Source organism: Priestia megaterium (assembly GCF_041941685.1).
In the GTDB taxonomy this organism is placed as follows: domain Bacteria; phylum Bacillota; class Bacilli; order Bacillales; family Bacillaceae_H; genus Priestia; species Priestia megaterium_C.
This window is the reverse complement of record NZ_CP130967.1, coordinates 5,001-60,041: the sequence shown is the minus strand read 5'-3', so window position 1 is coordinate 60,041 and position 55,041 is coordinate 5,001. Positions and strand designations below refer to the sequence as shown.

Genomic DNA, 55,041 nt, shown 5'->3' with positions numbered 1-55,041 from the left:
GCTGTTCGCCCATTAAAGCGGTACGCGAGCTGGGTTCAGAACGTCGTGAGACAGTTCGGTCCCTATCCGTCGTGGGCGTAGGAAATTTGAGAGGAGCTGTCCTTAGTACGAGAGGACCGGGATGGACACACCGCTGGTGTACCAGTTGTCTTGCCAAAGGCATCGCTGGGTAGCTATGTGTGGACGGGATAAGTGCTGAAAGCATCTAAGCATGAAGCCCCCCTCAAGATGAGATTTCCCATAGCGCAAGCTAGTAAGATCCCTGAAAGATGATCAGGTTGATAGGTCAGAGGTGGAAGCGTGGCGACATGTGTAGCTGACTGATACTAATCGATCGAGGACTTAACCAAAACTTTAAAAGCGTAAGCTTTACTCAGTAAACTGTTATCTAGTTTTGAGAGAGCAATCTCTTGTCTGGTGGCGATAGCGAAGAGGTCACACCCGTTCCCATACCGAACACGGAAGTTAAGCTCTTTAGCGCCAATGGTAGTTGGGACTTTGTCCCTGTGAGAGTAGGACGTTGCCAGGCAATCAATAAGACCCCTTATGAGTCTCTTGTAAAAGAGCATAGGGGTTTTTTATTTGAAATATTCTATCATAAGTAATGAAAATAACGCTTATCAAGGCGCTTATATAGATGTTTTTGGAGGATTAGCTCAGCTGGGAGAGCACCTGCCTTACAAGCAGGGGGTCGGCGGTTCGATCCCGTCATCCTCCACCACCGTGCCGGTGTAGCTCAACTGGTAGAGCAACTGACTTGTAATCAGTAGGTTGGGGGTTCAAGTCCTCTTGCCGGCACCACTTATATCGGAGGGGTAGCGAAGTGGCTAAACGCGGCGGACTGTAAATCCGCTCCTTCGGGTTCGGCAGTTCGAATCTGCCCCCCTCCACCATTCCTTTATTGGGCTATCGCCAAGCGGTAAGGCAACGGATTTTGATTCCGTCATGCGTTGGTTCGAATCCAGCTAGCCCAGCCATAGAGAGCCATTAGCTCAGTTGGTAGAGCATCTGACTTTTAATCAGAGGGTCGAAGGTTCGAGTCCTTCATGGCTCACCATTTATATTCACACGCGGGTGTGGCGGAATTGGCAGACGCGCTAGACTTAGGATCTAGTGTCTTACGACGTGGGGGTTCAAGTCCCTTCACCCGTATCTTTCATTAATTTCATATATGTGCGGAAGTAGTTCAGTGGTAGAACACCACCTTGCCAAGGTGGGGGTCGCGAGTTCGAACCTCGTCTTCCGCTTCATACAATATTGGCGGCATAGCCAAGTGGTAAGGCCAAGGTCTGCAAAACCTTTATCACCGGTTCAAATCCGGTTGCCGCCTCCACGTATAAAAGTCCTGCCGGGGTGGTGGAATTGGCAGACACACAGGACTTAAAATCCTGCGGTAGGTGACTACCGTGCCGGTTCAAGTCCGGCCCTCGGCACCATTTTAATAAGCGCCCGTAGCTCAATTGGATAGAGCGTTTGACTACGGATCAAAAGGTTAGGGGTTCGACTCCTCTCGGGCGCGCCATGAGCGGGAAGTAGCTCAGCTTGGTAGAGCACTTGGTTTGGGACCAAGGGGTCGCAGGTTCGAATCCTGTCTTCCCGACCAGAGAAGTATCATGGGGCCTTAGCTCAGCTGGGAGAGCGCCTGCCTTGCACGCAGGAGGTCAGCGGTTCGATCCCGCTAGGCTCCACCATACAATATACGGAGGAATACCCAAGTCCGGCTGAAGGGATCGGTCTTGAAAACCGACAGGGGTGTTAAAGCCCGCGGGGGTTCGAATCCCTCTTCCTCCGCCATTTTAATTTTATATCTTGGTCCCGTGGTGTAGCGGTTAACATGCCTGCCTGTCACGCAGGAGATCGCGGGTTCGATTCCCGTCGGGACCGCCATTTTTAAAGATAAGCGGGTGTAGTTTAATGGTAAAACCTCAGCCTTCCAAGCTGATGTCGTGAGTTCGATTCTCATCACCCGCTCCAAATAATGGGCCTATAGCTCAGCTGGTTAGAGCGCACGCCTGATAAGCGTGAGGTCGGTGGTTCGAGTCCACTTAGGCCCACCATATTTCACAGTAGCTCAGTGGTAGAGCTATCGGCTGTTAACCGATCGTTCGTAGGTTCGAGTCCTACCTGTGGAGCCATATCATATTGGCCCGTTGGTCAAGCGGTTAAGACACCGCCCTTTCACGGCGGTAACACGGGTTCGAATCCCGTACGGGTCATCTTAAAAGCAGTTTGCATATGCAAACTGCTTTTTTATTTGTAGTAGATAAATTATTGATTTTAATATAGAATTTATATCGTTTCATAGCAAAAATGTTAATTAGAAAATTTTTTGCTATCAGAGTAACAAATAGGAAGTGTATTCTTATATTCAGATTCGTCTATACCAAATGTTTATCTACTTATTTCTAATTTAAACAACAACTCTTTCTGGAACACTCTACAAAAAAGAACCCTTGTGGCAGTAAGGGTTTCAAGTGATTCATAAAGATGATCTCTCCATATCTGCGTAAACAAAGAGTCTATAACAAGTGCATCTTATATATATGCTTGTCTTCATAGATATACTAAAAATGCTCAACGATTCTGATACTTATCTAAAATTGAACTGATTGCCTTCTTTTTATTTCTAGGTAGTGGTTTCTTATGAGAAGCCTTAGGCAATTTCAACTTGGATTCATAACCTGTTTCTATGGTAGATAACTCCTCTTTTACCTTCTGTTGTGCTTCAATTTTTTCTTCAATAGTATTTAATCGGGTAGAATAATAAGGCATTCCTGATAAAATTGTTGTTACCTTTGCATGATCACTTTCATAGGTTCCTTCAAATAGATGGGTTGGTTCACCCCCTTAAAGGAACTAAATAGTTGGGCTGAATCTATCGTAAATAAGTCTAGTGGACCTTCATATATAATTCCTGCTTTTGGTATAGTTTGCATTTCAAGTGGTGCAAAGATTGAGTTTTCCCATGATTTTTTAATTACTTCTGTAATACCCTCATTACTAATATCTGCTTGCCCTTCATCTAATTTTGTTATTTCTGCAGATGAAATAGCAGAAATTCCTTTTGTGGAAAAAAATTGTACGTAAGTCTTTCTTATCTAAAACACCATGCTTAGAGTGTCTATCCGTATATTTAGGAAGAGTACTAATTAAGTTCACAAATGTTTCGTTTGTTTCTTTAAAGATTCTAGCTTTTCCTGCATTCGGATTTTTCTTTTTCACCTGCTCGTTATCAATAGGTAATACACAAAGGTCCTGACGTGAAAGCTCTTCAGTAACATACAGTGCATTGACTTGATGAACCAATGCTTCTGTAGTATCGGGTAAGATAGGAACAGCTACAATTGCTTTGTCATCCATTTCCTGAGCAAGAAGATCCACAAGCATCGGTCCAATACCACCACCAGAGCCACCACCTGCAGAAAAACAAACCATAATAATTTCAGTACTAGGTGTTGAAAAGTTCTCTTTAATAAACTTCAGTGCCATTTCCCAGTTTTTATCGACCATAAGATTAATAGCTTCATCTCGATTTTTTCCTACTCCTTCGCTACCTATAAGCGTTAGACGCTCTTCTACAAAATCTAATGACTCCAAATCACGTTCTGAAAAGTTCAATGCAACAGCATTAATACCATTTTCAAATGCTAAATCAGCTATATTCCCACCTGCAGCACCAATTCCTACAATACCTATCATATTTCCTTAACCCCCTCATTTTCTTCTCCTTGAAGTATGGCCTGTTGTACAGCCTGTTGACCGTATTCTGTTAGATACAATTTATGTTCTTTTCCTCCAGTAACAGTTCCTATGAAATGGATAGCTTCAAGCTTGTTGAGTGTCTTACGAAAGTTAGCTGTTGAATATTCAAACTCATCTGCAATACTACTTTTCTTTATCGCTTTAAACACAGCGTTTGCTTCATTCTGAAATAACCATCCCAGAATGCTAACATCTTCAATAGTCAGTTTCCTCATTACCTCCTCAAAGTAGTCACTCATATAGATACTCCTTTCTCTAAAATGTACGTCATAGATATTTAAGTAGTTTATTAGCTTTTGTTGTCATTCAGATACTTTCGATGGTTTTTTCTATGCAATAAAAGTTCATGTGAATCTATATAAACTCACTGATTCTCATTGCGCATCAAGTATCACTGAGTAACAATATCGCTACATCACTATCCATATGTATATTAGAAAATCCTTATGACACATTTCCCAGTTTTGCATCGGAATCGTATATTTTGAATTATTTGTGACAGAACTAAAAGAATAAATAACTGTTAAAAGTCATACTAAAAAAGAGCATATACTTGTTGGAAACCAACGGGTTTATGCTCTTTTGTTACTTATAACACTTATTATAGTAGCTAACTTTACATAGCAATAAAATAAAAGTTTCTAGAGTACTGAAACTTGCATTGAACGGCCAATAACTTCCATTATAATCCAGAAGGCATGAGGAAATATTTAAAATACAGCTGAAATCAAATAGAAAGTAAATTAATCTATCAAAAGGATTAATTTACTTTCTAAAGTCCCAATAATGAGAAGATAATTTATTAAACTTTTTTATTTCATCGTATAGATAAAGACAAGCCCGTTTTTATTGGCTTGTCTTGTTAAAGTTGAACGTTTCTTAGTTCATTCTATAATTGTTGTACAGCATATAGTAACAATTCTTCAATGTTTCGTTTGCCTAATTCTTTCGCTTTTTGCTGCAATTCTTCTTTCAAATCGCTTGTTACTTTGACTCGTACTACCTCCAAATCGCTATCAATGTAAATGCCACGGCTACGCTTGTTAATTTTACCTGAGACAAGAACAGACTCTAATAACTCCATAAGTTCATGTGAGGATTCGGTCAGTAATATAGGTTTGATTTCAATCAAAAATTGCTCTTTCTCTTCTTGTGGCGTAATCCTCATATTGGTCGGACTTAGGTATTGATAAAATAAATCCATGAGCTTATAAAGATGTGATTTTGCATAAGCTGTTTGCTTAAAGGCAAACGTAGCATAGCCTTCTTTGGTAATCATTTTTTTCGACTCAAGGGTATAGGCTGCTTCAAAGCCTCGGCTAATTAATTCCTCTAATGTTAACTCCTCATGTTGTTCTGTAACAGCCATAATCGGATCTTCTACGGAGATGATACGGGCAAGTTGCTCTTTTTCCTCGTCTTTCTTTACAAAAAGCTGAAATAAAGCAATATTTTGTTCGGCATGATAAAAATGACGCTTACTCGGTTTGCGCCCGATTTCATGCGTGCGCTTAAATGCTTCTAACTCTTCTTCATGGACAAAATAGCAATTGATTCCCCGGTATTCTTCTTGGAACGCTGGTAATAGTTCTTGCTTAATATACTTATTGACCGTTGTAACGGATATATCGAGTTGCTGCGCTACTTCTTTTGTCGTAAGTCCTGGCTTTTTTAATTCTTCTTTTAACCGAACTACATCCTCTAGATCAAATTCGTAACGACCTTCGATATGCCAGTCATCTTTATTAATCGGATGTAGTTTTCCTTGCTGGATATATGTATAAATTGTTTTCTTAGATGAAATAGCTAACATCTCCATCACGTCTTCAATGGTAATGATTTTACTAGGGTTATCAATCATAAAGCACACTCCTTCTATTTTTCTATTAACTAATAATTTATTATATCATATTTAAATAAGATTAAATCTTAAAAGTTATTATATTATAAGTGTAAATGTTAAAACTAACTTATAAAAAATAATGTTTTAATATTAACTCTTCATAACGACAAATAGGAGATTTTTCTACAAGGTATGTAATACTTAACGTATTTTTAACGAAATTACGTTAAGTATTACATATATAATTAAGTTAATTTCGAATTTAACATAATCAGTCTTATGTAAACTAAGGATTTATACCGTATACAGGACAGTATATACGATATAAATGTACAAGCGTATAATTAAAATAGTTAATTATGATAGGGGCGAGCCAATGAAATCTACTTTATTTACAGTAAAGAGTACACATTTTAATTCCATTGAAAATCTACCTGATCGTAAACCACGCCACACTTTATCTATAGAAATCCCTATTCTTCCTGCATTTTCTATAGAATATATGTCTTTCCAATTAGGACCTCTTTCAGCCATATCACCTTTATCTGAGGATCCGGACGATGTTCGAGTTACTGGTACTAAAATTAGTATGTTATCTGATTTTAGTGCGTCAGAAATTGAAGAAATCTATGATGGTTTAGATGTTATTATACACTACAGAGGAATAAGAGATTATAGTTTACTATTTCCTTGGATAACCCATAGAAATCTTAGAAAAAGATTGGGTCAATTTTATGAGGAAGCAGAAAAATGTTTTGATCAAGAATCTTGGCTGGCATTTTCGCTTATGTGTGGGGCTGTTTTTGAAGGTATGTTATATGGCAAATTAGAAAGACCAACAACAAACAATACATTTCACGAAATGATAACTACTTGTAAAAATAGGGGCTTTTTAAATAATCACCAAGCTAACATTATGAGCAAAGTAAAAGGGCTAAGGAATCTAGTACATGCCAATAAGTATAATATCCCTTATGTAGAAAGAAGAGATGCAATGGATATTAGAGCAACATTAGATCAACTAATTAAAGCTTTCAGTAATTAAAAAATAAATAAATTACAAGTTATGAAACGTTATTATAACAAAGACCGCCCATTATCTATAAGTGTATAGGCGGTCTTATCTATATTTGATGGTTTAAGTATATGACATAACGTATATAAAGGTAAATTACTTTTTGGACGTATATAAAGGTCTATTTTTATAGTTAAATAGACCTTTTATCGTTCGATTCTACACCGTACAAAAAGGTGTACCTTTTTAGACTATCTATATTGAACTATATAGTGCATGTGATATGGCGCATTGTTGTAATAAACATGGGCGTTCCCCCCGACTCTCAAAGGGTGTATTGTGTATTAATTCTAATTCCTTACCTTAAACCAGAATAATCCATATAATTGATTATATTCCCACATTTAATAGTTGGCATTTATTTGATAAAATAACTTTTGACAAACCCTATATGCATTATCTGATATTTATTTTCTATTTATTTTCTGGGATTTTTTACGAAAGCTCACTTAAAAGGCATGCGTTTTAAAACGTATGCCTTTTAAGTTTTTTTATTTTTTTTACATACCTACAACAAAGACCGCCCAATATATATCAGTGTATAAGGCGGTCTTAACTATATTCATGCTATTTAAACACAAAAAAACTACCCTTTATCAGGCAGTTTTTTTGAGAACATGCACCATAATATAATTGGAAACGGTGTTTCCTTATTTATTAATAATAACCATTTTGTGGTTATTTATTCATTTAAAAAGACAACCAAAAAATATGGCTGCCTTTAGCAAAGTTGAACAACTAGAAATTTAATTATACCATGTTTTTATTGAATATAAAGATCAACTACTGCGTTAGTGTTACTGCGTTAATACAGGCTTTATCTGTGGAGTAGAGCCATTAGTGGAATTTGTAAGGAAGCTGAGCCGAAGAGGTGAAAGGACGAAAAATAATGATTTGCATTATATTATAAATAAGAGTAATGATTAACGTATTTTATTAAAAATAGCGTTATCACTTACCTATAATGTAGAAAAACTCACAATTTGTCGTCAATTAGAGTAAATAATGAAACTTTAATAATATATAAAGTACTTTAGTATTTACTTAACAAATCATGAAACAAAGACGAAAGGTAAAGGTTTATTTTTTCTGAGTAGAGTTGATTACAATATTCATTTTTAAAGAATTTCTCCATATAATTTCCTCATATTTGAGCGCTGAACATTCACTATAATATACATCATATCAGGAAATAATTACCTTTTACCTCGAAGTCTAATTTAATAATAGATTTTATAGCAAACAAAAAGAAGCAAGCATGTTGTGCTTGCTTCTTTTAACTTTCACCAAAATTCATTGCAAAAAATAGCATACCTGACATGATAAGTAATGGAATTACAACAAAAGAGGCTAAACTAAAATATTTCATTAGCCCTTTTTCATGTTTTCCAAAAGCTATTACTCCACATGAAAAGCCCGCAAGATAAATAACGACTCCTACATAAAGAATATTTGAGCTATATATTGATGTGAAATATTGTCCGACTCCAATAAAAATTCCAAGCATCGATAAGAAAGTCCATTTCTACTCTCTAGATTTTGAACCCATTTAAAGGCCCATTGATTAAATTGCTCTCTAGACATATTACCTTTAAGAACGTTGTCTAATTTATTTATCAAATCATTCACTTTGAGATCGTAAAATATCTTAAGGCAATTAGAATCAACTTAAAGTTGATTAATAGTGCTTCTAGCTAATAGTAGAATAGGTCACCTCATAACCTACAGGTTATAAGGTGACCTATTCGTGTTTTACATCATATATGCAAATTGATATTACGGATGGCTATTCAGATGTATTAATCACTTGTGTAATTGTTAATTATTTCGGCCGGATATCTGCCCCCTGCTGCTCCGTGCGGAATAATCTCATTAATACGATTAAGGTCAGCCTGCGCGAGTTTGACATTTGCGGCACCAATGTTCTGCTTCACACGTGTCATACTACGTGAACCTGGGATTGGGACAATATCTTCTCCCTGGGCAAGAAGCCAAGCAAGAGCTAACTGGGCGACGGTGATATCCTTATCTACTGCCATTTCCTTCAGTTGCTCTGTTGCACGCAGGTTGTAAATGAAGTTATCTCCCTTCCAACGTTCGTCAATACGACGGAAGTCGTCCTCAGCATATTCCTCAGCAGGCTTTACAGCGTCCGTCAGGAATCCACGGCCAAGAGGAGCGTATGGGACTAGACCAATACCAAGTTCCCTCAAAACTGGTAATGTTCTCTCCTCGACCTCACGTTCGAATATTGAGTACTCACTCTGGAGTACAGAGACTGGAGTCACAGCGTGAGCGCGTCGAATCGTTTCAGGACCTACATTACTCAATCCAAAGTACTTTACCTTACCCTCCTTGATGAGTTCTCCAACGGTCCCGGCGACTTCCTCTATTGGAATGTTAGGATCAAGGATATGTTGGTAGAAAACGTCAATGTAGTCGGTCTGTAGATAACGCAGACTATTTTCTGCTACCTTACGAATGTTATCCGGATGACTGTTGAAACCTGAGCCGAGTGGCTCAACAGTCATATCAAACCCAAATTTAGTAGCCAGCACTACGTTTTCGCGGAAACCCTTAACCGCGCTTCCAACTAATTTCTCATTGTGACCGTGACCGTACCCATACACTTCAGCCGTATCAAAAAAGTTCACCCCTAGCTCATAGGCATGCTGAATGGTCTTAATTCCCTCTTTCTCATCTGATGGGGGGCCGTACGCCATAGACATCCCCATAGTTCCCAAACCAAGCGTTGATACGTTCAGACCTTGCTTTCCTAAATCACGATGTTTCATGAAAATTCCTCCTTGTATAATCTAATTTTTTAACTTGCATCTTGTTAACTCTGCTTCAACTAGTAATTTCGTGATAAGCATAGCATATAAAAATATACAAAGTAAACAAAAAAGGTAAAAATAGTTCACTTGGTATTCTTTGTATATTTTTATTTTGTTTTTATGTATAATAATAAAAGTTAAGGAGGCAAAAGATATGAATACTAACCAAGACAACGCTAAAAGTCCTCAAGATGAGATGAGGAGTAAATTACTTATTAAACTAATTCCTACTGTACGAAAAAAAGGATTTCAATCGTTGCGAATGGATGAAATTGCAAAATATATGGATATAAGCAAAGCTACAATGTACAAATACTTCGCTTCAAAAGAAGAAATTATTGAAGGTGTCGTAAATAGTTTTGTCCAATACATCAATGAATTAACTGTACAATCTCTTGATACCGTACAATCTTTTGATACTAAGTTTCGACAACTATTTGAACAAGCTATTTTACTTGCGGCGTACATTTCTGATACTTTCTTAGATGAACTGAAAGTCATGTACCCAGATCTATACAACTCTTTAAAAGAAGCAATGAAAAGACGTGAAGATAAAATTTCATCATTTTATCAAGAAGGAAAAGAGAAAGGTATATTTAATGATGTCAATGAACGACTTATTTTTTTACAAGAAGATGTATTAGTTCGAGCAATGCTAGATATGAAATTTTTAATGCTGCATCATATGACACTTAACCAAGTGCTCTTAGATTTCTATAAGTTGATTAAGCTCCAACTATTTAAAGCTGAAAAACTGGAAGTCACAAACGATTCAGATGTAATACAGAAAATTGATTATATGACTCAAAAAATTACCCGTGATCTGTTATAAGACAATCTATTCTAAGATAAAAAGGCCATTACTCTAAGGAATAATGACCTTTTTTTACCATTATCTCTTAACATAATCACAATTATCGGTAGTAACGCAAAAAAGAGGAAAGTTTACGCTTTCCTCTTTTTTCTATTCCTAAAGATGAAGCTAGCTATAAATAAAACTCCAAATAATATCGTTAAATCAAAAATCACTGGATCTCCTGATTGATTAGTTTCATCTACAATTATTCCTTGTTGAAATAATAGCATCGCTCCAATTATTACAAAGAATAAAGAATTGAATAATATATAGCTGTTAGCTTTGATTTTATTGCTTAAAAAAACTACATATACAAAATTACATACTAAAAAGATAGTTATTAAATAATAAATAGGTCTAAAAAGTGTAAAGGTTTCCCCAAGCATTTATATAGTCCTCTCTTTTTGCTATTTCAATTTCTTTAAAACAATATATTTCCATTTTATCAAATAATTGAGTTTCTTTCACCTTGTATATCATATACATCGCTAGTTAACATAATGGATTTTATAGGTAGCATTTTTAACTAAATTTCTTTATTCTCTTTATGTAAATATTATAAATTTAGAAGGATTAAGAAATTCTTTAAATAGATTTTGAAAGATTGTATTTAAAGTAAAGAAGAGTAATACTACATAGAGGTGTTGATTATGAAAAAGTATTTTACAATTGGAGAGTTTTCACGATTATTGGATATTAAAATTGCAACTCTGAGGTATTATGATGAGATTGGTCTTTTACGACCAGCATTTACAGACGAAAATAACAACTACCGTTATTACTCGACAGAACAATTTGAAAGATTAAATTCAATTAAATACTTGAGAGCTCTAGATTTACCAATAAACGAACTTCTAGATTTTTTTGACTATCGTGAAATCGATACTCTTATCGAAATGTTAAAAAAGCAAAAAGCTGAAATAGCTCGAAAAAAAAGAGAATTGGAGATAATTGAAAAGAAAATCAATCGACGCTTAGAACGAATAGATGATGCTGTTAATACGGCGCTAGATACTATTTCAGAGGTGGAACTTCCTGAAATGAGAGCAGCCTATTTACGGCACGATTATGTTTTAGGTGATGACATAGAATTTCCAATTTCAGAATTACGTACAATGTTCGGGATCAACAGAGATATTTTTTTAGGTAAGATTGGAATTTCCATTTCATCTTCAAATATTAAATCCGAAAATTTCAATCAATATTCGGGTATTTTTATGTTAATTGAAGAAGAAGACAAGATAGAAGCACCAACCATTACCTTTCCATCTAGAAATTATCTTCGAATCCGATTTAAAGGAACTCATATGGATGCTGCATATTATTATAAAAAATTGCTTTCATATATGAAAAAAAAGCATTATAAACTAATAGGCGACTCTATAGAAATAACACTTATTGATTATGGCATTACGAATGATTTAGATAAATATGTAACAGAAATATTATTGCCATTTGTTCATATATAATTTCTTTATAAAAATTAGCACTTGACCCTCTAGTTACTAGAGGGTTTATTTTTTTATGAGTCTTTATTAAAGAAAAGGAGTACGCATATGTTTGGAACCATTTTTAATGTAGTGATGATTATAGTAGGGAGTATTATTGGTAGCATTTTTAAAAAAGGAGTAAAAGATGAATATCAAGACATCCTTATGCAAGCGATGGGATTAGCAGCCACTGCTTTAGGCATAAATGCAGTTGTACAGCATTTACCCTCTAGTAAGTATCCCGTCCTCTTTATTGTAAGCCTAGCCTTAGGTGGATTAATTGGCGAGAAGATTAATTTAGAAATGAGATTTAATACATTAGTTAATAAATTCTCAAAAAGTAATTTAGCCGAGGGTTTATCAACTGCAATTTTACTATTCTGTATAGGTTCATTGTCTATTTTAGGACCTGTTGAAGCAGCTTTAAAAGGAAACTATACGTACCTACTTGCAAACGGTATGTTAGATGGGATAACTTCCATTGTTTTAGCTTCCACTTTTGGTATCGGAATAGCTGCTTCAGCTATTGTATTGTTTGCGTGGCAAGGTTCGATTTACTTGGCAGCCAAATTAATGGAAAGTTCAATAAATACAGACCTTCTAAATGAAGTGACAATTGTAGGGGGATTATTAATTCTAAGTTCAGGATTAAGTATCTTAGGAATTAAGAAGTTTAAGACGTTAAATCTTCTACCATCAATACTGATTCCTCCGGGTGTAATCTTAGTTATTAGTATATTTAACTTATAACATAATCAAATAAATTACCTTCTAGTTAACATAAAACGTGTTTTCTGAACCCTTATTAAAAGTAATTTATACTCGACTCTTATACAGACGGATAATTAATAATTTTTTGAGCAAAATACCCAAGATGATGGATATCATCATCTCACCTAGTATAACCTTTGAAAAAACTTCTGAATAGGCACAGGAGTTTTTTCTCTTTTTAGACTGTATATTTCATTGAAAACTATATTAACTATCTCAATCATTATACTTTCATCATAATTTCACTTTTCTTTTTTATAATGTACTTTGTAAAGAGAAAACTAATCTGTTCATCAAATATAAATCTTAAAAATCGTATGATTAGTTAGGCTCACTTTACTAATCGTACGATTTTTTTACTATGTGAGCTATGAAAAATAAAAAGATAATCATTCAAAGCAGTACATACCTAACTCTTCTCAAACAAAAAATATTTTTTGTGAATCAATGAATAAATTTATTTATAAAGAGCAAACTATTCAGGACGCCGTGAGGCATCAGTCCTTTAATCAAATAAATGTAGCAAAAAAACTACTGAAACATCGTCCAATAGCTCCACTAGTAATAACTCCACTTCTTTTCGGCTTGTATAATCTCGAAAGAGAATCTGACTTTTCCCAAAGGAACGGGAACTAGGGATGTACACATCGGAAATACGACTAAAATCAATCCCATTCGCATGTTGATGCAACTCTTCGCCCATGATGCCAAATTCTTTTTGTAACATTTCCTTCGAAGAAAGAGCGAGTTCTTTTATGGTATAGATGCCTAAATGGTTTAAGCGCCTTTCTGTAGCTGACGAGATCCCCCAGAAATCCTTCATTTGATGAATTGACCATAACTTAAAGGGAATATCCTCATATCGCCAATACGCAACCCCTGTTGGGCTGTGCTTCGCTTCATGATCTAAGCTGACTTTAGCCAGTAAGAGATTCGGACCGATTCCTGCGGTAGCTGTCAGTCTTGTTTTGCGATAGATCTCATTACATATTCGATGAGCTAGCTCCTCTGGTGTTTTAGCAAATAAATGCAAAGAAGCTGTCGCATCAATAAATAACTCATCAATGCTATACGCATGAAAGTCTTCAGGAGCCACATACTGTAACACCAAACTAGAAATATAGTTCGAAGCCTTGATATATCTCTCCATGGATGGATTCACGACATGGATATCTTTCCTTTTAGGAATCTCAAAGAGGCGACTTCCTGTTTTGATCCCTTCTTTCTTTAATAAGGGTGTGGCAGCTAACACAACAGATCCTGACCGTTTGATATCTCCTACAACCGCAAGCCTTGTTTTTAACGGATCTAACCCCCGTATTACAGAAGAAACCGAAGCAAAAAAGCTCCTCATGTCGATGCAAATAATGACTCTATTTGGTAGCTGCCCATAATCCATTGAAAGTACTCCTTAAATAAAGAACGTTTGTTCTTTATTATATACGAACAAACATTCTCTATTCAATGGAATATCATACCTTTTCCCGATTATTGCTATTGCTTATATTTCATCTTTCTACATTTTATAATTTAGGTGTCATTTACATAGTCACACGTACCACGTTTCAAATAGAAAACTACTGGGTACATATTATACATAACAAAGGTGGAATAAAATGTAAAACTAGTATAAGTTCAATTAAAATTTAAGGAGATGGAAGAATGGGAACACAAAAACGAGTTGCGGGAACTTTTCATTCGGAGCAAGAAGCGATACATGCAATTAAGGGGTTAAAACGTCAGGGATATCGTGAAACAGATATATTGGTAGTCGCAAAGGATAGAAGTAACACTCTACAGTTAGGGGCCGAAACAAATGTAATGATAGAAGCTGGAACGCCAGCTGTAAGTTCATTGGCAGGTGTGATGATGGATGGCTTTCTTACCATGATGACAGGTGGAATGGCTACTACTACACAAGCTGGTGGTCTAACTTCAAAACTTGTTAGAATGGGCATACAAAGTTTTACTGCAAAACAGTGTGAAATGGATGTAAAGGAAGGGAAAATTCTTGTCCTAATTGATGTGGATGAAACTCAAACAATTCCTTCGTATACTACGGTTAGGGAGGTTCCATACGAGACAGAGGAGAATAGGTCAGTGCAACTTCGCGAAGAACAACTCGACGTAAGGAAAGAACGTGTTCAGACTGGGGAATTACAACTTCGTAAGGAAATCGTAGAAGAACTACGAACTATCCAGGTTCCGGTTATGCGTGAGGAAGTCTACGTAGAACGTCGCCCGGTCATAGACGGTCAGTATGATGGTAGCCCATTGACAGAGAACGAGATCATTCGTATTCCTATTATGGAGGAACGAATTGAAGTAACCAAGAGACCTGTGGTTGTGGAAGAAGTGATCATTGGTAAGCGTAAAATTCAAGAGATTAAAGAGATGAAGGATACTGTCCGAAAGGAAGAAGCGCGAATTGAACAGTCAGAACTTCCCGTGGTTCCTGAACTTGCTGAATCTGAAATCTATCAGAACATGGATAATCACGTAGATCAAAGTCATCAAGAAGTTGCTGCTGCAATTGCTTCTGATGCTCCAAAAGAGGAAAAAGTTAAACTTTCAACCAACCAGAAACAAGAAGCTCAACTTAAAGTGACAACTTCTCCTGTCATCAAAGAGATTGAAGAGGTTACAGCCTCAATAAACAATCAGAAACCAGAAAGTCAAGTTGAAGATACGGATATTACGACTTCTGAAAAAGGGAAAAATAATGAGAAATCAACAAACAAGCAAAAGAAATAAGTAAGTCGCCTCTACAGTTTATAGTAGAGGGAATAATTGAGAAGATTTAAGGAAGAGCTGCCTAGCTGTATTGGCAGCTTTTTTATTTCCCTTTAAATTAACATAAGTAATGTTCCTAAAATCAAAAAAGAACCAAAATAACTCATTAAAATGAGCATAAACAGGTAATAAAATAAAAGAAATGACTTTTATTCCTAAAAGTCCTGGAGATTATATCAAATTCCAATAGGTATTCTCACTAAATTCTAGAAATATTCCTTATCAAAATAACGTATAAATATTTCCAATTATGATAAAAGAAGGTGATTGTCAACAGCGATTTGAATTTGGTTCTCCCGTAATTTTGGTGAAAGCCATTGAGGAGAAGTATTGATGGTGTCTAACGTTTTTTTCAGAAAACATTATTGGAATTGATACAGAACTTTTTTACTCAATAAATCTAATTTTGCACGGCCATACATTTGACGTTTAATAACTTTCAGACGATTAACGTTCCCTTCCACAATACCATTACTCCAAGAATAGGATAATGCATGTTTAACAGCTTCTATATCTGTTTGAATATATGCGACAAATTATTTTATTTCATTTATATTGCTTTTTTGGGCGTTCGAAAGCCAGTTCATTAGTGATTGTTCGTTTTTTTGATGATAGATGAGATGTTGGAATCCTTGAATAATGCGTTTGAGTTGATGAAAGCTTTTATGTACCTTAAATAAACGATTAAATATAAATTGATCTTTCTTTGTAGGAGTAAGACGAGACCATAAGTAAGCCTGCAATTTTAACCTAGACACATAAACCTTGGTGACAGAAACGTTTTGTTTCCTTCTTCGTTTCAATTTTGTAATATAATCACTTAATGTAGAGAACGACCGATCATACCCTTGTTGTTTAATGACAGAAAAGATATAAGGAATGGTTGCACGCTTTTGAAGAAGGTTCACTATAGTCGAGCGATAAGGATCCGCACTATGAAAGCTTGCTCTTGTGACCTTAGGCGGGCATGTTAACTGTAGGTATTTATTCAATGTTTTTCGATCAATTGAAAATTCTCTTATGACATCAGCCTTTTTACAGCCCTCCTTATATCGTTCTTGGACGCGTTGAATAAGCGCCCATTTCCTTTTCTCACCTTCGGTGAGACTAGGCAGACTGGATAAGGAATTAACCTTCTCTTCTCTTCTTTTCACCCGGCAAGAGAGGCTAATTCGATGAGGGAATATTCTCTTCACATACTGCTCTACTTTTTGGCTTAAGTTATGGAAAAGATGCCAACGGTCCGTAATTTGAATAGCACCTGGACATCCGTCTTTAATTCCTTTCGCAAATTCTATCGACCCATCTCGTGTGACGATTTCAATGGAAGGATGGGCTTTAGCCATTTTGATACTTCCTCCACAGTCCGACTTGGAAGCAATGCAATAGGTTTTCGAGTCTGTAAATTACATATGACGCTGCCATAACGATGTCTTTTTCGAAAAGCCCAGTCATCAATTCCTACAATCTTAGGAGAACCAATGGAAGGCAGTTCTTCCTTTCGGATAAGGTAAAGAAAGCTATCAGGGCTTATAGATGTTCCATAGGCAACAGAAACTTTGTGAGCTGCTTCCGCGCTTAATGTAAAACCAAGTTGTTTAAGAAAAGAGCTAAGCCGATTGGTGCGTCTAGCATATGGAAGCCACCATTTTTCTTGCCTTTCTTTAAAAATTCGCTGATCACAGCTCTTGTTATCACAAAAAAACTTTCTAGAACGGACGTGTAAATGAACAGGCAAAGATAAAATAGACATATCTTTAACGGTTCGCCAGTAACGACTGTGGATACGAGAAGAAATTGTTTGACAAGATGGACAATGGTTAGAAGATTAATTAGCTTGAAGATAAAGTTGAATATCAGAATCGTTTATCTTAGAGAATAATAGAGTCCAATCCTTATACAGTGACTGTAAATTCATCTAAATCCCTCCCACATGACTGTTTACTACTATAATATCATGCAGGAGCTTTCACCAAAATTACGGGAGAACCAAATTCAAATCGCTGTTGACAGTTGTTCTATTTTGCTAAAAGTCATACTTTACAGAATATCCAAGACAAGTAAAAAAAAAAAGCAAAAGGATAATATACCCTTTTGCTTTTCTTTACTTTTTATAGTCCTCAGAAATTTTTTTTGTTGAATTTCACAAATTCCTTTAGTGGTTCTAGTATCTTCTCAGCTTCCCGCCAATTTAAATAAATACCATTATGAGATTCTGGATGAATAAGGTTTTCTTTCATATCTACTGTAAAATCACTCAGTGTAAATATACCGTCTGATTCATAAGCTTCCTTAACTGTTCGGCTATTTCCTCGTTCTTCTTCCTCCAACAAAACATAGTTTGTTATACCTAATCGTTTTCGAGAGAATTCATCATAAGGAGCCTTTCTAGTAGCTTTATAAACTTTTTCATTCTTTCTTGTTACATCTTCTTGAAGCAACGTAAAAAGAAGTTCTAAGGTCTGAAAGTCTATTTCTTCCCCCTTTTGATTGACAACCTTTACACACAATTTTTCCGTATCAAATTCAATCTTCCAATTATTTTCAGACAATTTATTTATTCTATCTTGATATAACTCACGGTAACTTTGATCCACATTAACTTCCCCCTCTCCCTTTATTATCAAACATTACTATTTTATTGTAAATGTTCACCTTTTAATTTTATTTCATCATAGATTATTAAAGCCTTTATTATAATTAAACATTCCTTTAATTTTTTTAAAAAATGTACATACTATCATTTATTAAATATGTTTAAGAAAGTGAGTGGAAATAGAATTGAGTATTTCAAAATTCGATAAATGCGTTGTAATTGAGGAAAAAGCCATCATTAGTAGAAGAGAAGAATTTTATAAAATAATCAATGAAACAATAGACGAACCACAAGAGGAAAGATTAATCTTTACAACTCTCCATCATATTGCTTTTTGTGATTACTTATTAGGAACAGAAGTGAAAGAAAATCAGCGATTAAAGTCTATACTTACTATCGTCAATAGAAAGAAACATACCGATTATACGCTATCTGATTTTCATATCAGCTTCTAGTTTTACATTGTTATCGATGTGTAAATGATAAAGTGTTAATAACATATTTAAGGTTTTACTATTTACTCTAACTGACGACAAAAAATGGGCGTTTTTTCTACAATGTAGGTAAATGATAACTCTATTTTTAAGAAAATAATTTAATTATTAGTTAATCAAAGTGGATATTTAGATGAAATTTTAATTTTCATTACCTGATTAAACAGTAGGTAAAATAAAAGCTAAAAAGAGAAATTTAAAACTAACAGGATTCTTCTTTTTAAGCACAGAAGGTAATAATAGTAAGTTTACCAATCAATTGGGGAAAAGGAGGAGAGTTAAGGTGTATATTAGCAAAAAAGACGATATTCAAGATCATTTAATTAAAAAAGGATATGACGTTAAAGAATTCATGAATGAAAATGGAGATTGGCACTATTTCAAAGTAAGTACAACATGGTCAGGAGTTCATACAGTAAAAGTAAAAGGTGGATTTTTTGGATACGATATTCAAAAAGTTAAATAATTAAAAACATTTATTTTAACTAAAGATGTATACCATATACAGGTTAAAAACAGAAAAAACTACCTATGCTTGAACTGCACCCCAATTGTTAGACAAAAACTAATAATTGAAGGAAGGGCTGCCCGTCTGGACTGGCAGCTTTTTTCTTCATTTTAGTAGCTCTTTTTCATAAAGTAATTCTCTCTTTAACGTGTCAAAGTCTTTTTTAGCTACTTTCTCAATCTCACCAAATAATTCATCACCTTTGATTAATCCTTTTTCTTCTAGTACTTCTACTAACACTTTAAATCTTATCCTAGATAACACAACCTCATTTACGGCGTTAACCATCAACTTCTGATCTTCTGTAAGTTCTTTTTCTTTGGCTGGTTCTTGTTGTAACTTAATTCTAAATACGACTTTTGTGTCATCTGATATCTCTGCTGCTTGATAGAAAGTACTGTGTGAAATATTTTTCATTTTAAGTTTTTCATTTGTATCAACAATAGTAAGTTCAAAATCTGGGCTCTCAAAAAATAAGTTATATAAGTTATACTCTTTTTTTCCTATAACCGAAAATGCAAAACCAATCTTTTTTAGCTGCTCCCCTGTAGTGGAATGTGTAATTGTTTTTTCTTCGAAATTTTCAACGTTAAATTCAATATTATTGATAATTAATTGTTCTAGTTTCAATTCAACCACCTCTTTATCTATATTAATACGACGAGTCTTAAAAGATTCCCTGTTTTCTCAAAATAAAAAAGGACACTGCTGAATCAATATCCTTAAAGGAAAATTTAATTAAATCTTTCTACTGTTGGTTTTCGATATTCTCTAATTGAGAGATAAGTCAATGTTTCTAATCTCCTAGACACTTTTATAGGTCTTTTACTGGTTACTATTTCTTTAAATTCAAACCAACCTTCATGGCTTGAAATTTATTGTTTTAAAACGTCTTCGTTCTCCGTCTTAATAATAGCAGGTTTAGAGCTACCACCCATTAAAAAAATCACCTGTTTTTCGTAAGTTCTTGCCACTGATGACACGTCATGGAATCAAAGAGCTCTAAACCTTATAGTATTGCTTATTTCTTAAATCAGTATTTCTATCAAAATAAAAAGCACCTCAATTAATAGATGCCTATCTTTATTATTCTTATTTTTCTTCTGTAACCATAAACTGTACCACATTATTTAAATTGATATGCACTAGCTCTTTTTCATTCGAAATGAATCTTTCATCTTTTGTTATATGACTAATGACTTCTTTCTTTGATATGGCTTGAAATTTTAATTCCTTTGTCCTGCCATTTATAAATTCAAAAATAACTTTAAATTTAAGCATAGGTGTAGCACCTCTTTATCTACTTATTATTCTTGTTTCATTAATTCTTCTTCAAAGAAAAAAGTACTTGGATATTTATTGACCGTATAAGAGTATCTTTTCATGTTTTTTACATAATGACTTTTTAAGATTGTCACTAATTCATTCGATACTCTTATGTTTACTATTTCTCCATTAGTAAATGGTTTTACGCTCATGGTCCTCATCCTCTCTCGTATCAAAAATAATAAAAATTTTACTTTCATTTATCTTAAGACATGATGTAAATCTCCTAAGATTTTTTATTTTCACCCAGTTCTTTTGCCTGATATTTTTTTAGTTCTCCACAACCATAAGGCTTACCAATTAAAGTTGCCGTGTGATTCTTATAATGGAGCTTAGAAAGGCTTACATCAATTCGTATAGGTTTTCTGGTAGATGTGTTAAAAAAGTAAGCAACCTTTCTTCGATAGTTGGTTCACGAAGGGATAGTTGTAGTTTGACACCTTACGGTGTGATAAACCTCAACACCTACTAATAAAGTACATAGTCATAAACTAGTAAGAGATTATTTTCTATAGGATTTTTCACGCCATACTGTTTCTTTTCTGCCTCTACTTCCCTTACGCTCCGTTTTTGCCTTTTTATTACGAAGTGGTGCCACTTCAGTTAATTGGACAGGAGCCATATTGGATTCTTTTGTTAAGAGCTTTAAAGTAGCTGACAATAAGGTAACAGAATCCACTTCTTCTAATAACTTTTCTGCCACAGGTTTATATTCCCCTAGCTCTCTCTTGTCGATGGTGTTCAAAACGCGGTGTATGATTGCTTCCTGATTTCCTGCCATTACTTCACTAGAAGTGGGAGGCGATTGTCTAGACATCTTTGTTTTCGTAACATCTTCAATCACTTTTAAGTGATGACGTTCTCTCGGAGTTATAAATGTAACCGCCAATCCCTTATTACCTGCCCGTCCTGTTCGACCAATACGATGAACATAGCTTTCAGGATCTTGAGGAATATCAAAATTATAGACATGACTAACACCTGTAATATCAAGGCCTCTTGCTGCAACATCGGTTGCGACCATAATCTCAATCGTATGCTCCTTAAATTGACGAATCACATCGGCACGTTTGGATTGCGTAAGATCTCCATGAATACCTTCTGCTGCATACCCACGTTTTTTCAACCCTTCGGCAAGTTCATCCACACGTTTTTTTGTGCGACCAAACACAATCGTCAGGTCTGGTGATTGAAGATCTACAAGATTACAAAGAACATCAAACTTTCGATTTTCCGGAATTTCTACATACTGTTGTTCAATATTCTTTACGGTTAACTCCTTCGCTTTTACTTTCACGAGTTCAGGAGTGTTCATGAATTTCTGGGCTAAACTTTGTACTTGCTTCGACATGGTTGCTGAAAATAGTAAGGTTTGATGGGGAGAAGAAATCCCCCCAAGAATTGTTTGGATATCTTCAATAAAGCCCATGTTTAACATCTCATCTGCTTCATCCAGAACAGCCGTACGAATATGACTTAAACGAATGGTTCTTCTTTTCATATGGTCCATAAGACGTCCAGGAGTTGCCGAGATAATATGTGGTCTGTTATTAAGGGCTTTGATTTGACGATTAATATCCTGCCCTCCATAAATGGGTAGCGTTTTAACTCCTTTTACCTGACCAATTCGATTTAACTCTTCAGCTACTTGAATCGCCAGTTCACGTGTCGGTGCTAAAACTAATCCCTGGATTGCTTCTTCACCAAGCTCAACTCCCTCTATAAGGGGTATGCCAAAAGCTGTTGTCTTTCCAGTACCGGTTTGAGCTTGTCCAATTAGATCTTTACCTGTCATAGCTATTGGAATCGCTTCAGCCTGAATCGGCGTAGCCTCTTCAAAACCCAAGTTATGAATGGCCTTTTCAATGTCCTTACTTAAATGAAAATCAGAAAAATTTTTCAATTATTTTGTGCTCCTTCTCTTACTTAAATTCAGAAACGAGCAAAGCACTCTTTAAAAAGAGATGTCGCTTTTTCATTCCTGCGTATTAATAAATCAATGTTACGATCAACGAACATCTTGTTTTAACGTATCCGTACAAGGCGAATTCATGCCTTATTTTATCCACCACGCCTACGTGTATTTATAACTTCTTATAGGACCGATCTATAAAGATTGGATGAGAAAAAATTTCTCTTATTAAAATCATCAAAAGGGTCCTTTGTGTGGCCATAAAATGAGAGCTCAAGAACGGTTTTTAGATGAGTCTTCTAATCTGCATCAAAAATAATTCATATCCTACATTTTTGTGTAAATTACCAAAAACTTCTGATTTTTTTAACTACAATTAAACGTCTTAACAAATTGGTATACCTTATTTGCTTTATATTTCCAGTGTATGTTTTAACTAGTCTACACCTTGTACCGTTCGTTTTGTCCAAAAAACCAGACTTTTAAGTCTGGTTTTTCTAGCTAGTGGAATCAAAAGTAAAAAAAGACTCCTAGGTGGAGTCTTTTTTACTCATTTTGATTATGCTACTTTATGAACGTTAGCAGCTTGTGCTCCACGTTGACCTTGTTCGATATCAAACGTTACTTTTTGACCTTCGTCTAACGATTTAAAGCCTTCACTTTGAATAGAGCTGAAATGTACAAATACATCGTCTCCGCCTTCAAATTCGATAAAACCGAACCCTTTGTCTGCATTAAACCATTTTACTGTACCTTGTTCCATAATATTGCCTCCTGGTGTGGAATATTCCACACTTGTATTACTACCCTTGTCCAACCATACTATCTTAAGATGAAAATTTCTATGGAAGAGATTTCTCTTCTCTTAATCCTACACCGAACAAAAATAATTAACTTAATCGTAACACATAAAACCGAATATAGCAAATCCAGGAAAGTAGATGAATCTTTAAAATGTAAAGAATTGTATTGTAAAAGGGCTAATTTAAAATCTACTAGTAGTAAATAAATTCATTTGGCTTTCACCATTTTTGTACATATGTAGCATAGTAAGCTTATGAGGAGACCTAGCTGTTTTTGTGTAAATGAAATTTTTTATAAAATGGATATCGTGGGTATAATACCGGGTATATATGTGGTAGAGGGGGGATCGTTTGAGACTGAAGGATGGAGACTTTTATATAGATAGTAGAAACGGTAAGGTATATAAATTAAATGAAGATGACAAGGGAAGCTGGTACCTGAGTACGCGTGATGATGAAGATAATCATAAAATGTCAAGAACTTCGGGGCGTAACATGATGAAATTGTTAAACCGTTTTTATAGCAAAATGAACGACAGGTGAACATTTATAGCTCTGAAAAAACTCCCTTATCCTAGTCATCATAGTAGAAGTAGTTTTTTGTTCGCCTTATATTTAAAAAGTAGTGGCTCAAAGTCTGTTGGAAAGGTACACATTTATGAGCACGTTTAAATAGCTGTAACTAAAATAAAGCTACTACTTTAATGAAAATGAATTTTTCTTCACACCCTTTTCCTTTTATGAAGAAAATACATACACACATGTATGACAGTTGTCATACTAGTTACTTGACGGTTATATCTTTCATTACCAGCTACTATAATGTACTATTAATATAAAGAAGAGCTGAATATTAAACACGATAAAGAGGCAAGGAGGAACACATGAGCAAACAAAAAACGACTGAATTAAGAAAAAATGTAGCACCTTTTGAAAAATCCAATACGAAATCGAGTATAAAGCAATTAATAAATACATTCCTTCCGTTTTTACTACTTTGGTTTCTAGCTTATCAAAGTTTGTCTATTTCTTATTGGCTAACACTGCCAATAGCTATTGTTACAGCTGGGTTCGTCGTCCGAATCTTTATTATTTTCCATGATTGTTGTCATCAATCATTTTTCAAAAGCCGAAAAGCGAATAATATCCTTGGGACAATCAGTGGGGTTATCACCATGTTTCCGTATGAACAGTGGAAACGAAGCCACTCGATTCATCATGCCACGAGCAGTAACTTAGATAAACGAGGAACTGGTGATGTGTGGGTCATGACGGTTGATGAGTATGTTACAGCTTCCTACTGGGGCCGGTTAGCTTACCGAGTTTACCGCAATCCAATTGTGATGTTTGGACTAGGTCCCATCTATCTTTTCTTCGTTTCTAACCGATTGAACCGAAAAGACGCGAAACGAAAGGAACGTTTGAACACATATTTAACCAATTTCTCAATTGTTGCAGTGTATGCACTTTTATGTTGGGTCATTGGTTGGCAAGCTTTTCTGCTCGTTCAAGCTCCCATCCTTTTTGTAGCAGGATCACTTGGAATTTGGTTATTTTACGTACAGCATCAATTTGAGGATTCCTACTTTGAAAGAGAAGAAGAGTGGGATTACGTGAAGGCGGCAGTTGATGGTAGCTCCTATTACAAGTTACCTAAAATTTTACAATGGGTAACAGGTAATATTGGTTTCCATCATGTACATCATTTGGCTCCAAGAGTTCCCAACTATAATTTAGAAAAGGCGCATGAGTCTACACCACCATTACAGAAAGCAACAACAATCACACTAAGCACAAGCTTAAAGTCCCTTCGTTTTCGACTTTTAGATCAACAAAATAAACGTTTTGTAAGCTTTAAAGAAATTAAGCATCTAGTAGACAATAAAAAATCGCGTAAGAATTTGAATAACAAAAGACCAAACCTCGATAAAAATTGACTTCATTTTAAATCAGTTAATTATAGATAGAGAGGAATATTTAATAGATGCTTAAAAAGGATGAGTGAAAAAATCACTCATCCTTTTTATAATTTAAGCTCTTTAACGCACTTTGTAAGTTTAAAAAACTGGATAGTTTTTGAGATTCAAATTTAAAGAAATTGCAGTTCGTGCTATATTTAGATGAATTCCTGTTAAGAGAGGTTTTACACCCAACAGTATTAATGTCTCAGCTAAATAGAAAAGCTCTTGAGCGACAGTTGCATCTACATTATGTAAGCCTGATAAATCGATAATAAGGTGTGTTAATTGTAACGTTTGGCTACATCGTAATGTTGAACCTATTAAAAATTGTGCTCGTTCTGTATCAAGTTCACCAATTAAAGGTAAAATAGCGATAAGTAGAACGTACGCCGATGCTCCGATTGGAGGTATACATAACAGTACGTTTCTTTCGTCAAAAGATAGCCACAACCTTATGTACCTAGGAGAGACCAACGAGAAGTTAGCTCCCTTTCGGGCCTATCATGGGTTTGTCCGTAAGGACCATAGTATCCGTCCAGTTATACAGTTTCCTGCTTTCCTGTTCCCTTTCGATACAACGGCATTTGCTTTCTCTCGTATCCTTTACCCTCTGTCACATCGTTTGACTTTACAGTAATCCTACTGTTTACACAGATGACAAGGGGCTTACCAAGTTCCGCATCTTATAGATACGGCGAGGTTAGGTGGGTTCTTTACTCCGGGCAAGATACGGGACGCGTCACAGCAGCATTATGAATCTGCTTTTCCTCTTGCCAATACCCAAGCAAAACTTATGCATTATCTTGAGCTAACCTTGACGAAGCTTACAAACCTTCACTTTCGTTTACCATACCTATCTTCTCCTAGCAGTGTTCTGGACCATGCACTTGTCCTCTGTTTCCGCATTTCCTCATGCAACCGACAGACTTGTTACCAAGCATGCCGTTTCGGACGGAGATCATCTTTGCGTCTAGATGAGTAGCGTTAGCTACACTGTAAGAAAGCGACTTCTTGTCGCACCATAATCACAATTCTAGGAATTAAATAAAAAAAGAACTCTTTAATAAGAGTCCCTTAGCTATATATGCAATTAAAACAAAAGTTATTTATCTAGCGTTTCAAGTACATCTTTTACACTATTAAAAGTTTGAATACCTTGAGTATCTAAACCTAACTGTACAGCCGTTTGCGCTAAGTCAGGCCTTACACCTGTCATAATCGTTTTAATCCCAAGGAGACTTAAAATCTTACGCATTTCGAAGAAACCATGTGCAACGAACGTATCAAAGACATGAACACCAGATAAATCAATTACTAAAATTTCAACCTCTAAACCTACAACCTTTGGAATCACGTTATTTAAAATATGATTAATACGCTTTTCATGGAAAGAGCCTACCAGAGGTAAAACAGCTACAGCATTCTTAATAGGTACGATAGGCGCTCCTAACTCAAGAATTTCATTCTCTACTGTTTCTATCATCTCTTTAGTCTTATCATTAAATTCTTTAGTTGTATGACGTAAAGCTTCATCAAAAATGAAAACTACTTGTTCATATATCAACAAGATATCTTTTTCTGTGATATTTTTCTTGACTCCTTCAGCCTTTAGTTTTTTCATAAGATATAAACGAAATGTACTTAAAGTTTCAACCATTTCTTTTAGTGATGACCCTCGTTTCCAAAAATAGGAATTTTTATCATATTCTAATTCCATATTTTCTTTTTGTTCGCGGGACTTTAATAAAGCATTAGAAACTTGGCTTAAAAGATTCTTTAATAAGTCCTTATGTTCTAAACGATCAGTCCGATTCAAATTTAAATCTAAATCATCATCAACTTTTTCTAATAACTCGTTAATTAAGGATTCCTTTTTTTCTTCTAAGTAACTAGAGAAAAACAACAATGTTTCCGTCATTTATTCGTACTACATTCCTCTCTTTATATGTAATAAAAGAGACCATATTTTATTTAAGAGTTATTAGGAAAATTATTATTAAATCAAGAATAAAATAAAAATTAATCTACTTAAATAGATACGACTCCCTACACAGCTCATTTTATCAAATTATTTTCTTCTAGAAAATAACTCATATAAAAAAGTAAACCCTTAAATCAGTACTAAGCTTGCTTTTTTATTTGCTATGCATGTTTTCCCTCTACTCATATGGGTACAGTATTAAGCTGGATTGGAAATTTTAAAAGAAACAGACCTAAGAAGGACTGTTTCTTTCTTTTTCTTTTTTACGCTGTATATGCTATTCAAATCTAGTTGACATAAGGTCTCTTTCCGGAAAACATAAAAAAGAGAACCCCTATTGGGAGAAGGGGACTGCACCCTGTTTGTGAGACAGGAATCAAAGCACCTTTTAAACAACCATTTACCGGTATTGTACTGGTGACTGGTTGTTTAGTTTCGTTTGAATACGGGCATTGTTGTAATAGGTAATATAGTTTTCGACGATTTGTTCGACGATGGTGGTCGTCGTATATGTTAACTCGTCGAGGTAGAACGTTTCAGACTTTAGCGAGGAATGAAACGATTCAATGGAGGCATTATCTGCGGGTGTCCCTTTACGGGACATACTCATAGTAATGCCTCTTTCTTTGATTTTTTGTTGATAGAGATGCGATGTGTACACAGAGCCTTGGTCACTATGCAACGTACATCCTTTAGGTAAAGAAGGAAGTTGGCTTAACGTATCTAAGACAAATTCTACGTTTTGATAATCACCAATCGAATACGCAATGATTTCCCCATTAAATAAATCTTGAATACTTGAAAGATACAACTGTTTAGGTCCAAAAGGCAAGTAGGTTATATCAGTTACTAATTTCTGAAGAGGACGATCAGCTTGAAACTCACGATTTAATACATTCTCTGCAACCTGATAAGGTTGCCCTGTTTGCTTTCGTTTTTTTCGTTTTACGCGACATTGCCAACCGTATTTCTGCATGACACGTTGTACAAATTTATGGTTAATCTTCATCGTTCGATTGAGTAATGCTGTAATTTTTCGATAGCCATATCGGAACTTGTGTTTACGACACTGCTTACCAATCTGTTGTTCCATCCATTTCTTTTTCTTTGTCCGTTCTGATTGTTCCTGTTGCCTCCAGCGATAATAAGTCGATCGAGGGATATCAAGGTACTGACAGATTTGATAGACTGGTATCTTATCTTTTAACTCTTCCACTACGTTCACTACGATTTCTGGGACCACTTCCTCTCCAATTCCTTGTACTTTTTTAAGACCTCAATCTGTTGTGTTAAATACCGGTTTTCTGCTTTCAATTTGGATATTTCGTCTTTAAAGCCAGGTCCCTTTCCATATGAATATTGCTTGCCTACAGGCTGTTCAAATCGATGCATTTCTCCATTTTTATACCATCTCATCCACCTTTTTAATTGGGTGTAACTGCGAATATTTAATTGGGAAAGCACTTCTTTGACAGGTACACCAGCTAATCTCATCTCAATAGCTTTTATCTTTACCTCTGCTGGATAACTAACTCTTGTCCCCATAGAAAAAACACCTCCAAGTGATTGTTAGGTAGTATATACCCGTTTTTTAACTTAAAGGTGTTTTTTATTTGTCTCACTATAGGGGGTCAGTCCCAAGGGTTCTGATGGAGTCCTTGTTTCTCTTTTATGCAGCTTTTTATACATCCTTGACATACCAACGTTTTAACAGGAGACGAACGAGAAAAAATGTATAAAAAGCTTGCCTTTTATACATATGCTAGTCCATTAAAATATAGTACTTGTGGAAAAATATGTTATGATTTATCTCCAGTTATAGAGTTACCTTAAAAGGCTGCCTTGTCTTTACAGACGAGGCAGCTTTTTATTTTGCTAATTATTATCCACTCACAAAATAGGAAAAATTAAATTTTAAAAAGAAAAATGGCTAACATAAAGAGAACATGAGATTTACATATGAAAAACCCCATGAATTTCCATGGGGTTTTATGCTTTAATTATCTAAGTAACGATATAGAGTAGTCTTACTTATACCTGTAGCTTCTGTAATTTGAGCAATTGTATATTTCTTACTCCAGTACATTTCAAGTGCACGATGGACATTATAGTCAGGTTTCTTAGGACGACCGCCACTTTTCCCTTTCAATTTTGCCTCTTCAAGACCAGATTTCGTACGTTCACTGATGACATCATGTTGAAATTGACCAATACGTTTAATGGTATTGAAAAATGTTTTTCCTTCTAATGTTGAAGTATCAACGTCATCCAAAATAGATACAAAATGAATATGATTTTCTGAAAGATATTCAATTAATTCAATAAGGTGTCGAGTAGAGTCTGCAATACAATAAAATTTATAGACAACTACTGTATCTCCCTCTTGAAGAGACGCTACCATCTCATCAAATTCTACTCTCTTTTTCAGGGAATTTGTTTTTTCTTGATAAATTTTTTCACAATTATAGGCTTGCAAAGCCTGCAATTGTTTGTCCAAGTTTTCATCTTCACTATATGGACGGATATAACCAATAATCACTAAACCATCTCCTGCATGGATTGTTTATTTACATTTTACTATTGTAACAAATTAACCCCAATCATAACATTTCTTTTAGGTATGGATACAGAGTCAGTTCCAAAAAAGTTCGTTTTTGGAACAAAAAATGATAGACATTTTATTTTATGTCTGCTAGAGTTTTAGTTGTTAACAACGTCTCGGCTTCTATGAGAGTTGGAAGCCATTAATAAAAAAAAGAGGTGATGGCATGGATAAAGAAACGATTAAATTAATTAGAAAAAGCTACAATTTAAACCAACGTAACTTCGCTAAAATGGTTAACTGTAGTTTTTCATTAATTGCATTAGTGGAAGTTGGAAAGAGAAGAGTCACACAGGACTTGGAGAATAAAATTAAAGAAGCATTTCAATTGAACGAACAAAAAATAAATGTAATGACTTCTTTATTTTATCAATAATAGTTTGGTTTAAAAAGAAATACGGGATTTTTTTAGGCTGAAAGAAAATACTAGAAATAACCTAGGTAAAAGTTATCACTGATTTTTTTATGTATAGAAAGTACCATAAACGTGCTTTTTCGGTTCAAGAGAACCCATGTCTTAGTTACTTTACACGTTCAATTATAGAGAGAATTTTAAGTGAACGTATATCATAGGTTCACTAGTATAAATAGAAAGGTGTTTTTGGTTATCATGTTAGATAAATTAAAAAGAGAATGGTTTGGTAATGTGAAAGGGGATATCCTTTCAGGTATTGTAGTAGCTCTTGCACTCATTCCAGAAGCCATTGCCTTCTCCATTATTGCAGGTGTAGATCCCATGGTTGGATTGTATGCATCATTTTGTATCGCAGTAGTAATGGCATTTGTTGGTGGACGTCCTGCCATGATTTCAGCTGCAACAGGAGCGATGGCCTTATTAATGGTTACGTTGGTCAAAGATCACGGAATTCAGTATTTATTTGCTACCACCATTTTAACAGGTATTATTCAATTGATCTTTGGTATCTTTAAGATTGCCCGTTTCATGAAATTTATCCCACGCTCTGTAATGGTAGGGTTCGTGAACGCATTAGCTATTTTAATTTTTATGGCACAAGTTCCACACTTCGTAGGAATTTCTATGATAACTTACGTGTTTGTAGCCTTAACATTGGTCATTATTTATGGTCTACCGCGTATTACCAAGGCTGTTCCTTCCGCATTAGTAGCTATTATTGTCATGACTATTGCGGCAATTGTAGGAGGGTTTAACTTACGTACAGTTGGTGATCTAGGAGAAATTACAAGGGCTTTACCAATGTTCTCAATTCCTAATATTCCTTTAAATATGGAAACATTCTCAATTATCTTTCCTACAGCATTAGGCTTATCAATCGTAGGGTTAACAGAATCGCTGCTAACGGCATCAATTGTAGATGATATGACAGATACACCAAGTAATAAGAATAAGGAAAGCAGAGGACAAGGGATTGCTAATATCGTTGTTGGTTTCTTTGGTGGAATGGCTGGTTGTGCAATGATTGGCCAAACTGTTATTAACGTAAAATCAGGGGGACGAGGGCGTTTATCAACGTTTGTAGCTGGTGTATTTTTAATGTTTCTCATCTTAGTGCTTGGAAACTGGGTTGTGAAAATTCCGATGGCAGCATTAGCAGGTGTCATGATTATGGTATCCATCGGTACATTCGATTGGTCTTCACTTCGCACCTTAACAAAAGTACCTTTAACAGATACAGTGGTTATGCTTGTTACGGTTATTACTGTTGTAGCCACACACGATTTATCAAAAGGGGTAATTGCTGGTGTTATTTTAAGTGCCATTTTCTTTGCAGCTAAAATTTCAAAATTAGAGGTTTCATCAAAAGAGTCAGAACATCGAACAGTCTACAATGTAAAGGGTCAGTTATTCTTTGCATCAGTACAAGATTTCGTGAATTCTTTTGCATTTAAAGGAAAGCAAGATCTTATTCTCATCGATTTCTCAGAGGCTCATATTTGGGATGATTCAGCTGTAGCAGCCATCGATAAAGTCGTATTGAAGTTAAAAGAACAAACGTCTGCTGACGTAAAGTTAACAGGTTTAAATGATGTAAGTGATGAGCTGGTTCAAAAACTAGCCACTTATAACAAACCAAATGCAAAACCATCAAATCATTGATAGGGGGACAATGTATGTATAAAAAAATCTTATTAGCTGTAGATGGATCAGAACACTCTAAAAGAGCTGCTAAGCATGCTATAAAGGTGGCTTTATTAATACCAGAAGCGAAAGTGGAAATTATTTCTGTGATTGACCTTTCAAAAGTTAAAACAGAAGTTCTACATGGAGAATTGAAACAAAAAAGACAGCAGGCTCTAGAAGAAATAAAGAGTTGCTTTGAAAAGGAACAGGTAACGTATGAGCTTAAAATAGAACGTGGCGAACCGGGACCAACCATTGTATCGTATGCCAATAAGAACGGATTTGATCTTGTTGTAATAGGAAGCCGTGGTTTAAATTCTCTTCAAGAAATGGTATTAGGCAGTGTCAGCCATAAAGTAGCTAAAAGAGTACATTGTCCTGTCATGATTATTAAATAAACTATAAGTGTGTAGAAGAGCCGGTTTTTCTTACTATAAGGGAAGTCGGCTTTTCTTTTTATTATGTAAATAGGGATGAGGAAATCGATAAAGGAAAAATAATATACTCGTTGGAGCTTGGTTCTTGAAACCAAGCTCCAACGAGTCCGCCACCCTTTCTAGGTTGCGAATTTCTTGTGTTTAAAACAAAAATGTAATCGCTTTCTATTTTGATCTGTTGTAAAATAAAAAAGGCATGTTAATTGGAGATTTTTCGAAATGTCATCTTAACTCATTGAGCCTATTCCCACATCACAGCACCAGGGAATAGGTTTTTTTATGCGATTATGGATATAGTATTTAAACCCAAATTTAAAGTGGTATTATTTGTATAACTTTAACAATAATACAAAATGTATCGTTCATAAAAGTATACGTTTACGGACGTGAGGTTTTAAAAATGAAACTATCAATTTTAACGTTCGTTTACATTTTAAACAACATTACGAACGTCCACCTAATCACATATACTTATACGAACTGTTTTGTTCCACTAAAAAATTAAAAAAATAAATGTTTCCTTTATTTCTTCACTTCAGTAGCACTCTAAAGAAAAATTTATCTACAATAAAATATAAATTTTTCTGACACAAGCTCGTTACCTATTTAAGTACGGCCATTATAAAAGTAGGTATTTAATAATGTCTACTGAATAAAAAAGAGCATCATTCTATAGTGATGTCCTTTTATATATAATAAATTGTATAAGCTATACATTCTTAATTTTCTATAAAGCAAAAAAATAGCTTTTTTTCCTTAAATCGTGTTGCTAGCGAACTCATACGCAAAATTAAAAGTCTTTTCATGAGTAGTTGTATTAGTAATTTCCTCATACTACCTCTTATTTTATCTTCAAATTTTCAAATAATACGTCTAGGAGGTGTTTTTATGCCAGAATACGGTTCAACACATAATAACAACCATAGCAATAGTTATGATACTAATGGTGGAAATATCCAACCAGTAGATGTACCGAAATCAAATAGTAAAAAGATTCCTGCTAATAATGATGGTCTAAGTGGAAAAGTAAATGCAAACCTCGGCTACCATCCAGAAAAATAGCACGAAAAAGCCACCCTACAGAAGTAAGGTGGTTCTCCGATAAGTTTTATCTTACAAAACTAAAACCATGTAGAATCTTTTTTTATTTTTTATATTATACCATTTATTGAAAAAGAAAGCAACTCTAAAGTTACTCTCTCTCCAACAAAAATAAACCCAAAATGTGTGTATGGTGATATTTAGTACACCATCTTTGTACATTTGATAGAAGACCTTCTATCTATATCATGCCATCATATAGAAGGTCATTCACAATAGTGTATTACGTGCATCTAGTCACCTTACCTATTCAACAGCTCGTTACCGAAATGGTCTTATGGGTGGTCATAAAGCTTAAGCGCGAGACGTTATCGTCTAAGTTAAACGTTGGTATTACAACGTTTTAAGCGACAAACGATGACTGTTCTTTAAAGAAATAAGTCAAGGCTAGAAGAACAGGATAACTGTTCAGACAAGTGAGAGGAATGAAGGGGTAACGACCTGAAACTCTCCCAGTGAGATTCCCGACAGCATACGCTAGGCGTAGCGTGATGTTGGAAGCAGGGTAAAAAATGCAATCACTATCCGAAGTGCCCTACAGGGCAACCGAAAGCCATTCGGAATAATAAACCAAATGGAACTGATAAAGTATTGTATGCTGTCAACCGACATGGTGAGAATGTGTAAACACTGACGAACTTGCGAATGTCCGCCTCCATATTGTGACGGGTCAGAAATGATTCGGAATCTGAAAATAAGATTTGTCTAACGGATTGGAATAATTTAAGCTGTGACAATCCTAACGTTATTATAGGCAACGGAGCTAGGCACGTGGTATAGCAAGCACCTAAATCGGAAGTCATATGACCTTTAAAATAATGATAGTCTGAACGGAACGTCGAAAGCTACTAACGTTGAGAGCAATCTCTATCGGCGGATATAGTTGAATATGAAACGGGCAACCGAGGGAAGTATTCTTAATAGTAGTGAGAGTAGTGGCACGACCCAAGAAGGTTCTGTAATGGAACTGGAGGAACAGCCACAAGCCTATATTGGAGGAACTGAACTCTCATCTAATCTTGCATGGATTCTGGTAAGACTCAAAAGGTCACCAAAAATCAACATAAGAGTAGGTGATAGACCATGAATGACAAATCTAAGCCCACGCGAAAAGATAAGAAACTTAGACACAATGAATACTACGGTACTCAACCTGTCCTAGACGACTTATACCAGAAAGCAACCAGAAGAAATTCTTTCAACAAACTGATGCCTACTATCACATCAGATGAAAATATACTCCTCGCTTTTCGTAACATAAAAGGAAATAAAGGGAGTAAAACATCCGCCTGTGACAACGTAAACATCAAAGATATTGAGAGAATGGAACAGAGCTATTTCTTGAATGAAGTGAAAAGGCGTTTTCAAAACTACCAACCACAAAAGGTGAGACGGAAAGAAATACCTAAACCCAACGGAAAAACAAGACCTTTGGGAATACCAAGTATGTGGGATAGGATTATCCAACAATGTATTCTTCAAGTTTTAGAACCTATTTGCGAAGCACAATTTTGTAATAGAAGTTACGGATTCCGTCCGAACCGAAGTGCAAAACATGCCATAGCAGATAGCACTAAAAAGATAAACCAACAAAACCTCACTTATGTGGTAGATGTAGATATTAAAGGATTTTTCGACGAAGTAAATCATACCAAGCTCATGCGCCAAATATGGACACTGGGTATACAGGATAAACAATTACTCGTCATTATTCGAAAAATATTGAAAGCCCCAGTGCAAATGCCTGACGGCACAACAATGTTTCCAACAAAAGGAACTCCACAAGGGAGACCTCCGAAAAAGTAAGGGTATTTCATTAAAATTCAAATATTTTTACATAAAATGGATGTTATTTAAGGAATTTTCTTGATTTAAGGGGCTTAGAGGGTACTTTTGAATGCTTTTTACTTTAGAAATTATCCAAAAGGGCAGACTTATCCCTATGAAGGTGAGTGTCTTTTTCAAAAATCAGTCTACTCATTCTTTTAATATTTGATGAAATTGAGCTTATTAATGCGTGAATGGATGTTCTTTCTAGTCCACGGTATCTACTACGTCTTAAACCATGGTTTCTTACTTTATCTGCATGGCGACGTTCAATTAACCAGCGATTTTTACTAGCCATTTTATATTCCACGGTCTGATAGTGTTCACGACCTCTTTTGTAATCAAAATAGTAGTCGCTAATAAATACGTTACGAATAGTTTTACTAGTCGTACACCTTGATCGTAATGGGCATCCATGGCATTGGGATTTTACAAAACGGAATTCATACCCTTTTTGACGTTCTTTTGTGCGGTCTCTAAATCTATTAGTTGTTATGCCGTTAGGGCAGGTTACTTCCATTTTCTCAGGAGAAAATCGAAAGTCTTCCGGACTAAAGAGACCAGATATAGATTGTCTCGTCTTCATCCAGCTAATATGACCAATTATATTATTCTTATATAAAAATCGTAGATTTTTTCCAAACCAATAAGCTTTATCTGCTGTAATTTCCTTTGGAAAAACATCATGAGCTTCTTTAAATTGTGTAATTAAACTCATCAGTTGATCACCATCTTCTGCATTGGCAGGGGTAACCTTTACAGCTGTAATAAATTCACTTTCCTCATCTATCATAATATGATCTTTATAGCCTTGTATTTTACGCATATCTGATTTATGACCAGTTCTTGCCTCAGGATCTATAACGCTGATGATTCGATCCCTAGCTGTTTCTTCACGATCTAGTATCACTTTTTGTAACATTATTACGGATGAATTAGAATATTCATTTTTGCTTAGTAATGACCCAGCGACTTTAACTATTTGGGTGGCAAGCTCTAATACATAAGGTAGCTTCTCATCACGAGTTTTACCTTTTAGATCTTCCCAAAGTACTTCATATCGCTGCTGAAAATAAGCGGCTTTCACCTGATCCACTAAATTTAAGTCATCTATTACTCTCTTTAAAGCTTGTCGTACTAAGGTTAGCCATGTTGGAATGGCAACATCTGCAATAATGTGTGTTGAGTCAATGATAGCCCGTGTGGGCTTAGCTTTCATAAGCCCATACTCAATACATTGATTGATGATTTGTTGAAAGATTTGCTGGAATTTATCAAGCCCCACTCGATTGACACGAAAGTAACTGATAGTTGTGTCATCGGGTAAATCATCATCAATATTTAATCCTAAGAACCAACGATAAGCTAAATTAACTCGGATGTGCTCAATAACCTGAACGTCTGAAAGGTTATAAAGATACTCTGATAAACAAATTTTAAACATGAACTCAGGCTCTTCTGCTGGACGACCTCGGTGCTTGGAATAGCGATCAGAAAGCAAAATACGAATGAAAGAAAAATCTACTGCTTTATTGATTTGTCTTAATAAATGATCATGAGGCACTGTTTTTTCATAGTAATACTCATCTTGTGCAGAAATTTGCTTTGAATTCTCTTTTCTAAGCATGATAATCCTCCAAAAAGCTAATATAACTCTATTCTAAAGTATAAATTTACAATTTTGGATTGTTTTTTCGGAGGTCTCCAAGGTGGAATCCTTAGCCCACTACTTGCAAACATCAACCTTAATGAATTTGACTGGTGGATCAGCAAACAGTGGGAAACATTCAAAGCCCGAAGGGTGAAATCGAGATATAGAGATGGAATTTGGAGTAACGACACCGTAACAGCAGTCCTATCGAAACACTCTAATATGAAACCTATGTATATCGTAAGGTACGCAGATGATTTCAAAATCTTCACAAACACACGAAGCAATGCAGAAAAAATATTCAAAGCATGCCAAATGTGGCTAGAAGAACGATTGAAATTGTATATTTCAACCGATAAATCTAAGGTTACCAATCTGAAAAAGCAAGAGAGTGAATTCCTAGGCTTCTCTCTCAAAGCTGTAAAGAAAGGAAAACGAAAAAACGGAAAAACACGATATATCGCAGAAACACACGTATCTCAAAAAGCACTGAAAAAGGCGAAGCAAGATTTAGCAAAACAAGTGAAAAAATACAAAAAAGCCCGAACTCTATTAAAGCAATCAAAGGAATCACTTTATATAACAGCATTGTCATTGGCAAGCATAACTATTATCGAATAGCAACGCATGTCAGTCTAGACTTCAACAAAATGGCTCTAGAACTCGACTGTATGATGTATAACCGTTTCCCTAAGCGAGTAAGAAGAGGAAAAAGCAACACTAATGGATACACAAATATAGGAAAATATGCAGGAGAAGACAAAGGTATCAAACCATATCTAAAGTCTAAAATGATGAGATATCTCATGAAGTGTCCTATCCTACCAATCTCTTATGTTTCACACAAAAATCCGGTGATGAAAAAGCAAGCCATTAACAAGTACACCTCAGAAGGTCGAGCCTTGATACATAAAAACTTGGCAGACATAACTGAAATAGAACTAAAATGGTTACGAGAAAATCCAGTCATAAATGAACGAACAACTGTTGAATACAATGACAATCGAATTTCTCTTTACGTAGCTCAAAAAGGTAAATGTAGTGTAACAGGCGAGTAACTCTTGCCCTGGGAAATGCATTGTCACCATAAGCAATTATGGAGTGAAACAAAGGATGACAGCTACAAAAACCTTACCATCATCAAACCAAGTGTCCATAGACTAATACATACAACAAAAAAAGAAACCATAAACCAACTACTCAATGAACTAAAACTCAATGAGGAACAGTTAGACAGACTTAACAAATTACGAAAGCTAGTCAAAAACGAGGAAATCTGTATTTAATCACAAGTTGAAGTGGAATTAAATTATGAACAACTAGCGTTATTTGCTTAGAATTTATCATTATTAGATGGAAGGAAAACTACAGTATAGGTGGACCGCGGCATGCCGTGAAAGTGGCACGTACCGTGCGGATCGGGGGAAAAGTTAGAGATAACTTCAAAGACTTACCTATCGATAATAGGAGGAAGATGATATGCAAAACAGAGGAATGAAAAAATGGAGACCATTCGCCACTATGCCAGAGCAATACATAGGATTACAAGAAATCATAAACAAGCAAGCAGAAGTACCTCAACCTTTTTTAACAGAAGACCAAATGGAAAAGATGAATTTCACCTTGATTGAAGCCTTACATACAAATAAACAAGTATACCTTACATATTATAAGAACGGGCAACGTATAACCGAAACAGGATTCATACAATTTGTTGATTCCCTGGGGAATTTGTTTGTTTTTATCGATGAAGTATTTGAGCTAAAGAACAAAATGAGGTTAAGTGAACTAATTGATGTTCATTTTACATAAAATAATTTCACCTTCAATTTTTGTGGTAGTCTAATAAGAGTCAACAAGAAAAGAGTGATCAACATGGAAGAGAGACAGCAGCAAGAAATCGATCTTAACAACGTGTATGACTATGCTGAATTTCCGGATAAGGTCAGTGGCAGATGCGACAACTGCAACTCAGCTTACTTCAAAAGTTCCGTAAAAGGTGGCGTTTTCTTACGTGAATGTAGAGAATGTGGCATGAAGAAAAGCATTTAGTTGGTATTGATTGAAAGGGTTGGGGAAATGAGAGATATTTGGGATGATGGATACAGTCAATCAAAGAAATTAACAGAAGAAATGGTCAACGATGCAGAAAAGAAGTTGGGTGTGAAGTTGCCAAAATCCTATATTGAGTTATGTAAAATGCAAAATGGAGGCTCTTTAAAATATTGTGACTACCCTACCTCCGTTCCAACAAATTGCGCAGACGATCATGTAAATGTCCCTGAAATTTATGGAATAGGAAAAGAAGGCATTTTATCTAGTGACTATTATATAGAAGAATGGGAATTACCAAAAGATATTGTTCTACTATGTGGAGAGGGACATTGGTGGGTTGCATTCGACTATCGGAATACGAAAGATAACCCTCCTATAATTTATATGGATCTAGAATGGGGATCAGACACACTTATTTTTGAATTATCCCCTGATTTCGAGACCTTCGTAAATGGCTTATTTATTTATGAAGGTGGAGAATGACTATATTTATACAATAAAAAGGAACTGACATTCAATTGTCAGTTCCTTTTTTATTATTACGTTCAACTTTAGTCCTTGAGACATCTTTAGATCTCTCGTCCATTTCATGAAAAATATAAGCCACTAGACCAATCCTCAACATATAAAAGCCAAGCACCTCTTACATCACCCCCTACTGCAGTAAGGGTTCTTTTTTATTTTTTAAGTAGACAGGCAACCTTGCTGCTGTAGCTACATAGTATCTAAAGAATCCCGATTTCTTTCGTTACTGCTACTGTGTTGATAGGTTGGTTTAACAAAGGACTCAGACATTCCCTGGCGAATTAATTACTAAATCATAATAGGTGCTACTGATAGAAAGGGAGATGAAAATGAGTTATTTAGAGACAGCATGTAACGCGGCAAGGCTAGCAGGTGAAATGATACTTTCCCAAGTTAGCACAGGTATTATTGCAGAGAAAAAAAGCTCAAATTTTGACGTCGTGACGGAGATTGATAAGCACTCAGAACAAATGATTCGGGATTTCATTTTAGAAGCACATCCGGAACATTCTTTATTAGGCGAAGAGGAGTCTTTTGCTGCTGAAAAGCCTCTCAGCCAGGTTCTTCAAGATGCTCAAGATGTTCCCTTTTTGTGGATTGTGGACCCTATTGATGGAACAGCAAATTTCATTCATGGAATTCCAGGGTTCACCATTTCAATAGCACTAACCTGCAAAGGAGAAATTGTCCTTGGTGTTGTTTACGATCCTTGCAGGGATGAATTATTTTGGGCTGAGAAAGGGAAAGGATCTTTTTGTAATGGCAAACAGATTTCGATATCAGAGACAGAGAAAGCAGTTGATTGTATGATAGCCACAGGCTTTGTCTCCACATCTGCGTTTCGTGAGCTGAATATAGCAAGTATGAATTCTATTGGCAAGGAATTTAGATCAATCCGTGTATTAGGTTCAGCAGCATTACATTTAGTCTACGTTGCTTGTGGAAGGTTAGGTGCTTTCTGGCAGTATGGTTTAAGTGTATGGGATATTGCAGCAGGCGTATTACTAGTTAAGGAAGCTGGTGGTACAGTGACGAATACAAAAGGAAATGTCTATAGTCTGTCTGATCAGAACATCATAGCTAGTAATTCAAAAGTACATTCTACGGTTCTCAATTGCTTATAGGGGGGCCTGATACATATCCATCATTATGTAGTATAAGTGTACTGCTGTGTATCTTCAGTCCACCAATTCCTACAAAAATGCTTACACTAAAGAAGCTCCGAATTTGGAGCTTTTTTTATTTTTCTTCGTTTTTAATTTATTTAGTTAATAAAAAAAATACTTCAAAAAGAGTGCCCGATAGTAATGCCGTAAGGGGTAAAGTAATAATCCATGTAATGACAATACGCTTCGCTACACCCCATTTCACATCTTTTATTCGATGTGCGGAACCAACACCTATAATAGATGAAGATATCACATGTGTAGTGCTTACAGGCAACTTTAATGCCGTAAATCCAAATATAATTAGAGCCGAGGATAAATCAGCTGCTGCCCCATTTGCTGGGTTTAACTTGGTAATTTTCCCTCCAATAGTTTTGATAATTTTCTTTCCACCAATCATCGTTCCCATTCCCATAGTCATTGCAACACTAATTCGCACCCAAAACGGAATATCCATTGAGGTTTGATATCCAGCCGTAATTAATGCCATTGTAATAATCCCCATAGTCTTTTGAGCATCATTTGTTCCATGAGAAAACGATTGAAGTGCTGCTGTAAAAACCTGAAATAAGCGCATTCTTCTGTACGTTTTAGAAAGAGAAAAATTTTTAAAAACTAGTTGAAACAGAGTCATAATAATAAAACCACATAACACAGCAATAATTGGTGAAATAATGAGTCCTTCAATGATTTTTAGAAACCCTTTATAATTTAATGCGTGAAACCCTCCTGCTACAATAGCAGCCCCGGAAATAGACCCTACAAGTGCATGAGATGAACTGCTTGGAATACCAAAATACCAGGTAAGAAGATTCCATATAATTGCCGACATTAAAGCACTTAAAATAACCATTGATCCATTTTGTAACGAAAAAGGATCAACAATATCTTTCGTAATGGTTTGAGCTACTCCTGAAAAAAGCAAGGCACCTACGAAATTCATTAAAGTTGCTAAAAGGATAGCAATCTTTGGAGTCAAAGCATGAGTAGTAACCGATGTAGCAATTGTATTGGCTGTGTCATGAAATCCATTAATAAAGTCAAAAGCTAAACCCAATAATACAATTAAAATAAGCATTAAAGATAGAAACTCCATCGACTAGCTACCTCCTTATTTATTTCTCAGGATCATAATGTCGAGTTTATTGATACATTTTCATTTGAAATAAGTACTCGCTACTACGTTAAAGCATAAGATATGTACTCTTCTCTAAGTGTTGAATATTAATAATGGATTACTTTTATAGAAACTCTTTATATCTTTACCCTAATTCTTTGATGTTAAAATTCATCAGCTTTAATTCTTATTTAATTTCTCTTAACATACACATCAATTCATATTTTCAATCTGGTTCTGATGCAAACCAAGAATTTTGCGAAAATATGGACAAAAATTGCCCCTGAGATGGGACCCCTTTCGATCTCTCGTTCATTTTATGAAAAAGATAAGCGACTAGGCCAACCCCTAGCATCTATAAGCCAAGCACCTCTTACATCACCATCTACTCATCCCCTACTGCAGTAAGGGTTCTTTTTTATTTTTGGGATGGACAGGCAAGCTTACTGCAGTAGCTACATAGTATCTAAAGAATTATGACTCCATTACTTAATCAGTATCTATTTCAGTAGCGTTACTGCGTTAATACAAGCTTTATGCCCCTAGTGAAGCCCTTCATAGAATCTGTAAGGGAGCTGAGCCGAAGAGGCGAAGGGGGCGACCGGATGCGTTAAGCTGAAATAATTGATACCTAAAAAGCAAAAAAATTAAAAGAGTGAAAGAAGGTACCAACATGAGAAAAACACAAAGGTTTTCTTTTCGAAAGATCTATCCTTTAACCCTCCAATCATCTCTTACGAGACCTCGTCCCTTCAAGGCTTATTCCTTTGTTCCTTTTAGTCCATTAGCCATGCTTGACCCTACTATTCTGACCATAGGAGGCATTGTCTTAGGAATTGCCATTATTGAACGAATATTAGAACGCTGGGGTGTTGTCGATCTTGCTGATCAGTTCGCAAAGGTAATGCGCTTTATTTTACCTGTTTCGTTTTATAGCGCCTTATTTTACTTCTTTGCGACATTTATACTTTGAGGAGGAATGTTGATGTTTGAAAAGCTAAAATTACGTGGCCAATTGATTAAAGCGTTTCGTACTGCAGAGATTTATCGGGTCATAAAGCATGGAGATCGTACTTCGTATCAGTTCCCTAAGATCCATCGAATCGATCATCATCACACCTATACTCGCTATGCCTTTTCCTTACTAAATGGCATTGATCCTGAACTTTTAAACAAAAAGAGATGGGCCTTACGACAAGTATTAGACAGCAACATCGAAATAAACGGCAGCCTAAAGAATTTTAGTATCACCGTTCATCACAAAAGATTGCCTAAGATGCTTACTTATACGTATGACTCGATTCATCCTCATATCGAAAAAATGGAGCTTCCTGTCTGCATTGGTCAAGATATCTACGGAAACCCTGTTTCATGGGATTTTGCGGATTTAGAAACGTTACTGATTTCTGGTGAAATTGGCGCGGGAAAAAGTAGCCTCATCGTTAATGGCATTCGAGAATAAGGGTGCTTTTTGGGATTTTAATCTTTCTGTACTAAAGTATAAGAAAGATTAGGTCTATAGTCAGTATAACACATTAATTGAAAGGTTGTCATACAATTTTTGTTATGGAGGAGCAACCTTGTTATATACTTACAAGGCTGCTCTTTAGCAGGGTTCATACGTATCCATGTATGAGACAGATAAATTTTACCATTTTATCACTTTAAATACTATCTTTTCTAAGAAAATCGTATACATAAAGCGCACACATTTTATACAACCTCCTCCCCATCTAAGTCTTAGGAAAACCGTGCTAAATCAAGGATGTATAAAAAGCTGCATGAAGCAAGTAGTCATCCTATCTTCAACCCCTTGTGGCGCAAGGGGCTCTTTTTGGCATGTGTTCCGGAAAGAGTGATTATGTTAACATAGGATACTAAGAAAATATGCTTTCTGATAAAAAAGAAAGCTACCCCATTGCAGGACAGGTAGCTTTTAAGGGAATTCCTAAACTAATTTATAAAAAGTCTGAATAATTTTACAATAAATTAAGAAATAAATCAATATAAGATGACCTTGAGCATAGATATGTAACGTGCACTTTTTATACATCCTCCGCCCACTTGGATATCGAGTAAACGCAGTCATATCAAGGATGTATAAAAAGCTGCATACTCAAGAAAAGAGACCCTGCCCTTATGCCAAAAGGTCTCTCTTTAATCGGGTTAAGGAAAGAGTCCTTTTGTTAACTAAAGATGTATATCATATATAGCTTAAAACACAGAAAAACTCCTGATACCTGTTCAGGAGTTTTTCTACTACATTTATTTAACCAAAGGATGGAAGCCTTTCGACCTCTTGAGTAGTTTGCTCATGACATTTGATATTATTCAACCTACTAGACACAATAAAAATAAACAGAATATTTCATTAATTCTTTTACTTTGTAATCGCTTTCGCTTATACTAAGTATAGGTTGGATGGCATGAGTGGCTGTCATAGTATTTAGCGTAGGCGGGGCTGATATGAGGGAACAGGGCATAAAAGAAATGTCCTTTTTTATTTTTATGAAAAGGTAGAAATAACATTCGATAATTTATGTCAGAAAATATAACAGAATTATGGTTTTTTTATTCTAATTATGTAAAATGAGATTGTGTAGAATCTACATAAAAAAAGAAAGGATTACCTTGGGGGATAAGGTAGTCTTTTTTTGTGTGGGATCAAGGGTTAAATTTTTTATATTTTCAAAATATTAAGTAATGACATTGATCATCAAAGATAGTAAAATATAAGTGGTCAACCCAACAGTGGGTTCATGTTTGATAACCAAAATCATGCTTATAGAAAAGAGCATTTCTCAATTTAGAGGAATGCTCTTTTCTCTGTATATAATTAATTATTTTTAGAAGGCAGAAATATTAGGCTCAAACCTGCTAATTTATTTTGAGTTTCATATAGCCCTGAACCTTAAAATTTTTACATTTTGAATGAAGATTCTTTCTTTCGTAGATATGTCTAATTTAGCTAATTTCATAATTTTATCTGCATCGTTAATTGATTCTATAATTAAAGTTTTATTAACAATAGTTTTATTCTTTGATATAGAATATTCCACTTCGAATTTTCTCAACTTTTCTACCTTATTTTTTAACATTAGATTGTTCTCATCCCCTAATTAATTTGCTGGTTAAAAAAAGTTAAAATAACCACTAAAAGACTATCAATTTAGCGCTTTAAAGTAAAGATGTATATAATATACATCAATAGAACTGAAAAATATGAAGAAAGAGACATTATATTAACTAGTGACCATATATGTTCAGCTTTGGAGAACGTTGTGTTCAACAGAATAAACATCATGTTTTTTCTAAAGGTTGCATCAGTTATGCAACCTTTACATAGCAAATTTGCAATAGGATATTGCATGAATAAAAGAAAAAGCAGGCTTAAGCCTGCTCTTATAGCCTTTAAGGCTATTCTATAGTTAAGAAGTACGTATTAGTTTTTGTGACGGTTCTTGATGCAAATTCTGAAATTGTTGAACAGCTTCTGTCATAGATGGGGTATTCAACTTCTTTAAGCTACTTCTTTTTTGGTTCTCAATCGTGCACTCTTCTTTATGGGGGAATGTCTTGTATTTCTGAAACAGAATGACCATCAATAGCAAGAGCAAAGACTTCTTGTTCTGCTTGAGTTATTTGATTCATAAATACTTTCTATTCCAGGGTTTTACATTCTTTTTCTGCACTCTTTAGCCCAGCAACTTCATCAACTAAATCAGACGCTACACTCAAGATATTTTCAATACCCATTAATAGTTTTTCAATAGTTTTTCGCTTTTATCCATAATAAGGCCCTCCTACTTTTTGAGGGCAACCTATGTTATAATAAAAGTCCGTTACGTACTAAGTTTTGACATGGGGGTGCTTTCCTAGCCGGGAAAGTGCCCTTTTTCATGTTATTTTGTTTGTACTTGGATTGTTTATAATAATGTTTGATCAAAAATTTTGTATATAACATGATTTTTTTGTTTGATAGTAAACCCATTTCATTGACTAAGAAATAGCTGAGAAATACAATCGTTGGATTTAATTTATCTAACGAATGCTGTTTCGTTGTTGCTATACTAGGATTCGATGAGTTTTTAACGACTTAAATGTTCACCATGAAGAAGGAGAGAATTGAATGGTTACAACAAAAACCAAAAAAAGTTTGCAGCAAAAGATCTAGAAACTGATACAACAACTGTTGAACAGCTAGCGTATTATCGGATATTAGCCCCACTAAAAGTTAGATCACTCTTATCTCATCTTAATTCAAGTGAAAAGAAATCTATTTCCTTTGATTTCAAAAAAATGAAAAATGAAGATTTAGATCCTTTACGTCACACATTTATAAAAGAGGTAGACAAACAGCAAACACGCTCTACTGAAACATCCGAAAACAAAGAATCTACGCATTACAAAGTAGATCTTGTTAACATGGAAAAGAAAGCTTTTAATTTATATGAAGGGATAATTCACGTATATGGTATCCCAGACGACGGTATTAAGTTACCAGTGGAGGAAGTTAAAATAGATGAGTTGAAAATTGGAAAGAACGAAGTCGTTTATATGAACAATGAATCCACCCTTGTTACTTACCAAATCATTGAGACAGAGAAAGGATTCAAGGTCGTTATAGAAGATAATTTAACGTTGGATTTTGATAGGAGAAAGAAATCTGGTCTATTCCATTTAGAAAGAGTAAAAAGCCTCGGTTCCTATATGAAATGTTTACGATTAATAAACTATTACATACAGCGCAATAAGTTTCCTTTTCAATCTTTACAGTTATCCGGTGGAACATTAGATTTAAAGGGGCACCTCCAAGAAATTGAGGAAGAGATTGAATCTTACAAAGAACTGATAGATATTTGCACTCAAATTGGAATAAGTGAAAATGATATATTCGATGATAAAGAAGATTTAACTTCCCTATTCAATGCTATAATCAATATCTTTAAAAATAAACAATATAGCTTACTGAATATTCGTCAAGAGAAACTAGAAAAAACGGAGATAATCAATATTGAACTTTCCAAACATGTGAAACTAGCATTAGTGTATACAGATGGATGTTTCCTTAACCTTTATAGTGAAGAAGCGTTAAAAATAATGGGTAGATATTCCTCTATAACAGATCTAGTTAGTAACCACGAGCACGATACTGTTGAATCTGTTATGTTACCTGATAATCGGGAAAATTACGCCCAAAAAGTAAGCATTTTCGCTTCTCAAAAAATTGAAGAAATGGTGAAAGACACAAACTTTGATTTCGAAATAGTAAAATTATCTTTTGCCGATGAACATCATGATATACAAGCTGACTTAACAATTACTAGTTCTTTAGGCTATATAGACTTTTATGATAAAACCCTCGATGAAAATTATTTAGAGCTTGCTCTTGATCTAAACCAACGATACTTAGCTAAGTTTCCAGAAGATGATATTGCAAAGGTTAATATCTATCTTATTAAACTCAAGCAAGGCCATGAATTATCAGAAGAGGAACAAAATGATCTTTATAACATAAAAGAAAAAGCAGAAATGAATAACGAGCAAACACTATGTTTTGCATATGAAGTTTTGTTGAAAAATAAGGAAAAAGCGAAGAGAATATTTGCTACTCTTCCTGTTGAGGAAAAAGAAGAAATCATGGAATTTCCAATCTACCGTTTTTATCAAAACTTGGAGTAGTATGCTCATTTTCTTCTGTATATAGATTGCTAGTAAACTTCTATAAAAGCTCCTTTTTATAAAGTTTTTGTCCTTAGTACAATAAATAAGCCCTACTTACCCACAATAGGGCTTATAAATTAAAAAGTCCTCTACTTTCAGTTTTGGGTCAATTTTTTTTAAGACATTCATAATTTTCTTAATCGTGGTACCTGATGGGATGTAATTTGAATCATTGTAAATCTTGCTAACTGTTTTTCTATCCATCTTAGTTACTTTAACTATTTCTGTTTGATTATAGCCTTTGTTCATTAAGTATTTTCCTAATTTACTCTTTTTGGTTATCTTAGGCATGAGAGCACACTCCTTTTTATAAAGGATTGACACTTTCAAAAAAAATATTCATTTTAGGGAAAAAATTCCGCAATAAAATTTATTTACAACATATAATAAACTATAAAATAAACAATATATAAATATTGCTTATGCAGAGTTGGAATAATGTCGATATTTTGGTCATAATCATATAGCATGAATACAGTTAAGACCGCCTTATACACTGATACATATTGGGCGGTCTTTGTTATCAATATTCTTTGAAATTGGACTTCACACAAAAAACCTTTTCCTAGAGGGAAAAGGTTTTTTTGTGTGAATATTAGATAACGAGATACCGCCATTCTAGCAAATCATTTTTCAAAAAAGGTTTTTAACCACTTATAAAAACTTTTCTTTTGTTGTTGTGCTTTTTTTAACGCTCGGATTTCACGAGCCATTGAGATTAATTGACGTTCGCGTTCCTCGAATTTTGCATCGATATAGCTTTGTATCTCTTTTATTTGTACTTCAAGTGGTTCTAAGATAAGGGTTTGTTTTTCAGTTGAAATGTTAGGTGGAGTGTCTGGTATTTGTACTAAGTTGAATTTTCTTGCAACGGTTATAACGGCTTTTTCTAGGGTCATTTCGGAATTGGCATGAATTTTTTTTAATTCATGAAAGATGGTAACATCGTCATTTGTATAAGCTAATCTACCTTGTTTTTTTGTAAACTGCATACCAATTTTAGAAAAATGGAAGTTGTATTTTCGTATAGTCGATATGGGCAAACCAAGTATATCAGCTAATTCTTCGGTGGTATATGCTGCTTCTGCGGTTATGACTCTCAACATATGATCACCTCCTCTTATCAAGAGAACTATTCTAGGTATATACGTTAAAACCTTCAATTAATAAGAGAACGAGATATTATACCTTGTAATGCTATTGTTACTATAGTAATCGGTATTCTCAATTGAGGGTATATTATCATGTTTAGCTATTTACTAACGTCATAGATTAAATATTTGCCCTCTCCCCTCATAGTGATGGTTTTTCCTGATTCAGCGATGCATTTAGCTATATAAACATAAACTATCTAAAGAGATTAATCTAATAAATCATTAAATAGTGCTATCTTAATTTTAAAGTGTAATATCTACTGGATTTGAGTCAATAATTTAGATATAACAAGGTTGTCATGGTGTCAGATGAACTAATTGTAGCATTGATAAATGTTAGAGTTTTATTTTTAGAGGATTAAATCTTTTGTTAAATAAAAATCCATTTTTGAATTCCTGTTTTATTTAGGAAATTATAAATCTATAAACTCGGAAATAAAGCAATAATGATTCATTTCCGGTTTTATTAAATTTAAAGAACTTTAGAGTTGTGTTTGTAAAAGAATAAATGAATTATCTTTTAAATTATTGATTTTTTGCACGTTGATGTTTTCAATAATTTTACAGCATATTTATTATAATTTAGCAATAAAATTCAGTTAAACATAAAATTAATCTTAAAATGATAATTAAAGCAATCATAAGTAAATTCCGATTTAGATATTTTTATGAAATTGATAAATAATTAAATAAAGATATTATTGTTTTCTATTATTTATTAGTTGACAAAATAAAAACTAGGAATGATTTTTCCTAGTTTGAGAATAACTTTTGCCATAATGTCTTCTTTTGATTTTGTTCTTTAATCAACTCTTTTTGAGTATGAGTAAATGCATTTAAAAGGTCTGCATCTCTTTCTTTTAATAACTCTTTTAGATTAGTATTTATCAGTTCTTCAAAATTCTGTTTGTTTTGATTTAACTCCTGTTCAGCTGAATTATCTTTTAGCGTTTCTTGAGTTTTTCTAATGTTTTCAAGAAGAACTTTATCACGTTTTTTTAGGCTGTTTTCTATGTATGCTTCTAAGTCTTTATTTTCTGTTTTTACTTCAATCATTTGCTGCTTTGTTGCTGCAATTTCTTTATTTGCAATAGCCAACTCTTTTTGAGTAGAAATAAGTTCCTTTGTTAGAAGCTCCAATTTTTCTGAAAGAATCCTGTTAAATTCTATTTGTTGGTTCTGACCTTCAATTAGGTGATCTATCTTCTTTTCTAAAATAGACCGTTCTACGTGGTCATTAATAGTCATTTCTTCACCATTACGCCATTGTTTCACTTGATCCCAGGACCAACCTTGCTCATGAATTTTCTTCTTTATACTGTTAAGTGTCTCTAGATTCTCTTTTGTAAACCTTCTATGACCTTTTCCATAATCAGTGCCTGTCCACTCTGTAATAATATTGAATTCTTCGCACCATTTACGAAGCAAATCTCCAGAGATACCTAGTATATTTACCACTTCTTTTGGTAAGTACAATTTTTCAGACATAACTACACCTCCATATGTCAATTAATAATTAATATAATACAAGAATCATGCAATTGATTTTGAAGTGAAACGTACCATGGGATTATTAACGTAGATTCTAATAACATTGTTCTTATCTCATTATTGATTCTATATTAACTGCTAACTTCTTCCATGTAAATCTTAAAGCAATAATAATGTAATAACTAATTCCTGAATAAGATTATTGTTTTATCTTTTAATCAATAATGATAGTTATTGATTAAAATGAAACGGAAAAAACTTATTATTGATTTAATTATTGTTTAAATTCATTTAAGTTAATCTTAAGTTCAACAAAAAATGCATTTTAACTAAAAAATAAATTCTTTTTTTATTCACAAACACGAATTCTTTTTAAATTTACCTTAAGTTCAACTCAGATTCAGGCATCAGAACACGCAAATGGGGTAATAGCTCTAAAATAGCTTCATTCAACTAATGATATATCAAAGATAAAATGATTAAGTTTAGCAGAGCCAAAAGGAAAGTTAAAGCATTCTTTTTAATTTAAGGACTTATAATAATACAATCAAAAATGGAAAATGAAATCATATAGTAGATGAGCTATATGTAGAAAGTGGCTTTCAAGATAAATAGACAGCAAACAACTATGAAAGGGGACACCTTATAGTTGTTTGCTGTCCATTACGAATAACTAGCAATTCTTAGCTAAAAATGCTTTATTTTTGATATTCATAGATAACAGGAACTTTGTCCATTTTAACGGTTTTGGCCACAATATAACGACGATAGCCATCTTTTAGGACCTTAGAGCCTTTATCAATCGTTAACGGCTCATCTAAGTATCCTGTGCGTTTCACAAAATCAATGACCTTTTGCGTTTTTTCAGGGTTTGGTCGTGTCTTTAAGAAGGCTTCAGGAACGATAATCTCATCAAAGCTCACGACATCCTGTATCCCTTTTGGCTGAGTTGGCAGCTGCTTCTGTTTTGGCGCAGCCTTTTTCTCCTGAATAGGCGTTTCTTTCGATTCTGATTGTACTGTTTCAGCTTCCTTTTTCTCTTCTTTTGCTACAGGCTGAGAAACAGGATCTTGTTTTTCTTCCTGCTTGGTATATTCACTGTTCTTTTGTACTTCAGAAGGCGCAGAAACCTCTTTTTTTACTTCTTTTTTCTCTTTCGGCTCATTAGCTTCTTTATCGTTTTTACTCGGAAGAACGGTAATCTGGAAGCAGATGATACCAATTTCCCCAGGGCACTCGTCAATGGGAATATCTAACGTTGGTTCCCCTTGAATTAAGAATTTTTCATGCATAATACTCTTTTTTGTCAGTCCGGTTTTATTAAAAGCTTTCTTCGCAACAAACACGGTATACGAAATAAACGTACTCTTCTTTAAACCTTTAGGCGCAGAAGGTGAACCTTTTTCTCGCATATCAAAGGCAACGTAACGGTCATATTCTCGTAATGGTCCTGTCGCAGAACCTGTTAAGGTCATTTTATGTGGCATCGTGATCTCCTCCTACATAGATTTATATATTGATTATTTAGAAATATGTTCTAAATAATAACACTCTTACTAAACATCAGCTTCCAAGGGATTTCTTCACTTTTTGATTACGAAACTGTGTCCTGTAATTGCTTATGTTGTTGTAATAAAGCTTGTTCCTGTGGTGTTAAGGCTTGTCCTAGATCCTGTTTTAGCTGCGCTATTTCGAATGAGCTGTAAGTAGAACTGTGTTCCTGCAGCAAGGTTTCTTCTTCTGGTGTTAGTTCTTGCCCTAAATCTTGCTTTAATTGGATCATTTCAAGCTGTTGATCCAGAGAAATAGTTTCTTCTTGTGTACACTCATTTTGCTCCTGTTCAGCTTGTAACCAAGCAGGAACGATTTCCTTACGGATGATATGTTTAGGCTTAGGTAATGCTTTTGTTTGAACTTCTGTATGTATGTCTGATTCAGATGTTGATTCTTCTGTATTCCCTTTAAGTAGATTCTTAAATTGATTGTAAGCAATTTGATAAACAAGACGACACATTTCATCCAGTGATAGGGGAGTACCCTTATGATTCGCTTCATGGACATATTTATCTAAGCCTACAATGGCTGTATAAGCGACTTCATGTACGTGTTCTTTGATAATCTCAATCTCTGTATCTCGTTTTATTGCTTTTGCAGCATTCTGAATACGAGCATAAAAAGCTTTTAGGTGATGACCATATTTACCTGCGTACACATGATTTACTTTTTTAGGCACACCTACGATATAAGCGAATGACTGTGAAGCAGATATTAAATGATTATTTAAATGATTTTTAGGTAAATCAGGGTTAATAAAGGGGGACGACGTTTTTTCGTCCTCAAAGCTTGGTGTATCAACGTTTTCAGCACTTTCTGGACTTGTCACAGGAGTTGTCACAGGAGTTGTCATTTCTTCTTGTTGAAGCGTTTGAATACCTGTTGTATCATGTGCAAAAAAGATTTCCTCACAAATTTGATTAAAATTCGTATGACTTTTAAGGATAAACACATAGCTATCAGGATGAGCACCTGTTGTATCTTCTTTGATATAACGTGCCACGATCATAAATGGCGTTTCCTTTAACGATTTTACAAAGCGAGAAACGGTACTTTGAGATACATCAAACTTTTCCATAAGTGTTTTTGAGTGAATCGCTTGAATACCTGTGGCAACAAGGTTATAAATCACGTAATCTAACATTTCCATCCGTTTTTTAGGGAATACTTTATGTAGGGCTTCTTGTTGTTGTTTAAAGTAAGTACGAAGTGTTTCTATAAACGCTTCTTTCTTTTTACGAAGGGTCGGTGTTTCTTTCCATAACCATTTGAATCGTCCGTTGAAGGTATTTACATCTGGTAAATAGCAAGTCAATATCTTTGTCATTTGTTCATCTTCTCCTTTAAGGAACACAAAAAAGACACTGTCTCCCTGAAGAAAGGAAAACAATGTCTTAATTAAGATAAACTAAGCCCTTGAAATAGATGTCAATTTCGTATAAAATAAAACCATAAGTTTTATTTTGTACAAAACTAACTCTATTAACAAGAGACTTCGACAAGTGTTTTCCCTAGTCGCATTAGGGGGAACGGTTTAAGGGTGCTTCCAACACCTCTTAAACAGTTGAAGTCTTTTTTCTATTCCGGTCATTTTTGTTAATTTAATTATAGCGTTAAGTAGTCTTATAATTCAATAAAAAATTAGCAAAATATATCAAAACAAGTATTTTAGCTACGATCCGTTTGTTATTTCTTTAGGAGTCGACTTCATCATAGCTGAATTTGTGGAATCTGGGGAGGGGTATTTTTTTACTCCTCCCAAAGTATTTAAAAGTATGTTATAATACTAGATTTTTAATCACGTCGGAGATTTATTGATTCGTACATTTTTAATGATAATCGCAAATGGTTCTTCTGGGTAGGGTGATTTTTTGTAGTCCTTTTTTGTAAAAAGGGTGAAAAAAATCACCCTATGCAAAGAGTTAAAAATATGATAAAAGCAGCTTCTACCTCATGTAGAAGCTGCTTCTTTGCTTCCTCATCAATTTTTTTAACAGTAGTAGGATCAACATTTCTTATTTTAAGTTCAATATTTTATTTCAAATTCCTAAAATAGTGGTGCCCTTTAAAAAATAGAGAGAAGAGCATAAGAAGTTTTTGCCCCCACAGGACGTGTGGGGTTAGGCAGAGCCTAACAAAACCTTGGGTACAAGGAGATGTTTGCAAGAACCCCCTCACCGCACCCTCAAATTAAAGGACAGTCCCTTCACCGCACCTTCAGTGATTGCAACATTTGTGCCAGGAACCCCTTCACCGACCCTTCATAATTGATAAATGTCTCCTCAAGGGTCCCTTCATTTTAAAATGTTTTTGAAAAAAATAAGACAGAGGCAAGTGATCTTTCTTTATTTTTGTTCTCACGTTCGTAATCAAAACTGCCATCTTTTTTACTTGCAATACAAGTGAGTTACGCGTGCTTTTTTATCATTTATAAATCGATTTTTATTCTATAAACGATGAGTGTTCTAAAAAAAATGCGGATTTACAAGCCATCAACATTTATCTTTTTCATATTTACAGCAGGTTTACATGAGTTAGAAAAAGAAAATAAAAAACTATAGAAAAGCTAATGCAGAATTAAAAATTGCGATAAAAAAGATGCGATTCAATCCAGTAATGAAAGCATTCACCTCTATGAAGATGAACAAAAAAGTTTACAAGAGAAGGTCTAAAAATTGAATGAGGGCAACAAGATTTAGCCATGAAGTGAAAAAAGAGGTGTCGCCACTGACTCGCCAATGGGGCGCCAGAGAGTCGCCGGACACCGTTTTCCGGTCGCCAGAGAGTCGCCACTTTGAGGGTTTTCATGATATCACGGTTAAGCTAGGCTCTGCCTAGCCCCACACGTCCTGTGGGGGCAAAAACCCCTTATGCTCTTCTCCCTTTTGTAGTGGGGAACCACAATTTACAGGAAAGGAACGAATGTCATGAATATGTTTTGACAAAATATCAATCTGATTGTTGTTGAAAAAACAGATGAAATCTTATAAAGAAAAGAACATTTCTTTCTAAGAACTTTTAGAAATTAACTTAAAAAGGAGGGAGTTACTGAGAGAGATAAAGAGTTATGACAAAGGAAGAAAAGAGAATTTATAAAATAGATTTACGAAATTTTTTGCACGGAATAGTGGAGCAAAATTTTAAAAGAACGGAGTACAGTATAAGAAACGGAACGTTAAAAAAAGCAAAAGTTTGAAGGCGAGGTGAAGGATGAAAAGTCTACTTTTTTATATTTGAAAGGTAGAAGGAGGAAGCAGCAAGCAACTAAAAGCTGTTCCTACGATTCCTCTTTTTAATGATTGGTCTAGATAGCTTATGTAACACAAACGGGATGCAAACGATTATCCATCCCGTCATGTGAAGAAGGAAAAAGTAGCTTTTAATGCAGTTAATGATCTTTAAGGACCACTTCATTTACGTAATTCCATTGCCTAATGAAACAGTAACTTGAAAAAGTATCTTCTCTTTAACAAACACCTCATTTAAGCATTGAACTAAAAAATATACAATGTGAACGAAATCGTTCTT

Annotated in this window: 44 protein-coding genes, 18 tRNA genes, 1 rRNA gene, 3 pseudogenes and 1 other annotated feature; of the genes and pseudogenes, 39 read left to right on the top strand and 27 right to left on the bottom strand. The window is 34.8% G+C overall.

Going from position 1 to position 55,041, the window contains the following annotated elements; all coding sequences use genetic code 11:
- Window positions 1-350 (top strand) — a sequence feature (23S ribosomal RNA rRNA prediction is too short).
- 63 nt (window positions 351-413) lie between these two features.
- The 19 genes from rrf (at window position 414) to Q5794_RS31445 (ending at window position 2,216) form a co-directional block, all read left to right on the top strand.
- Window positions 414-529 (top strand): 5S ribosomal RNA (rrf, locus tag Q5794_RS31535).
- A 116-nt stretch (window positions 530-645) separates the two neighbouring features.
- Window positions 646-721: transfer RNA gene (locus Q5794_RS31530), tRNA-Val, on the top strand.
- A gap of 4 nt (window positions 722-725) precedes the next feature.
- Window positions 726-801, top strand: a tRNA-Thr gene (locus Q5794_RS31525).
- An 8-nt stretch (window positions 802-809) separates the two neighbouring features.
- A tRNA-Tyr gene (locus tag Q5794_RS31520) sits at window positions 810-893 on the top strand.
- Window positions 894-902: 9 nt separating this feature from the next.
- Window positions 903-977 (top strand) — tRNA-Gln (locus Q5794_RS31515).
- 4 nt (window positions 978-981) lie between these two features.
- Window positions 982-1,057: transfer RNA gene (locus tag Q5794_RS31510), tRNA-Lys, on the top strand.
- A 13-nt stretch (window positions 1,058-1,070) separates the two neighbouring features.
- Window positions 1,071-1,152: transfer RNA gene (locus tag Q5794_RS31505), tRNA-Leu, on the top strand.
- A 23-nt stretch (window positions 1,153-1,175) separates the two neighbouring features.
- A tRNA-Gly gene (locus Q5794_RS31500) sits at window positions 1,176-1,247 on the top strand.
- 12 nt (window positions 1,248-1,259) lie between these two features.
- Window positions 1,260-1,333 (top strand) — tRNA-Cys (locus tag Q5794_RS31495).
- Window positions 1,334-1,347: 14 nt separating this feature from the next.
- Window positions 1,348-1,436, top strand: a tRNA-Leu gene (locus tag Q5794_RS31490).
- Between the two features lie 9 nt (window positions 1,437-1,445).
- Window positions 1,446-1,522: transfer RNA gene (locus tag Q5794_RS31485), tRNA-Arg, on the top strand.
- Window positions 1,523-1,526: 4 nt separating this feature from the next.
- A tRNA-Pro gene (locus Q5794_RS31480) sits at window positions 1,527-1,603 on the top strand.
- 12 nt (window positions 1,604-1,615) lie between these two features.
- Window positions 1,616-1,691, top strand: a tRNA-Ala gene (locus tag Q5794_RS31475).
- Window positions 1,692-1,701: 10 nt separating this feature from the next.
- Window positions 1,702-1,794, top strand: a tRNA-Ser gene (locus Q5794_RS31470).
- A 17-nt stretch (window positions 1,795-1,811) separates the two neighbouring features.
- Window positions 1,812-1,887, top strand: a tRNA-Asp gene (locus tag Q5794_RS31465).
- Between the two features lie 13 nt (window positions 1,888-1,900).
- Window positions 1,901-1,974: transfer RNA gene (locus Q5794_RS31460), tRNA-Gly, on the top strand.
- A gap of 6 nt (window positions 1,975-1,980) precedes the next feature.
- Window positions 1,981-2,057 (top strand) — tRNA-Ile (locus tag Q5794_RS31455).
- Window positions 2,058-2,060: 3 nt separating this feature from the next.
- Window positions 2,061-2,135: transfer RNA gene (locus tag Q5794_RS31450), tRNA-Asn, on the top strand.
- A 9-nt stretch (window positions 2,136-2,144) separates the two neighbouring features.
- Window positions 2,145-2,216: transfer RNA gene (locus tag Q5794_RS31445), tRNA-Glu, on the top strand.
- A gap of 802 nt (window positions 2,217-3,018) precedes the next feature.
- Here Q5794_RS31445 and Q5794_RS31440 read toward each other — a convergent pair.
- The 3 genes from Q5794_RS31440 to Q5794_RS31430 all read right to left on the bottom strand — a co-directional run bounded on the left by Q5794_RS31440 (window position 3,019) and on the right by Q5794_RS31430 (window position 5,623).
- Window positions 3,019-3,699: a hypothetical protein gene (locus Q5794_RS31440; RefSeq protein ID WP_374989665.1), complete on the bottom strand. Its 681-nt coding sequence runs from the start codon at window positions 3,697-3,699 to the stop codon at window positions 3,019-3,021.
- Entirely contained in the window at window positions 3,696-4,001 is a 306-nt protein-coding gene (locus Q5794_RS31435) for a hypothetical protein (protein ID WP_029325486.1), read from the bottom strand. Before Q5794_RS31435 ends, Q5794_RS31440 begins: the two co-directional genes overlap by 4 nt.
- A 650-nt stretch (window positions 4,002-4,651) precedes the next feature.
- The gene (locus tag Q5794_RS31430; protein ID WP_374989664.1) at window positions 4,652-5,623 is read right to left on the bottom strand and encodes a helix-turn-helix domain-containing protein; all 972 of its coding nucleotides are present in this window, start codon (window positions 5,621-5,623) and stop codon (window positions 4,652-4,654) included.
- A 358-nt stretch (window positions 5,624-5,981) separates the two neighbouring features.
- On the opposite strand from Q5794_RS31430, the gene Q5794_RS31425 reads away from it, so the two are divergent.
- A complete protein-coding gene (locus tag Q5794_RS31425) occupies window positions 5,982-6,650 on the top strand; it encodes a DUF4145 domain-containing protein (RefSeq protein WP_374989663.1) in 669 nt (222 codons plus the stop codon).
- Window positions 6,651-7,956: 1,306 nt separating this feature from the next.
- On the opposite strand, the gene Q5794_RS31420 is transcribed toward Q5794_RS31425, so the two are convergent.
- Both Q5794_RS31420 and Q5794_RS31415 read right to left on the bottom strand, forming a co-directional pair.
- Window positions 7,957-8,187, bottom strand: coding sequence for a hypothetical protein (locus Q5794_RS31420; RefSeq protein ID WP_214987391.1), 231 nt, complete (start codon window positions 8,185-8,187; stop codon window positions 7,957-7,959).
- 292 nt (window positions 8,188-8,479) lie between these two features.
- On the bottom strand, window positions 8,480-9,475 hold the full coding sequence (locus Q5794_RS31415) for an aldo/keto reductase (RefSeq protein ID WP_374989662.1): 996 nt from the start codon (window positions 9,473-9,475) through the stop codon (window positions 8,480-8,482).
- A 196-nt stretch (window positions 9,476-9,671) separates the two neighbouring features.
- On the opposite strand from Q5794_RS31415, the gene Q5794_RS31410 reads away from it, so the two are divergent.
- On the top strand, window positions 9,672-10,349 hold the full coding sequence (locus Q5794_RS31410) for a TetR/AcrR family transcriptional regulator (RefSeq protein WP_214987393.1): 678 nt from the start codon (window positions 9,672-9,674) through the stop codon (window positions 10,347-10,349).
- A gap of 113 nt (window positions 10,350-10,462) precedes the next feature.
- Here the strand turns inward: Q5794_RS31410 and Q5794_RS31405 are convergent, their stop codons facing one another.
- A complete protein-coding gene (locus Q5794_RS31405; protein WP_216885076.1) occupies window positions 10,463-10,759 on the bottom strand; it encodes a hypothetical protein in 297 nt (98 codons plus the stop codon).
- Between the two features lie 264 nt (window positions 10,760-11,023).
- Between Q5794_RS31405 and Q5794_RS31400 the strand changes: the two genes are divergently transcribed.
- Window positions 11,024-11,842: a MerR family transcriptional regulator gene (locus tag Q5794_RS31400; RefSeq protein WP_342314850.1), complete on the top strand. Its 819-nt coding sequence runs from the start codon at window positions 11,024-11,026 to the stop codon at window positions 11,840-11,842.
- Between the two features lie 87 nt (window positions 11,843-11,929).
- Complete coding sequence (locus Q5794_RS31395) at window positions 11,930-12,613, top strand: DUF554 domain-containing protein (protein WP_214989255.1); 684 nt, start codon at window positions 11,930-11,932, stop codon at window positions 12,611-12,613.
- A 526-nt stretch (window positions 12,614-13,139) separates the two neighbouring features.
- Here the strand turns inward: Q5794_RS31395 and Q5794_RS31390 are convergent.
- Complete coding sequence (locus tag Q5794_RS31390) at window positions 13,140-14,033, bottom strand: DNA repair protein MucB (protein WP_374989661.1); 894 nt, start codon at window positions 14,031-14,033, stop codon at window positions 13,140-13,142.
- Between the two features lie 263 nt (window positions 14,034-14,296).
- Between Q5794_RS31390 and Q5794_RS31385 the strand changes: the two genes are divergently transcribed.
- The gene (locus tag Q5794_RS31385; protein ID WP_374989660.1) at window positions 14,297-15,388 is read left to right on the top strand and encodes a YsnF/AvaK domain-containing protein; all 1,092 of its coding nucleotides are present in this window, start codon (window positions 14,297-14,299) and stop codon (window positions 15,386-15,388) included.
- Window positions 15,389-15,789: 401 nt separating this feature from the next.
- Here Q5794_RS31385 and Q5794_RS31380 read toward each other — a convergent pair whose 3' ends face one another.
- The 4 genes and pseudogenes from Q5794_RS31380 to Q5794_RS31365 all read right to left on the bottom strand — a co-directional run bounded on the left by Q5794_RS31380 (window position 15,790) and on the right by Q5794_RS31365 (window position 18,024).
- Window positions 15,790-15,951: a hypothetical protein gene (locus tag Q5794_RS31380; protein ID WP_374989672.1), complete on the bottom strand. Its 162-nt coding sequence runs from the start codon at window positions 15,949-15,951 to the stop codon at window positions 15,790-15,792.
- Window positions 15,952-15,963: 12 nt separating this feature from the next.
- Window positions 15,964-16,773 (bottom strand): transposase, encoded by an 810-nt coding sequence (locus Q5794_RS31375; protein WP_374989659.1) that lies wholly within the window; start codon window positions 16,771-16,773, stop codon window positions 15,964-15,966.
- A pseudogene (locus Q5794_RS31370) lies at window positions 16,722-17,237 on the bottom strand (transposase family protein); the annotation flags it as partial. The gene Q5794_RS31375 and the pseudogene Q5794_RS31370, both read right to left, overlap by 52 nt.
- Window positions 17,238-17,547: 310 nt before the next feature.
- Window positions 17,548-18,024: a hypothetical protein gene (locus tag Q5794_RS31365; protein WP_374989658.1), complete on the bottom strand. Its 477-nt coding sequence runs from the start codon at window positions 18,022-18,024 to the stop codon at window positions 17,548-17,550.
- A gap of 184 nt (window positions 18,025-18,208) precedes the next feature.
- Between Q5794_RS31365 and Q5794_RS31360 the strand changes: the two genes are divergently transcribed.
- Window positions 18,209-18,478 carry a hypothetical protein gene (locus Q5794_RS31360; RefSeq protein ID WP_374989657.1) on the top strand — a complete coding sequence of 90 codons (270 nt, stop codon included), beginning with the start codon at window positions 18,209-18,211 and terminating at the stop codon, window positions 18,476-18,478.
- Between the two features lie 322 nt (window positions 18,479-18,800).
- Window positions 18,801-18,983 carry a hypothetical protein gene (locus tag Q5794_RS31355; RefSeq protein ID WP_116078911.1) on the top strand — a complete coding sequence of 61 codons (183 nt, stop codon included), beginning with the start codon at window positions 18,801-18,803 and terminating at the stop codon, window positions 18,981-18,983.
- A gap of 147 nt (window positions 18,984-19,130) precedes the next feature.
- Here the strand turns inward: Q5794_RS31355 and Q5794_RS31350 are convergent, their stop codons facing one another.
- The 5 genes from Q5794_RS31350 to Q5794_RS31330 all read right to left on the bottom strand — a co-directional run bounded on the left by Q5794_RS31350 (window position 19,131) and on the right by Q5794_RS31330 (window position 23,026).
- Window positions 19,131-19,655 (bottom strand): hypothetical protein, encoded by a 525-nt coding sequence (locus tag Q5794_RS31350; protein WP_374989656.1) that lies wholly within the window; start codon window positions 19,653-19,655, stop codon window positions 19,131-19,133.
- A gap of 462 nt (window positions 19,656-20,117) precedes the next feature.
- Window positions 20,118-20,306, bottom strand: coding sequence for a hypothetical protein (locus Q5794_RS31345; RefSeq protein WP_136790431.1), 189 nt, complete (start codon window positions 20,304-20,306; stop codon window positions 20,118-20,120).
- 26 nt (window positions 20,307-20,332) lie between these two features.
- Window positions 20,333-20,503, bottom strand: a complete 171-nt coding sequence (locus tag Q5794_RS31340; RefSeq protein WP_214989313.1) for a hypothetical protein — start codon at window positions 20,501-20,503, stop codon at window positions 20,333-20,335.
- 350 nt (window positions 20,504-20,853) lie between these two features.
- Window positions 20,854-22,254, bottom strand: coding sequence for a DEAD/DEAH box helicase (locus tag Q5794_RS31335; RefSeq protein WP_374989655.1), 1,401 nt, complete (start codon window positions 22,252-22,254; stop codon window positions 20,854-20,856).
- 568 nt (window positions 22,255-22,822) lie between these two features.
- Window positions 22,823-23,026, bottom strand: a complete 204-nt coding sequence (locus Q5794_RS31330) for a cold-shock protein (protein WP_374989654.1) — start codon at window positions 23,024-23,026, stop codon at window positions 22,823-22,825.
- A gap of 924 nt (window positions 23,027-23,950) precedes the next feature.
- Here Q5794_RS31330 and Q5794_RS31325 point away from each other — a divergent pair.
- The gene (locus Q5794_RS31325; protein WP_374989653.1) at window positions 23,951-25,003 is read left to right on the top strand and encodes a fatty acid desaturase; all 1,053 of its coding nucleotides are present in this window, start codon (window positions 23,951-23,953) and stop codon (window positions 25,001-25,003) included.
- A gap of 120 nt (window positions 25,004-25,123) precedes the next feature.
- Here Q5794_RS31325 and Q5794_RS31320 read toward each other — a convergent pair whose 3' ends face one another.
- The 4 genes from Q5794_RS31320 to Q5794_RS31305 all read right to left on the bottom strand — a co-directional run bounded on the left by Q5794_RS31320 (window position 25,124) and on the right by Q5794_RS31305 (window position 29,547).
- A complete protein-coding gene (locus Q5794_RS31320) occupies window positions 25,124-25,477 on the bottom strand; it encodes an STAS domain-containing protein (RefSeq protein WP_374989652.1) in 354 nt (117 codons plus the stop codon).
- 652 nt (window positions 25,478-26,129) lie between these two features.
- Complete coding sequence (locus Q5794_RS31315) at window positions 26,130-26,945, bottom strand: STAS domain-containing protein (RefSeq protein ID WP_374989651.1); 816 nt, start codon at window positions 26,943-26,945, stop codon at window positions 26,130-26,132.
- A gap of 463 nt (window positions 26,946-27,408) precedes the next feature.
- Window positions 27,409-28,553 (bottom strand): IS3 family transposase gene (locus Q5794_RS31310; protein ID WP_374989650.1). Its coding sequence is split into 2 segments (ribosomal slippage): window positions 27,409-28,283 and window positions 28,283-28,553, totalling 1,146 coding nucleotides; the frame shifts between segments, so codons are not numbered across the junction.
- 451 nt (window positions 28,554-29,004) lie between these two features.
- On the bottom strand, window positions 29,005-29,547 hold the full coding sequence (locus Q5794_RS31305; RefSeq protein ID WP_374989649.1) for a recombinase family protein: 543 nt from the start codon (window positions 29,545-29,547) through the stop codon (window positions 29,005-29,007).
- A gap of 229 nt (window positions 29,548-29,776) precedes the next feature.
- On the opposite strand from Q5794_RS31305, the gene Q5794_RS31300 reads away from it, so the two are divergent.
- The 5 genes and pseudogenes from Q5794_RS31300 to Q5794_RS31280 all read left to right on the top strand — a co-directional run.
- On the top strand, window positions 29,777-29,986 hold the full coding sequence (locus tag Q5794_RS31300; RefSeq protein WP_215055147.1) for a helix-turn-helix transcriptional regulator: 210 nt from the start codon (window positions 29,777-29,779) through the stop codon (window positions 29,984-29,986).
- 234 nt (window positions 29,987-30,220) lie between these two features.
- A complete protein-coding gene (locus tag Q5794_RS31295) occupies window positions 30,221-31,687 on the top strand; it encodes a SulP family inorganic anion transporter (RefSeq protein WP_374989671.1) in 1,467 nt (488 codons plus the stop codon).
- Between the two features lie 14 nt (window positions 31,688-31,701).
- On the top strand, window positions 31,702-32,109 hold the full coding sequence (locus Q5794_RS31290; protein ID WP_215055150.1) for a universal stress protein: 408 nt from the start codon (window positions 31,702-31,704) through the stop codon (window positions 32,107-32,109).
- 927 nt (window positions 32,110-33,036) lie between these two features.
- On the top strand, window positions 33,037-33,210 hold the full coding sequence (locus Q5794_RS31285; protein ID WP_192998306.1) for a hypothetical protein: 174 nt from the start codon (window positions 33,037-33,039) through the stop codon (window positions 33,208-33,210).
- A 1,122-nt stretch (window positions 33,211-34,332) separates the two neighbouring features.
- Window positions 34,333-35,037: pseudogene (locus tag Q5794_RS31280) on the top strand (reverse transcriptase domain-containing protein); the annotation flags it as partial.
- 121 nt (window positions 35,038-35,158) lie between these two features.
- Here the strand turns inward: Q5794_RS31280 and Q5794_RS31275 are convergent.
- Window positions 35,159-36,703 carry an IS1182 family transposase gene (locus Q5794_RS31275; RefSeq protein WP_374989670.1) on the bottom strand — a complete coding sequence of 515 codons (1,545 nt, stop codon included), beginning with the start codon at window positions 36,701-36,703 and terminating at the stop codon, window positions 35,159-35,161.
- A gap of 69 nt (window positions 36,704-36,772) precedes the next feature.
- Between Q5794_RS31275 and Q5794_RS31270 the strand changes: the two are divergent.
- The 4 genes and pseudogenes from Q5794_RS31270 to Q5794_RS31255 form a co-directional block, all read left to right on the top strand.
- Window positions 36,773-38,013: pseudogene (locus Q5794_RS31270) on the top strand (reverse transcriptase domain-containing protein); the annotation flags it as partial.
- A 193-nt stretch (window positions 38,014-38,206) separates the two neighbouring features.
- Window positions 38,207-38,539: a YolD-like family protein gene (locus tag Q5794_RS31265; RefSeq protein ID WP_215055154.1), complete on the top strand. Its 333-nt coding sequence runs from the start codon at window positions 38,207-38,209 to the stop codon at window positions 38,537-38,539.
- A 267-nt stretch (window positions 38,540-38,806) separates the two neighbouring features.
- Complete coding sequence (locus Q5794_RS31260) at window positions 38,807-39,265, top strand: SMI1/KNR4 family protein (protein ID WP_374989669.1); 459 nt, start codon at window positions 38,807-38,809, stop codon at window positions 39,263-39,265.
- 371 nt (window positions 39,266-39,636) lie between these two features.
- Complete coding sequence (locus tag Q5794_RS31255) at window positions 39,637-40,431, top strand: inositol monophosphatase family protein (RefSeq protein WP_374989668.1); 795 nt, start codon at window positions 39,637-39,639, stop codon at window positions 40,429-40,431.
- Window positions 40,432-40,567: 136 nt separating this feature from the next.
- Here Q5794_RS31255 and Q5794_RS31250 read toward each other — a convergent pair whose 3' ends face one another.
- Window positions 40,568-41,569 (bottom strand): inorganic phosphate transporter, encoded by a 1,002-nt coding sequence (locus Q5794_RS31250; protein ID WP_215055166.1) that lies wholly within the window; start codon window positions 41,567-41,569, stop codon window positions 40,568-40,570.
- Between the two features lie 694 nt (window positions 41,570-42,263).
- On the opposite strand from Q5794_RS31250, the gene Q5794_RS31245 reads away from it, so the two are divergent.
- The 3 genes from Q5794_RS31245 to Q5794_RS31235 all read left to right on the top strand — a co-directional run bounded on the left by Q5794_RS31245 (window position 42,264) and on the right by Q5794_RS31235 (window position 47,272).
- Window positions 42,264-42,563 (top strand): hypothetical protein, encoded by a 300-nt coding sequence (locus tag Q5794_RS31245; protein WP_215055168.1) that lies wholly within the window; start codon window positions 42,264-42,266, stop codon window positions 42,561-42,563.
- Window positions 42,564-42,575: 12 nt separating this feature from the next.
- Complete coding sequence (locus tag Q5794_RS31240; RefSeq protein ID WP_251034426.1) at window positions 42,576-43,052, top strand: hypothetical protein; 477 nt, start codon at window positions 42,576-42,578, stop codon at window positions 43,050-43,052.
- A 2,663-nt stretch (window positions 43,053-45,715) separates the two neighbouring features.
- Window positions 45,716-47,272 carry a DUF4365 domain-containing protein gene (locus Q5794_RS31235; RefSeq protein WP_374989667.1) on the top strand — a complete coding sequence of 519 codons (1,557 nt, stop codon included), beginning with the start codon at window positions 45,716-45,718 and terminating at the stop codon, window positions 47,270-47,272.
- Between the two features lie 96 nt (window positions 47,273-47,368).
- Here the strand turns inward: Q5794_RS31235 and Q5794_RS31230 are convergent, their stop codons facing one another.
- The 5 genes from Q5794_RS31230 to Q5794_RS31210 all read right to left on the bottom strand — a co-directional run bounded on the left by Q5794_RS31230 (window position 47,369) and on the right by Q5794_RS31210 (window position 52,840).
- Window positions 47,369-47,605, bottom strand: coding sequence for a helix-turn-helix transcriptional regulator (locus tag Q5794_RS31230; protein WP_162213578.1), 237 nt, complete (start codon window positions 47,603-47,605; stop codon window positions 47,369-47,371).
- Window positions 47,606-47,940: 335 nt separating this feature from the next.
- Complete coding sequence (locus tag Q5794_RS31225; protein ID WP_192998916.1) at window positions 47,941-48,420, bottom strand: MerR family transcriptional regulator; 480 nt, start codon at window positions 48,418-48,420, stop codon at window positions 47,941-47,943.
- Window positions 48,421-49,221: 801 nt separating this feature from the next.
- Window positions 49,222-49,956: a MerR family transcriptional regulator gene (locus Q5794_RS31220; RefSeq protein WP_192998917.1), complete on the bottom strand. Its 735-nt coding sequence runs from the start codon at window positions 49,954-49,956 to the stop codon at window positions 49,222-49,224.
- A 701-nt stretch (window positions 49,957-50,657) separates the two neighbouring features.
- Entirely contained in the window at window positions 50,658-51,446 is a 789-nt protein-coding gene (locus Q5794_RS31215; protein ID WP_374989666.1) for a plasmid stabilization protein, read from the bottom strand.
- Window positions 51,447-51,553: 107 nt separating this feature from the next.
- Window positions 51,554-52,840 carry a replication protein gene (locus Q5794_RS31210; protein ID WP_215055174.1) on the bottom strand — a complete coding sequence of 429 codons (1,287 nt, stop codon included), beginning with the start codon at window positions 52,838-52,840 and terminating at the stop codon, window positions 51,554-51,556.
- Between the last annotated feature and the right edge of the window lie 2,201 nt (window positions 52,841-55,041).

Coding starts and splice junctions, on each gene's coding strand:
- Q5794_RS31440 (WP_374989665.1), bottom strand. CDS start 3,699: ATGATAGGTATTGTAGGAATTGGTGCTGCAGGTGGGAATATAGCTGAT.
- Q5794_RS31435 (WP_029325486.1), bottom strand. CDS start 4,001: ATGAGTGACTACTTTGAGGAGGTAATGAGGAAACTGACTATTGAAGAT.
- Q5794_RS31430 (WP_374989664.1), bottom strand. CDS start 5,623: ATGATTGATAACCCTAGTAAAATCATTACCATTGAAGACGTGATGGAG.
- Q5794_RS31425 (WP_374989663.1), top strand. CDS start 5,982: ATGAAATCTACTTTATTTACAGTAAAGAGTACACATTTTAATTCCATT.
- Q5794_RS31420 (WP_214987391.1), bottom strand. CDS start 8,187: ATGCTTGGAATTTTTATTGGAGTCGGACAATATTTCACATCAATATAT.
- Q5794_RS31415 (WP_374989662.1), bottom strand. CDS start 9,475: ATGAAACATCGTGATTTAGGAAAGCAAGGTCTGAACGTATCAACGCTT.
- Q5794_RS31410 (WP_214987393.1), top strand. CDS start 9,672: ATGAATACTAACCAAGACAACGCTAAAAGTCCTCAAGATGAGATGAGG.
- Q5794_RS31405 (WP_216885076.1), bottom strand. CDS start 10,759: ATGCTTGGGGAAACCTTTACACTTTTTAGACCTATTTATTATTTAATA.
- Q5794_RS31400 (WP_342314850.1), top strand. CDS start 11,024: ATGAAAAAGTATTTTACAATTGGAGAGTTTTCACGATTATTGGATATT.
- Q5794_RS31395 (WP_214989255.1), top strand. CDS start 11,930: ATGTTTGGAACCATTTTTAATGTAGTGATGATTATAGTAGGGAGTATT.
- Q5794_RS31390 (WP_374989661.1), bottom strand. CDS start 14,033: ATGGATTATGGGCAGCTACCAAATAGAGTCATTATTTGCATCGACATG.
- Q5794_RS31385 (WP_374989660.1), top strand. CDS start 14,297: ATGGGAACACAAAAACGAGTTGCGGGAACTTTTCATTCGGAGCAAGAA.
- Q5794_RS31375 (WP_374989659.1), bottom strand. CDS start 16,773: ATGGCTAAAGCCCATCCTTCCATTGAAATCGTCACACGAGATGGGTCG.
- Q5794_RS31345 (WP_136790431.1), bottom strand. CDS start 20,306: ATGCTTAAATTTAAAGTTATTTTTGAATTTATAAATGGCAGGACAAAG.
- Q5794_RS31340 (WP_214989313.1), bottom strand. CDS start 20,503: ATGAGCGTAAAACCATTTACTAATGGAGAAATAGTAAACATAAGAGTA.
- Q5794_RS31330 (WP_374989654.1), bottom strand. CDS start 23,026: ATGGAACAAGGTACAGTAAAATGGTTTAATGCAGACAAAGGGTTCGGT.
- Q5794_RS31325 (WP_374989653.1), top strand. CDS start 23,951: ATGAGCAAACAAAAAACGACTGAATTAAGAAAAAATGTAGCACCTTTT.
- Q5794_RS31315 (WP_374989651.1), bottom strand. CDS start 26,945: ATGACGGAAACATTGTTGTTTTTCTCTAGTTACTTAGAAGAAAAAAAG.
- Q5794_RS31300 (WP_215055147.1), top strand. CDS start 29,777: ATGGATAAAGAAACGATTAAATTAATTAGAAAAAGCTACAATTTAAAC.
- Q5794_RS31295 (WP_374989671.1), top strand. CDS start 30,221: ATGTTAGATAAATTAAAAAGAGAATGGTTTGGTAATGTGAAAGGGGAT.
- Q5794_RS31290 (WP_215055150.1), top strand. CDS start 31,702: ATGTATAAAAAAATCTTATTAGCTGTAGATGGATCAGAACACTCTAAA.
- Q5794_RS31285 (WP_192998306.1), top strand. CDS start 33,037: ATGCCAGAATACGGTTCAACACATAATAACAACCATAGCAATAGTTAT.
- Q5794_RS31275 (WP_374989670.1), bottom strand. CDS start 36,703: ATGCTTAGAAAAGAGAATTCAAAGCAAATTTCTGCACAAGATGAGTAT.
- Q5794_RS31265 (WP_215055154.1), top strand. CDS start 38,207: ATGCAAAACAGAGGAATGAAAAAATGGAGACCATTCGCCACTATGCCA.
- Q5794_RS31260 (WP_374989669.1), top strand. CDS start 38,807: ATGAGAGATATTTGGGATGATGGATACAGTCAATCAAAGAAATTAACA.
- Q5794_RS31255 (WP_374989668.1), top strand. CDS start 39,637: ATGAGTTATTTAGAGACAGCATGTAACGCGGCAAGGCTAGCAGGTGAA.
- Q5794_RS31250 (WP_215055166.1), bottom strand. CDS start 41,569: ATGGAGTTTCTATCTTTAATGCTTATTTTAATTGTATTATTGGGTTTA.
- Q5794_RS31245 (WP_215055168.1), top strand. CDS start 42,264: ATGAGAAAAACACAAAGGTTTTCTTTTCGAAAGATCTATCCTTTAACC.
- Q5794_RS31240 (WP_251034426.1), top strand. CDS start 42,576: ATGTTTGAAAAGCTAAAATTACGTGGCCAATTGATTAAAGCGTTTCGT.
- Q5794_RS31230 (WP_162213578.1), bottom strand. CDS start 47,605: ATGCCTAAGATAACCAAAAAGAGTAAATTAGGAAAATACTTAATGAAC.
- Q5794_RS31225 (WP_192998916.1), bottom strand. CDS start 48,420: ATGTTGAGAGTCATAACCGCAGAAGCAGCATATACCACCGAAGAATTA.
- Q5794_RS31220 (WP_192998917.1), bottom strand. CDS start 49,956: ATGTCTGAAAAATTGTACTTACCAAAAGAAGTGGTAAATATACTAGGT.
- Q5794_RS31215 (WP_374989666.1), bottom strand. CDS start 51,446: ATGCCACATAAAATGACCTTAACAGGTTCTGCGACAGGACCATTACGA.
- Q5794_RS31210 (WP_215055174.1), bottom strand. CDS start 52,840: ATGACAAAGATATTGACTTGCTATTTACCAGATGTAAATACCTTCAAC.